43 protein-coding genes (1 of these 43 running past the window's edge) are annotated in these 57,671 nt (G+C 67.3%); 18 read left to right on the top strand and 25 right to left on the bottom strand.

The annotated features are described in order from the left end of the window. Both N5D20_RS13915 and N5D20_RS13910 read right to left on the bottom strand, forming a co-directional pair. Window positions 1–148, bottom strand: the 5' end (the start) of a protein-coding gene (locus tag N5D20_RS13915) for an SGNH/GDSL hydrolase family protein (RefSeq protein WP_019338543.1). It extends 470 nt beyond the left edge of the window; 148 of the gene's 618 nt are visible here — the first part of the coding sequence; its start codon is at window positions 146–148; its stop codon lies off the left edge, out of view. Between the two features lie 3 nt (window positions 149–151). Further along, window positions 152–1,426: an aminotransferase class I/II-fold pyridoxal phosphate-dependent enzyme gene (locus tag N5D20_RS13910; RefSeq protein ID WP_010480840.1), complete on the bottom strand. Its 1,275-nt coding sequence runs from the start codon at window positions 1,424–1,426 to the stop codon at window positions 152–154. 114 nt (window positions 1,427–1,540) lie between these two features. Here N5D20_RS13910 and rsgA point away from each other — a divergent pair, with 114 nt between their 5' ends. Both rsgA and N5D20_RS13900 read left to right on the top strand, forming a co-directional pair. After that, a complete protein-coding gene (gene rsgA / locus N5D20_RS13905) occupies window positions 1,541–2,650 on the top strand; it encodes a ribosome small subunit-dependent GTPase A (protein WP_197578748.1) in 1,110 nt (369 codons plus the stop codon). A 126-nt stretch (window positions 2,651–2,776) separates the two neighbouring features. Further along, window positions 2,777–4,030: a flavohemoglobin expression-modulating QEGLA motif protein gene (locus N5D20_RS13900; RefSeq protein ID WP_049435336.1), complete on the top strand. Its 1,254-nt coding sequence runs from the start codon at window positions 2,777–2,779 to the stop codon at window positions 4,028–4,030. Window positions 4,031–4,466: 436 nt separating this feature from the next. Here N5D20_RS13900 and N5D20_RS13895 read toward each other — a convergent pair whose 3' ends face one another. The 5 genes from N5D20_RS13895 to N5D20_RS13875 all read right to left on the bottom strand — a co-directional run bounded on the left by N5D20_RS13895 (window position 4,467) and on the right by N5D20_RS13875 (window position 10,866). Continuing rightward, window positions 4,467–6,761 (bottom strand): TonB-dependent receptor, encoded by a 2,295-nt coding sequence (locus tag N5D20_RS13895; RefSeq protein WP_197578722.1) that lies wholly within the window; start codon window positions 6,759–6,761, stop codon window positions 4,467–4,469. A 137-nt stretch (window positions 6,762–6,898) separates the two neighbouring features. Then, window positions 6,899–7,432, bottom strand: a complete 534-nt coding sequence (locus N5D20_RS13890) for a hypothetical protein (RefSeq protein ID WP_197578721.1) — start codon at window positions 7,430–7,432, stop codon at window positions 6,899–6,901. Between the two features lie 125 nt (window positions 7,433–7,557). Then, the gene (gene phbB, locus N5D20_RS13885; RefSeq protein WP_197578720.1) at window positions 7,558–8,298 is read right to left on the bottom strand and encodes an acetoacetyl-CoA reductase; all 741 of its coding nucleotides are present in this window, start codon (window positions 8,296–8,298) and stop codon (window positions 7,558–7,560) included. 24 nt (window positions 8,299–8,322) lie between these two features. Further along, complete coding sequence (locus N5D20_RS13880; RefSeq protein WP_012481220.1) at window positions 8,323–9,651, bottom strand: CitMHS family transporter; 1,329 nt, start codon at window positions 9,649–9,651, stop codon at window positions 8,323–8,325. A 75-nt stretch (window positions 9,652–9,726) separates the two neighbouring features. Next, window positions 9,727–10,866, bottom strand: coding sequence for a porin (locus N5D20_RS13875; protein WP_197578747.1), 1,140 nt, complete (start codon window positions 10,864–10,866; stop codon window positions 9,727–9,729). Window positions 10,867–11,108: 242 nt separating this feature from the next. On the opposite strand from N5D20_RS13875, the gene N5D20_RS13870 reads away from it, so the two are divergent. The 4 genes from N5D20_RS13870 to N5D20_RS13855 are packed head-to-tail and all read left to right on the top strand — an operon-like array spanning window position 11,109 to window position 14,913. Next, entirely contained in the window at window positions 11,109–11,798 is a 690-nt protein-coding gene (locus N5D20_RS13870; protein WP_019662067.1) for a response regulator transcription factor, read from the top strand. Beyond that, a complete protein-coding gene (locus N5D20_RS13865) occupies window positions 11,791–13,182 on the top strand; it encodes a sensor histidine kinase (protein ID WP_191851473.1) in 1,392 nt (463 codons plus the stop codon). The genes N5D20_RS13870 and N5D20_RS13865 overlap by 8 nt, the downstream gene beginning before the upstream one ends. Then, the gene (locus N5D20_RS13860; protein WP_197578719.1) at window positions 13,179–14,234 is read left to right on the top strand and encodes an ABC transporter substrate-binding protein; all 1,056 of its coding nucleotides are present in this window, start codon (window positions 13,179–13,181) and stop codon (window positions 14,232–14,234) included. Before N5D20_RS13865 ends, N5D20_RS13860 begins: the two co-directional genes overlap by 4 nt. Window positions 14,235–14,262: 28 nt before the next feature. After that, window positions 14,263–14,913, top strand: coding sequence for a response regulator transcription factor (locus N5D20_RS13855; RefSeq protein WP_005414428.1), 651 nt, complete (start codon window positions 14,263–14,265; stop codon window positions 14,911–14,913). 637 nt (window positions 14,914–15,550) lie between these two features. Here the strand turns inward: N5D20_RS13855 and N5D20_RS13850 are convergent. Further along, window positions 15,551–18,193, bottom strand: coding sequence for a PAS-domain containing protein (locus tag N5D20_RS13850; protein WP_197578718.1), 2,643 nt, complete (start codon window positions 18,191–18,193; stop codon window positions 15,551–15,553). 66 nt (window positions 18,194–18,259) lie between these two features. After that, window positions 18,260–19,429 carry a porin gene (locus N5D20_RS13845; protein ID WP_049435327.1) on the bottom strand — a complete coding sequence of 390 codons (1,170 nt, stop codon included), beginning with the start codon at window positions 19,427–19,429 and terminating at the stop codon, window positions 18,260–18,262. A gap of 332 nt (window positions 19,430–19,761) precedes the next feature. On the opposite strand from N5D20_RS13845, the gene N5D20_RS13840 reads away from it, so the two are divergent. Both N5D20_RS13840 and N5D20_RS13835 read left to right on the top strand, forming a co-directional pair. Continuing rightward, window positions 19,762–21,105: a dicarboxylate/amino acid:cation symporter gene (locus N5D20_RS13840; protein ID WP_010480813.1), complete on the top strand. Its 1,344-nt coding sequence runs from the start codon at window positions 19,762–19,764 to the stop codon at window positions 21,103–21,105. A 230-nt stretch (window positions 21,106–21,335) separates the two neighbouring features. After that, complete coding sequence (locus N5D20_RS13835) at window positions 21,336–23,627, top strand: NADP-dependent malic enzyme (protein ID WP_053461346.1); 2,292 nt, start codon at window positions 21,336–21,338, stop codon at window positions 23,625–23,627. A gap of 450 nt (window positions 23,628–24,077) precedes the next feature. Here the strand turns inward: N5D20_RS13835 and N5D20_RS13830 are convergent, their stop codons facing one another. Both N5D20_RS13830 and N5D20_RS13825 read right to left on the bottom strand, forming a co-directional pair. Next, entirely contained in the window at window positions 24,078–24,821 is a 744-nt protein-coding gene (locus tag N5D20_RS13830) for a basic secretory protein-like protein (protein WP_197578717.1), read from the bottom strand. Then, on the bottom strand, window positions 24,818–28,162 hold the full coding sequence (locus tag N5D20_RS13825) for a GH92 family glycosyl hydrolase (protein WP_197578716.1): 3,345 nt from the start codon (window positions 28,160–28,162) through the stop codon (window positions 24,818–24,820). Before N5D20_RS13825 ends, N5D20_RS13830 begins: the two co-directional genes overlap by 4 nt. 422 nt (window positions 28,163–28,584) lie before the next feature. On the opposite strand from N5D20_RS13825, the gene N5D20_RS13820 reads away from it, so the two are divergent. From N5D20_RS13820 to N5D20_RS13805, 4 genes are all read left to right on the top strand, one after another. Beyond that, complete coding sequence (locus N5D20_RS13820) at window positions 28,585–28,782, top strand: zinc-finger domain-containing protein (protein ID WP_005410967.1); 198 nt, start codon at window positions 28,585–28,587, stop codon at window positions 28,780–28,782. Between the two features lie 15 nt (window positions 28,783–28,797). Further along, window positions 28,798–29,913 carry a glycosyltransferase gene (locus N5D20_RS13815; RefSeq protein WP_043400167.1) on the top strand — a complete coding sequence of 372 codons (1,116 nt, stop codon included), beginning with the start codon at window positions 28,798–28,800 and terminating at the stop codon, window positions 29,911–29,913. Further along, window positions 29,894–31,225 (top strand): O-antigen ligase, encoded by a 1,332-nt coding sequence (locus N5D20_RS13810; protein ID WP_197578715.1) that lies wholly within the window; start codon window positions 29,894–29,896, stop codon window positions 31,223–31,225. Before N5D20_RS13815 ends, N5D20_RS13810 begins: the two co-directional genes overlap by 20 nt. Window positions 31,226–31,365: 140 nt before the next feature. Next, window positions 31,366–31,815: a transposase gene (locus N5D20_RS13805; protein ID WP_197578714.1), complete on the top strand. Its 450-nt coding sequence runs from the start codon at window positions 31,366–31,368 to the stop codon at window positions 31,813–31,815. Window positions 31,816–31,923: 108 nt separating this feature from the next. Here the strand turns inward: N5D20_RS13805 and N5D20_RS13800 are convergent, their stop codons facing one another. Next, window positions 31,924–32,841: an LpxL/LpxP family Kdo(2)-lipid IV(A) lauroyl/palmitoleoyl acyltransferase gene (locus N5D20_RS13800; RefSeq protein WP_010480797.1), complete on the bottom strand. Its 918-nt coding sequence runs from the start codon at window positions 32,839–32,841 to the stop codon at window positions 31,924–31,926. Window positions 32,842–32,901: 60 nt separating this feature from the next. Between N5D20_RS13800 and waaA the strand changes: the two genes are divergently transcribed. Continuing rightward, window positions 32,902–34,200 carry a lipid IV(A) 3-deoxy-D-manno-octulosonic acid transferase gene (gene waaA / locus N5D20_RS13795; RefSeq protein WP_049435320.1) on the top strand — a complete coding sequence of 433 codons (1,299 nt, stop codon included), beginning with the start codon at window positions 32,902–32,904 and terminating at the stop codon, window positions 34,198–34,200. Window positions 34,201–34,429: 229 nt separating this feature from the next. Continuing rightward, on the top strand, window positions 34,430–35,650 hold the full coding sequence (locus N5D20_RS13790; RefSeq protein ID WP_171954685.1) for an amino acid transporter: 1,221 nt from the start codon (window positions 34,430–34,432) through the stop codon (window positions 35,648–35,650). Window positions 35,651–35,750: 100 nt separating this feature from the next. Here the strand turns inward: N5D20_RS13790 and N5D20_RS13785 are convergent, their stop codons facing one another. The 3 genes from N5D20_RS13785 to N5D20_RS13775 all read right to left on the bottom strand — a co-directional run bounded on the left by N5D20_RS13785 (window position 35,751) and on the right by N5D20_RS13775 (window position 38,590). Continuing rightward, window positions 35,751–37,109 (bottom strand): TolC family outer membrane protein, encoded by a 1,359-nt coding sequence (locus tag N5D20_RS13785; RefSeq protein ID WP_010480790.1) that lies wholly within the window; start codon window positions 37,107–37,109, stop codon window positions 35,751–35,753. 16 nt (window positions 37,110–37,125) lie between these two features. Next, complete coding sequence (locus N5D20_RS13780; RefSeq protein ID WP_049398378.1) at window positions 37,126–37,773, bottom strand: protein-L-isoaspartate O-methyltransferase; 648 nt, start codon at window positions 37,771–37,773, stop codon at window positions 37,126–37,128. A 136-nt stretch (window positions 37,774–37,909) separates the two neighbouring features. Next, window positions 37,910–38,590 carry a TetR/AcrR family transcriptional regulator gene (locus tag N5D20_RS13775; protein WP_053443490.1) on the bottom strand — a complete coding sequence of 227 codons (681 nt, stop codon included), beginning with the start codon at window positions 38,588–38,590 and terminating at the stop codon, window positions 37,910–37,912. Between the two features lie 117 nt (window positions 38,591–38,707). Between N5D20_RS13775 and N5D20_RS13770 the strand changes: the two genes are divergently transcribed. Further along, the gene (locus N5D20_RS13770) at window positions 38,708–39,841 is read left to right on the top strand and encodes an efflux RND transporter periplasmic adaptor subunit (protein WP_197578713.1); all 1,134 of its coding nucleotides are present in this window, start codon (window positions 38,708–38,710) and stop codon (window positions 39,839–39,841) included. A gap of 4 nt (window positions 39,842–39,845) precedes the next feature. Continuing rightward, window positions 39,846–43,007 carry an efflux RND transporter permease subunit gene (locus tag N5D20_RS13765; RefSeq protein WP_197578712.1) on the top strand — a complete coding sequence of 1,054 codons (3,162 nt, stop codon included), beginning with the start codon at window positions 39,846–39,848 and terminating at the stop codon, window positions 43,005–43,007. Between the two features lie 278 nt (window positions 43,008–43,285). On the opposite strand, the gene N5D20_RS13760 is transcribed toward N5D20_RS13765, so the two are convergent. Further along, on the bottom strand, window positions 43,286–44,191 hold the full coding sequence (locus tag N5D20_RS13760; protein ID WP_197578711.1) for a LysR family transcriptional regulator: 906 nt from the start codon (window positions 44,189–44,191) through the stop codon (window positions 43,286–43,288). 117 nt (window positions 44,192–44,308) lie between these two features. Between N5D20_RS13760 and N5D20_RS13755 the strand changes: the two genes are divergently transcribed. After that, on the top strand, window positions 44,309–45,082 hold the full coding sequence (locus tag N5D20_RS13755; protein ID WP_019338817.1) for an SDR family oxidoreductase: 774 nt from the start codon (window positions 44,309–44,311) through the stop codon (window positions 45,080–45,082). A 107-nt stretch (window positions 45,083–45,189) separates the two neighbouring features. Here the strand turns inward: N5D20_RS13755 and leuB are convergent, their stop codons facing one another. The 9 genes from leuB to ilvC all read right to left on the bottom strand — a co-directional run bounded on the left by leuB (window position 45,190) and on the right by ilvC (window position 54,841). Then, window positions 45,190–46,251 carry a 3-isopropylmalate dehydrogenase gene (gene leuB / locus N5D20_RS13750; protein WP_049480588.1) on the bottom strand — a complete coding sequence of 354 codons (1,062 nt, stop codon included), beginning with the start codon at window positions 46,249–46,251 and terminating at the stop codon, window positions 45,190–45,192. After that, on the bottom strand, window positions 46,241–46,819 hold the full coding sequence (gene leuD, locus N5D20_RS13745) for a 3-isopropylmalate dehydratase small subunit (protein ID WP_197578710.1): 579 nt from the start codon (window positions 46,817–46,819) through the stop codon (window positions 46,241–46,243). Before leuD ends, leuB begins: the two co-directional genes overlap by 11 nt. Next, on the bottom strand, window positions 46,819–48,237 hold the full coding sequence (leuC, locus tag N5D20_RS13740; protein ID WP_197578709.1) for a 3-isopropylmalate dehydratase large subunit: 1,419 nt from the start codon (window positions 48,235–48,237) through the stop codon (window positions 46,819–46,821). Before leuC ends, leuD begins: the two co-directional genes overlap by 1 nt. 60 nt (window positions 48,238–48,297) lie before the next feature. Continuing rightward, window positions 48,298–49,077: a class I SAM-dependent methyltransferase gene (locus N5D20_RS13735; protein ID WP_049435309.1), complete on the bottom strand. Its 780-nt coding sequence runs from the start codon at window positions 49,075–49,077 to the stop codon at window positions 48,298–48,300. A gap of 10 nt (window positions 49,078–49,087) precedes the next feature. Further along, complete coding sequence (locus N5D20_RS13730) at window positions 49,088–50,674, bottom strand: 2-isopropylmalate synthase (RefSeq protein ID WP_049453626.1); 1,587 nt, start codon at window positions 50,672–50,674, stop codon at window positions 49,088–49,090. Further along, window positions 50,671–51,762, bottom strand: coding sequence for a threonine dehydratase (locus tag N5D20_RS13725; RefSeq protein ID WP_049435307.1), 1,092 nt, complete (start codon window positions 51,760–51,762; stop codon window positions 50,671–50,673). The genes N5D20_RS13730 and N5D20_RS13725 overlap by 4 nt, the downstream gene beginning before the upstream one ends. 96 nt (window positions 51,763–51,858) lie before the next feature. After that, window positions 51,859–52,110, bottom strand: coding sequence for an ACT domain-containing protein (locus N5D20_RS13720; protein ID WP_005410947.1), 252 nt, complete (start codon window positions 52,108–52,110; stop codon window positions 51,859–51,861). Then, entirely contained in the window at window positions 52,094–53,830 is a 1,737-nt protein-coding gene (gene ilvG / locus N5D20_RS13715) for an acetolactate synthase 2 catalytic subunit (protein WP_100446688.1), read from the bottom strand. Before ilvG ends, N5D20_RS13720 begins: the two co-directional genes overlap by 17 nt. Before the next feature lie 36 nt (window positions 53,831–53,866). Further along, window positions 53,867–54,841: a ketol-acid reductoisomerase gene (ilvC, locus tag N5D20_RS13710; RefSeq protein WP_049435305.1), complete on the bottom strand. Its 975-nt coding sequence runs from the start codon at window positions 54,839–54,841 to the stop codon at window positions 53,867–53,869. Between the two features lie 690 nt (window positions 54,842–55,531). Here ilvC and ggt point away from each other — a divergent pair. After that, a complete protein-coding gene (ggt, locus tag N5D20_RS13705) occupies window positions 55,532–57,250 on the top strand; it encodes a gamma-glutamyltransferase (RefSeq protein WP_197578708.1) in 1,719 nt (572 codons plus the stop codon). The last annotated feature ends 421 nt before the right edge of the window (window positions 57,251–57,671 follow it).

Raw genomic sequence — 57,671 nt, 5'->3', positions numbered from 1 at the left:
AGCCGGTGGTCGCAATGGTCTGCGGGTTGGACAGGTCGATGCCCTGCGCACGCAGGGCGGCGGCCAGCTGGTGCGGCCAGCGGCCTTCGACTGCAACCGCTTCACCGATGGTGTACGAATCGCCCAGCGCCAGGTAGGACAATGCCACGGCTCAGGCCACCGAACGGCGCGGCTTCAGCGGCACGACCTTGGTCGCATCCTCGGCACGGCGCGCCAGCACACGGTCGATGCGGGCGAACACATCGCGCATCACCGAAGCTTCCGGCATCAGGGTCACACGGAAATGATGGCGGTAGGGCACGTTGAAGCTTGAGCCCGGCACCACCAGCACGCCTTCGTTGTTCATCAGGTCCAGCGCGAAATCGTGGTCGTCGAAGCCCTTCGCAGCGGCACCGACCACGGCCGGGAACGCATACAGCGCGCCGGCCGGCGCGACCAGTGACAGGTGCTCGCTGGCTTCGCAGGCCTCGATCACCGCGCGGCGGGTTTCATACAGGCGGCCGCCCGGCGTGCACAGCTCGGAGATGGTGTCCGGACCGTTCACCGCCGCCTCGATGGCGTACTGGCCCGGCACGTTGGCGCACAGGCGCAGCGCGCCCAACAGGTCCAGTGCCGCGCGGAAGTCACCCAGGCGGGCATCGTCGCCACTCAGGTGTGCCCAGCCCACGCGCCAACCGCAGGCGCGGTGCACCTTGCTCAGGCCACTGAAGGTCAGGCACGGATGATCACCGGCCAGCGGCGCGACCGGCTGGAACACCGCATCGTCGTACAGGATCTGGTCGTAGATCTCATCAACCAGCAGCAGCAGGTTGTGGCGGCGCGCGATCTCGACCACGCGCTCCAGCAGTTCGCGCGGGTAGCTGGCGCCGCTGGGATTGTTCGGATTGATCAGCACGATGGCGCGGGTGCGCGAAGAGACCAGCGTCTCGATCTCGCTCGGGTCCGGCTGGAAGCCGTTCTCCGGCGCGCAGCGGTAGTACACCGGGCGGCCATCGTTGAGGATGGTCGAAGCCGACCACAGCGGGTAGTCGGGCGAGGGCACCAGCACTTCGTCGCCCGGGTTGAGCAGCGCACGCAGCGACAGGTCGATCAGCTCGCTGACGCCGTTGCCGAGGAAGACGCGGTCCGGGTGTGCATCGGGCGCGCCACGACGGGCGTAGTAGCTGGCGATGGCTTCGCGCGCCACCGGCAGGCCCTGCTGGTGGGTGTACGGGTCGGTGCGGCCCATGTCGTCGGCGATCGCGCGCTGCAGGTGCTCGGGCGCGCGGAAACCGAAAGCACCTGGATTGCCGATGTTGAGCTTGATCAGCTTGCGGCCCTGCGCCTCCAGCTCCCGGGCTCGCCGCGCCAGTTCTCCGCGGATTTCGTAGCGCACTTCGGAAAGGCGCTCGCGGATGGCCAGGGGCTTGGGCGAGGTGGTGGACATGGGAGACGGGCCGTCAAAAGGCATGGGGCTTCCATCCTACCGGAATTGCTGCACTGCATGGCAAGGGCTCCGGGCCCGTCATTGCTGGGCTGGCAGGGCGCCGGCACAGGTAGAATGGCGGCGATGACCCAGACCCCCGATTTCATCGCCCTGCAGACCATCGGCTGGCCCTGGCCGGGCCCGGCGCAGCAGGCCGACTGGCAGGCCGCGATGGCCGCGCACCCGCAGGCCCGCCCGGCACGGGTGATCGAACAGCACCGCACCCACTACGTGGTGGCCGATGGCCCGGATGCATCGATCAAGGCCGAGTCGCTGCCGGAATGGCAGCGCCCGCGCTTCCCCAGCCATGAACGGCCGGCGGTGGGCGACTGGGTGCTGCTGGACGGCATCCGCATCGTCGCCCTGCTGCCGCGGCGCACCGCGATCAAGCGTGGTGCCGCGGGTGAGCACTACCACCAGCAGGTGATCGCGGCCAACATCGATACAGTGTTCATCGTCTGTGGCCTGGACGCCGACTTCAATCCGCGCCGCATCGAGCGCTACCTGCTGCTGGTCGGCGGTGGCGGTGCCGAACCGGTGGTGGTGCTGACCAAGGCCGACCAGACCGAATACAGCGAGGATGCGCTGGCGGTGCTGGAAGAGCTGGAGATGCAGGGCATTGCCCTGCATGCGATCAACGGCCTGGATGCCGACAGCGTTGCCGTGCTGCAACCGTGGCTGGGCCCGGGCCGCACCGTGGTGCTGGTGGGCTCGTCCGGTGCCGGCAAGTCCACGTTGACCAACACCCTGCTCGGCGAGCAGCGGATGAAGACCAACGCGGTGCGTGCCAACGATTCGCGCGGACGACACACCACCACCCATCGCGCGCTGATGCCGCTGCCGACGGGCGCCTGCCTGATCGACACCCCCGGCATGCGCGAGCTGAAGCCGACCGGTGAAGAGACGCTGTCCGAAGGCGGCTTCGCCGATATCGAAGCGCTGGCCGCACAGTGCCGCTTCAACGACTGCAAGCACCAGCAGGAACCGGGCTGTGCCGTGCGCGCAGCGATCGACGCGGGCGAGATCGAAGAGAGCCGGCTGCTCAACTACTTCAAGCTGAAGGAAGAAGTGGCCGCCGCCGCCGCCAAGCTGGCGGTGCGCCAGGCCGAGACCGCGCAGGAGCGCGGTGGCAAGAAGGGCAAGGGCCAGCAGTTCCGCCCGGCGAGCAAGAACCGCCGGCGGTAGCACAGCAGCCGAGCGTGGGCTCGGCTCTACAGTGGGTCCGCGGCGGAGTCATTTCCTGTAGCGCCCGAGCCGATGCTCGGGCGGCGGCGCGCAGCGCCGGACACAGCAGGGCGCTATAGTCCGCCCATGGAACCGACCGCGACGCTGGACCGTGACGTGGCCCACCATGCAGCGCTCGATGCGCGCCTGGTCGAGGCCGTGGGGGGCATCCGCCTGCTGGGCCTGACCAGCTGGCCGGCCACGCTGCAGGCACCGTTCCTGGACAGCGTGGCACGTGGGCAACCGATGCTGCCGAAGGTGGACTACCCTCGGCTCGACTTCAGCGAAGAGCGCCGCGCGCTGGCCGCGATCGCCGCCGACTGTGATGACACTCATCCGCTGGGCCACTACGTGCGACAGTCGGCACAGAGTTGGGACCTGGCCGCGCAGCTGCTGGAAGGGCTGGGCACCGCCGCCGTCGATACCTGTTCGGTGCAGCTGTTCGGCGCCCCAGAGCAGCCGTTGCCAGGCAATGGCCCGAGCACGCGCGAAGCAGCGCGCCACTTCATCCAGATTGCCGCCGAACTGGACCACGAGCTGCTGGCGCCGGAAGAGCAGGTGCCGGTCTCGGCCATTGCCCTGCAGCTGCAGCTGCAGAACGATCTGGACGCCTTCTTCGAATCGCGCATCATCCAGGTGCAGCTCGATCCGGAGCTGGTGTCCAAGGCCGCTGCCGGACCGACCCGCATCCGCCTGCGCACCAGCGCGCGCTTCAGCGCCTACGACCGCGCGCAGCTGTTCCACCACGAAGCGCTGGTGCATTCGCTGACCGCCTTGAATGGCCGCGAACAACCGGTGCTGCCCAGCCTGGCGTTGTCCTCGCCGCGGGTGACTGCGACCCAGGAAGGGTTGGCGACGTTTGCCGAGCAGATCACCGGCAGCATCGACATCGAGCGCCTGAAACGCATCAGCCTGCGTACCGAAGCGATTGCCATGGCACGCGAAGGCGCCGATTTCATCGAAGTGTTCCGCTACTTCTGCGATGCCGGGCAGAACGCCGAAGAAAGCTTCGCTTCGGCACAGCGCGTGTTCCGCGGCGTGCCGCCCAGTGGCGGCCTGGCCTTCACCAAGGACACGGTGTACCTGCGTGGCCTGGTGTCGGTGCATACCTTCTTCCGCCACATGTTGGCCGAGGACCGCCTGCAGGTCTGCCGCTGGTTGTTTGCCGGCAAGATGAGCCTGGCCGATGCGATCGCGTTCGCGCCGCTGTTCGAAGCGGGTGTGCTGAAGCCGCCGCGCTGGCTGCCGCACTGGGTGAGCCGGGCGAACGGCCTGGCCGGCATGCTGGCGTTCTCGCTGTTCGCCAACCGGATACGGATGGACCAGCTGGCGCCGGAATGAAATGCGTTGGCGGATCCTCCTGCGCCTGCCTGCTATCGGCTGGGAGGAGGCGGGGCACCCTGGTCAGGACACGCAAAAGCCCCTCCATGGTGCTCGATGGCGCCATCCATGGCGCCAACGGTCCTGACCAGGGTGCCCCGCCTCCTCCAGACAATTTCCTGCGGGCGCGGCAGCAGGTCCACCAGAGGGATTGCGCTTGAAAAGCAAAGAGCCGGGCATTGCCCGGCTCTTTGCTTTTGCTGTTGCTCTTGCTTTCCATTCCCTCCGCGCCGGCGCGGGGAACTGTCCAGCGGGGGTAGGCAGGCCCATGCAGGACCGTGAGGCGCATGGATGCGCCGACCGAGCCCCCAAGGACGGGTTTACGGCGTGTCCTGCATGGGCCTGCCTACCCACGCCATGCAGGAACAATCAACGCGCCGCAGCGCCTGCTTTCGATTTAGAACTCCGCCGCCACCGTCATGAACAACTGCCGCGGCGCGCTCGCATGGATCGCATACCGCGTGCCCTTCGGATCGGTCGGCGCGAACGAACTCAGCTGCCCCGCATAGCGCTTGTTGGTCAGGTTGGTCGCGTTCAACGACACCCGCACGTTGCGCAGGCCCAGGCCCGGGCCGAAGTCGTAGCCCGCACCGGCGTCGAAGGTGGTCACGCCCGGCACCGACTGGTCGTTGGTATAGGTGTAGTAGCGCTTGCCGGTGTACTTGGCACGCAGGCTGGCGAAGAATCCATCGCGGTTCCAGCTGATCTCACTGGAGGCCATGCGCTGCGGCGTATCCACCGTGATCTTGCCGGCCACCGGCACGATCGCGCCGCCCGAGGTGTAGTCATCCTCGTAGGTGGTCTTGTTCCAGGACAGCGCGTTGTACCACTGCAGGCCGTCGATCGGCTTGAGGATGAAGGTCAGCTCGGCACCGTGGCTCTTCACCGAACCGACGTTGATGAAGCGCGTCACGCACTCCGGACGCGTGCCGACTTCGATGCTCGAACACGGGTTCAGCGACAGCAGGCGGTTGTCGAACTTGACGTTGTAGGCGGCGATCGAGGCCTGGTACTTCTCGCCGAAGGTACGGAAGCCGGCTTCCAGGCTCTTGGACTTCTCCGGCTCGAGCCCGGCGCTGGCCGCGAACGATTCCGGCGATACCTGCAGCGGGCCACCGCTGCCGCCACCGACGAAGGCGGCGATGTTCTCGGCGTACGAGGCGAACAGCTCGTTGTTGGCGTTGAGCTTGAAGCCCAGGCCCACCTGCGGCAGTACCGACTTCTTGGCGGTCAGCGTGCCCGAGGCGATGCTGGTTTCCACGCCCGGCTGGGCGGTTGCGCGCATGCGGGTGTTCGGGCTCTTGATACCGACATCCACGGTCAGGCGCTGGTCCAGGAAGCGCATGCGGTCCTGCACGTAGAACTGGCGCGTGCGGATGTCAAAGTCCTGGTTGAACAGCAGGCGGTCCGGGTTCTTCAGGTACAGGTCGTCCAGGAACGGGCCGCTGATGTAGTAGAAGTTGCGCGACACGTTATGGTCGTTCTGCTCGTACCACAGGCCGGCTTCCAGTTCGTGGATGCCCACCGTCCACGACAGCGCGGCGGTCAGGCCATCGCGGTTGATCGTGTAGTTGGTGCTGCGGATAGAGATCGGCAGCATCTTGTCGGTGCCCGGGTAGGACGGCTGGCCCGGTGCCCACCAGTGGCCCTGGCCACGGTTGTCATGGTGATAGGCCAGCAGCTTCAGGCGGCCCTGTTCGCCCAGGCGCAGGTCGGCATCGACCGAATAGAGGTTGTCGTCACGCAGTGCGCGGCTCTGGTAGTAGGCGTCGTCGATGCTGTTGACGCCGCCACTGAACTTGCACTTGCTGCGGTCCAGCGTGCCTGGCGCGCAGTACGCGGCGGCCACGGCGCGATCCCAGTCCGGTGCATAGATGTTCCAGTCATAACCCAGGCCGCGCGCCAGCATGTCCTTGGACAGGTAGGCATAGTTGGCCTGGCTGGCGCGCGAGGTCGCCACGAACGCTCCGAAGCGGTGGTCGCCGACATTCCACACGGCCTTGGCGTTGAACTGGCGGGTAGTCTGGTTCTGGTACGGCGCCGCCCACATGTCCTGGTCCTGGTGCACGCCGGACACGTAGGCCGAGAAACCGTTGATGTCGCCGGTATCCACGCGCAGGTAGCCACGGCGCTGGCTGTCGTCGCCAACGGTGACGCTGGCGCGGCCACCAAACTCGGTGGACGGATCCATCGAGAAGTACTGGATGGTGCCGCCCAGGTTGCTGGTCGAGGCCACGCCCAGCGAACCGATGCCCTGCGACAGCTCTGCGCCGGCGAGGTTCTCGGCGATGATCGCGCGGGCAATGCTCAGGCCGTTGTAGTTGCCGTAGCTGTTGTCACCCAGCGGGATGCCGTCCAGCGTATAGCCGAGGCGGCTCTTGTCGAAGCCGCGCAGGCTGATGGTCTGCGATTCTTCGTTGGCACCGAAGGCGTCGTTGGACTGCACCGACACGCCCGGCAGGCGGTCGAGGATCTTCTGGCCGCTGGTGCCCGGCGGCAGCACCTGCTTGTCGACGGTGGTGATGCGCTGCACCTGGCGGGTCTCGCCCTGGCCGATCACGGAGACGGTATCCAGCGTCTGCGCGCTCAGCGCGGCATCGGTGCTGGCGCCGGTATCGGCGGCGGGGGCGGCATGGGCGCTGGCGGCGGAGAGCGCGATCGCCACGGCGATCGTCAGGTGTCGGGTCTGCATGGTGGTCCGTTGCATTGGGGGTGGTCACCGGCATGCGTGCGCGGTGCATGGCCACTATGCGAATGGAACATGAAACCTTCTTTACGAAAATCCAACGAACGAGGCAGGGGCGTGATGCGCGCCCTGCAACACCACTGTCATGGAGCAAGCGCCTCCGCCGGCCTGAGAACCACCTGCGAGACACAACGGTGGTCCACGCCGGGAAACAGGAAGCTGATCCAGCGATCAACTTCGGTGTAGCTCAGCGTCAATGCCTGTTCCGGCGCATGACCACTGGGCGGAAGCACCCGATCGGGGCGGCCGAAGCGCTGATTGACCTGCTGGCGGGTTACGCAGGCACCGCTGATGTCGAGGCGCACGGACTGCACGCGTTGATGGTCCGGGTACAGCATTACCACCCCGGCGGTGACCCGCAGCGGCGGTGAAAGCGGCATCGCAGGCAATGTGAGCTGCGGCGCCCCACGCATTTCGATGCGGGTTGCTGATGCAGGAATGACCGCATGCAGGTCGGCGAGTCGTGGTGTGCGCGGCCATGGCGCGGCCCAGTGCCGGCTCAGTTCCACCAGCCGGTCGGCCTGCATTTCATCGGCCATCGGCAACGCCGCCGGTGTTGCCGCCACGCACAGCGCGGGCAACAACATCATCGCGATGGTCCACTCCCAGCGCTGCATGCGCGCACTCCCTGTGCCTGGCTCGTCGCCGGTATAGCACGGGTGCGGTGCAGGCAGAAATAAGGGGCCGGATCCCCCTCGCATGCGAAGGTTCTCCGGCCCCCGCGCACTCCGTGGGGGAGGGCTTAGCCCATGTACAGGCCGCCGTTGACCGGATAGTCGGCACCGGTCACATACGAGGCTTCATCCGAGGCCAGCCAGGCGCACAGGCCGGCCACTTCCTCGGGGCGGCCCAGGCGACGCACCGGTACCGAGGCCGCCAGCCGGTCCAGCACATCCGGCGGGAAGCTGCTGATCGCCTGGCTGGCGATGTAGCCCGGCGACAGCGTGTTGACGGTGACGCCGCGCGAGGCCACTTCGGCAGCCAGTGCACGGCTGAAACCGTGCATCGCGGCCTTGGCGGTGGCGTAGTTCACCTGCCCGATCTGGCCCTTGTGGGCGCTGACCGAACCGATGTTGATGATGCGGCCCCAGCCACGCGTGGCCATGCCGTCAACCACCTGCTTGGCCAGGTTGAACAGCGCATTGAGGTTGGAGGCGATCACCGCGTTCCAGTCTTCCACCGTCATCTGCCGGAACAGCAGATCACGGCTGCCACCGGAGTTGTTGACCAGCACATCGACCTCGCCCACTTCCGCACGCACCTTGGCGAACGCGGCGCTGGTCGAGGCCCAGTCGGTGGCGTTGCCTTCGGAGGCGATGAAATCAAAGCCCTGTTCGCGCTGCTCGCGCAGCCAGTTGGCCTTGCGCGGCGAGTTCGGCGCGCAACCGGCGACCACGGTGTGGCCACTGCGGGCCAGGCTCTGGCAGATGGCAGTACCGACACTGCCCATTCCACTGGTGACGTAAGCGATTCGAAGCGTCATTGCAGAAGGCTCCTTGGTAGAGGGTCAGGCAGCGAGCGGGTACAGGCCGAACAGCAGGCTGCCGACCATCAGCAGCATGGAGATGGCGATGGCCCACTTCAGGGTGAACTTCTGGTGGTCGGCGAATTCGACCTTGGCCAGGCCCACCAGCAGATAGGTGGACGGCACCAGCGGGCTGAGCAGATGCACCGGCTGGCCGGCCAGCGAGGCGCGCGCCATTTCCACCGGGGTGATGCCGTAGTTGCCGGCGGCCTCGGACAGGATCGGCAGCACGCCGAAGTAGAAGGCGTCGTTGGACATGAAGAAGGTGAACGGCATCGATGCCACCGCCGTGATCACCGCCAGGTACGGGCCCCACGATTCCGGAATGACGGCCAGGAAGCTGTGCGACATTGCTTCGACCATGCCGGTGTTGTTGAGGATTCCGGTGAAGATGCCGGCGGCGAATATCAGCGACACCACCGACAGCACGTTGCCGGCATGGTTGACCACGCGGCGGCGCTGCTCGGCCAGGTTCGGGTAGTTGATCACCAGGGCGATGGCGAAGCCGACCATGAACAGCACCGGCATCGGCAGCACGCCGATGATCAGCGCGGTCATCAGCGCCACGGTCAGCGCCAGGTTCACCCACAGCAGCTTCGGGCGCTTGATGTCTTCGGCGTCTTCCACGGTCGGCAGCGGGTTGCTGTCATCGGACACGCTGTTGTCCATCCAGCTGCCACCCTTGGGCAGGGTCACCACGCCAAGGCGACGGCGTTCCTTCAGGCCCAGGTACCAGGCCAGCAGCAGCACGCCGGCACAGGCGATCACCATCGACGGGATCAGCGGCACGAACACGTCGGCCGGGTCCACGTGCAGCGCGGTGGCCGCGCGTGCGGTCGGGCCGCCCCACGGGGTCAGGTTCATCACGCCGCCGGCGAGGATGGTCACGCAGGTCATGTTCAGCGCGTTCATGCCGAGGCGCTGGTACAGCGGCAGCATCGCCGAGACGGTGATCATGTAGGTGGTCGAGCCATCACCATCGAGCGAGATCAGCATCGCCAGCACCGCGGTACCGAGCACGATCTTCATCGGATCGCCCTTGACGAAGCGCAGGATCACCCGCACCAGTGGATCGAACAGGCCGGCATCGATCATCACCCCGAAGTAGAGGATGGCGAACATCAGCATCACGCCGGTCGGCGCGATCTTCTTGATGCCTTCCAGCATCATCTCGTCGATGCCGGCGCCGAAGCCGCCGATCAGCGCGAACAGGATGGGAATGGTGATCAGGGCGACGAGCGGTGACAGGCGTTTGCTCATGATCAAGTACATGAACGTAATGACCATGCCAAAGCCGAGGATGCTCAGCATCATCTGCGGACTCCTTGCGAATACAGGACGTGGGGGAGTGGAAGGGGCCCGGGCGGCATGCCCGGGAATCCGGGCTTAGAAGTCGTACTGCAGGCGTCCGGTGACCGCGCGCGTGCGGTCCACCGTCACCCCGGCCAAGCGGTCGCGGTTGCGGCTTTCGATCACGTTGAGCATGAAGCGCAGGTTGTCGCGCAGGTACCAGTTGCCACCCAGCGTCCAGGCTTCGGTGCTGCCACGGCGCAGGTCCGGCGCACCATCGAGATGCTGCTCACCCCACATCTGGTCGTAGCGCAGCGCTACTTCGAAGGCACCGGCCTTGTGGCGGATGTCCTTCACCCGCGCAAAGCGGCCGGTCTTGCGGTCGTAGGCGCGGCTTTCGCCGGTGACGAACCAGCTGAGCATGCCGTAGGCGGCCATCACGTCGCCACGCTGCGCGCCGTCATCGAAGGTGGCGCCGCTGAACTCGCCCTGCCACGAGAGCGGGCCGCGCACCTGCGCGTATTCCAGCGACCACTTGTTGACGTCGGTATCGCGGCCGGCGGAGAAGTCGACCAGGGTCAGGCGGCTTTCATCGGACAGGTGGCCGGCCGGGCGTGGTCGGATCTTCAGGCCCGGAACGCCGTTCGCGCCGGGGTTGTCATAGGCCTCGCGGGCCAGCGACAGGCCCAGGTGCAGCACGTCGCCGTCGCTGGGCGAGGGCGCCCAGGTAACGCGGCCACCCGCCGCGCGGCCCTTCACCTGCCAGGCATCGATGCTTTCCAGGCTGTAGATGCTGGCGGCCCAGGTGAAGTCACCCGGATTGGCCTGCCACGACGCGCCCAGCCGGTACAGCGGGGCCAGCGTGGTGCCGGCGTTGCCGCGCTCCAGGAAGCTGCCGTAGTTGGAGCTGGTACGGTCATCCAGCGAGAAGTACTGCTTGAACTGGCCGACGGTGAGCTTGCCGGCCTTGCCGAAGCTGCGCGCCAGGTACACGTCCTTGGCCTCGACGCGGTCGCCGGAGAAATCGGCCTCCAGCTTGTAGTCGACCACGAAGAACTTGCCGGATACGTCAACCCACGCGCGGCGGATTTCGGTGTCGTCCTTGTTCGGGGTGCCGCGGTTGTCGTTGTCGAAGGTAGCGAAGTCCAGGTGCAGGCGGCCACCGAGGGTGGCCGTGACCGGGCGGTCGTCTTCGGCAGCGAAGGCCGGCGCCGACAGGGCAGCCAGCGCCATCATGGCGGCAGGACGCCGCCAGGCAAACGTGAATTCCACAAACCCTCCCAGGTGCGCGCCAGGCGCGCGGCAATCGTGGGCACCGGACGGTGCGCGGCCGCAGTCTGGGTCGGGCAAGCTGTCATCGTCCTGTCAACGGATTGTGCGGTGCAGCGTAAAGCGGCTCGCTGCTGCCTCCTGGCAGGGCCCGGCGAGCGCGGCAGCGGCATGCGGTAGCATTCGTTTCCCCTCCCAACCCCGTGCCCATGCGCCTGCTGCTGGTCGAAGACAACCCGGATCTGGCCGATGCGATCATCCGCCGCATGCGCCGCAGTGGGCACGCCGTGGACTGGCAGGCCGATGGCCTGGCCGCCGCCAGCGTGCTGCGCTACCAGAGCTTCGACCTGGTGGTGCTGGATATCGGCCTGCCCAAGCTCGATGGCCTGCGCGTGCTGGCCGGCATGCGCGAGCGCGGTGACAGTACGCCGGTGCTGATGCTGACCGCACGCGATGGCATCGAAGACCGCGTGCAGGCGCTGGATGTCGGCGCCGACGACTACCTGGGCAAGCCCTTCGATTTCCGCGAGTTCGAAGCGCGCTGCCGCGTGCTGCTGCGGCGTGCACGAGGCCAGGCCAGCGAAGTGGTGCAGATCGGCGGCTTCCAGTTCGACAACGCCGCGCACCGGGTCAGCCTCGACGGCGAGCCGATCGAACTGCCCAACCGTGAGTATCGCCTGCTGGAAATCCTGGTCGGGCGCCTTGGCCAGGTGGTGGGCAAGGACGAGATCGGCAACGGCCTGTTCGGCTTCGACGACGAAGCCGGCCCGAATGCCATCGAGCTGTACGTCGGTCGCCTGCGGAAGAAACTGGCCGGTGCACCGCTGCGCATCACCACGGTGCGCGGTGTCGGCTACCTGCTGGAGGCCAGCGATGGCAGCGCCGACGCCGATGGCTGACGTACGCGCTGCGAACGCGGCGCCAGGTTCGCTGCGGCGCACGCTGCTGCTCTACCTCGGTGCGTTGCTGGCGGTGTTCGCGGTGGCGCTGCTGTTCGCCGCGCGCGACTATGGCCAGCGTGCGGCGAACCGTTCCTACGATCACCTGCTGGTGTCTTCGGCGCTGTCCATCGCCGATTCGGTGGCGCTGGTCGACGGCCAGTGGCAGGTCGATCTGCCCTATGCCGCGCTGGACCTGCTGGCGATGGCCCCGGAAGACCGCGTGTTCTATCGGGTGGCCGACAGCCGCGGCAACCTGATCACAGGTTATGGCGATCTGCCGTCGCCGCCGCGCCGTCCGGGCACGCAACCGCAGCTGTTCGACGCCGCCTACAGCGGCGAAACGGTGCGCTTCGTGGTGGTCGGCCGCAGTTTCGCCGCGGCCTCGGCGCAGGGCGAGGTGCAGGTGCAGGTGGGCCAGACCCGGCGTGCCCGCGAAGCCGTGGCGCAGGACATGGTCAATCGCGCGCTGCTGGCGATTGGCGTGCTGTCCGGCCTGCTGCTGGCGCTGGTGGCCTTCGGGGTGCACCGTGCGTTCCGGCCGCTGGTGCGGGTGGAGCGCGAGCTGTCGCGCCGCGAACCGTCCGACCTGAAGCCCCTCGACGCGCGCGTACCGCGTGAGATGGACCAGATGGTGGCGGCGCTGAACCGCTTCATGGAGCGCCTGTCCAGCAGCAACGAGACGCTGCGCGCGTTCATGGCCGAGGCCGCGCATCAGATGCGTACGCCGCTGGCGGCGCTGCGCGCGCAGGCACAGCTGGCGCTGGATGATGACGATCCGGAAGACATGCGGCGCAGCCTGCAGGCGATCGAGCGCAATGCCACCCATATGAGCCGCCTGCTCAACCAGCTGCTCAGCGATGCCAGCGTGATCCATCGTTCGCACCTGCAGCGCTTTGCAGCGGTGGACCTGGCCGAGACCGTGCACCAGGCCTTGCATGAAGCCCTGCCGCAGGCCGGACCGGTACCGCGCGTGCAGCTGGCGATGACCGCCGAGCCGGTGCAGGTGCATGGTGATGCACTGCTGCTGCGCGAGGCGATCAAGAACCTGGTCGACAACGCACTGAAGTACGGCGGCGAGGGCCCGTTGCAGATCGCGCTGACCGTGGAAGGCGGTCAGGCGGTGCTGACCATCGCCGACCATGGCGCAGGCATCGCGCCCGCTGATGCCGAACGCGTGTTCGAGCGCTTCGCCCGTGGCGAAGGCGCGCCGTCCGGCGGCGCCGGGCTGGGCCTGGCCATCGTCAAGCGCGTGGTCGACAGCCATGGCGGCCGCATCGACCTCAGCAACCGCCCGCAGGGCGGGCTGATCGCTACCATCCGCCTGCCCCGGAGCAGTCCATGATCCGCCTGTTCGCTGCTGCCGTTGCCTTGCTGCTGGCCCTGCCGGTGCTGGCCGCGCCCGGCGACGTACGCCGTTTCCCGGCCCAGGCAAAGGCCACTGCGCAGCTGCGCATTCACGGCACCACCGACATCGAAGTGTTCGCGGTGGTGATCGCCGATTACCAGCGCCTGCATCCCGGCACCGAGGTGGTGTACGAGGACATCATCACCCAGGACCTGTACGCGCGTTACCTGCATGACCGCGCCGGGCCGGCATCGCCGGACCTGCTGATCTCCAGCGGCATGGATCTGCAGACCAAGCTGGTCAACGATGGCCACGCGCTTCCACACCGTTCGGCGCAGACCGCTGCTCTGCCGGCCTGGGCACAGTGGCGCAACGAGGCGTTCGGCATCAGCTACGAGCCGGTGGTGATGGTCTACAACACCCGCGCGATGCCTTCGGCAAAGGTGCCGCACACGCGCCGCCAGCTGCTCGACCGGCTACGTGCCGAGGGAGCACCGTTGCGCGGCAGGGTCGGCACCTATGACATCGAGCGCAGCAGCGTCGGCTACCTGCTGTCTACCCAGGATGCGCAGCGTGGCAGCATCGCCGGTGCGTTGCTGGGCGCGCTGGGTGACAACGACGTGGTGCGCGAGGAGCGCACTGGCGTGCTGCTGGACAAGGTGGCCAGCGGACAGCTATCGCTGGTCTACAACGTGCTCGGCTCCTACGCGCAGGCGCGCATCGACGCGGGTGCCCCGCTGGGCATTGTGGAGCCCGAGGACTACACGCTGGTGGTGCTGCGTACCGCAGTGATCCCGCGTACCGGCCCACACCCGGAAGAAGCCCGGCGCTTCCTCGACTACCTGCTGTCGCCACGCGGCCAGCAGGTGCTGTCGCGCGAGGCACGGCTGATGCCGATCGTGACCGGCAACGCGCGCGGCGATGATGCGCCGGGCCGCAGCCGCCGCCCGATCCAGCTGGGTCCGGGCCTGCTGGTGTATCTGGACGCGCTCAAGCGCCGCCAGTTCCTCGATGCCTGGCGCAGCAGTGTGGAACCGGCAGGGCGCTGAGGCTCCGGCCTGCCCGTACAATGGCCGCATGAGCGAATACACCATCCTGATCGCCGATGACCACCCGCTGCTGCGTTCGGCGGTAGTGCAGTCATTGCGGCAGAGCCTGCCGCTGGCGCAGGTGCGCGAGGTCGCCAGCGCCGAGGCATTGGCCGAAGCACTCGACGCACACCCGGATGTGGACCTGGTGCTGCTCGACCTGACCATGCCAGGCGCACACGGTTTCTCCGCGCTGCTGCACGTGCGCGGCTCGCATCCGGACATCCCGGTGGTGATCCTCTCGTCCAACGACCACCCCCGTGTGATCCGCCGCGCCCAGCAGTTCGGTGCCGCCGGTTTCATCCCGAAGTCGGCCCCGGCCGAGACCATCGGCGAGGCCGTGCAGGCAGTGCTGGATGGCGGCCTGTGGTTTCCGGCGATGGCCGCCGAGCGTTCGGAGGCCGACGCGCTGCTGGCCAGCCGCCTGGCGCAGCTGACCCCGCAGCAGTTCCGCGTGCTGCTGTGCCTGGCCGATGGCCTGCTCAACAAGCAGATCGCCTATACGCTGGGGTTGGCTGAGAACACGGTGAAGGTGCATGTCACCGCCATCCTGAAAAAACTCGAGTGCCATAGCCGAACGCAGGCAGCGGTGCTGGTGAAGGCGCTGGAGCCCGAGGGCGACGCCGGCATCGGGTTGTAGTTTCCAGCCAACGGCGCAGCCCCTCGTGGGTGGACACGTAGAGCAGTTCATGGTTGAGGCCGGGCAGGTGGACTGCGCAGGGGCCGCTGCAAGTACGTCCATGTAAGCTCGGTCGCCGCTTGCTCGTGTGCGCTTTCCTGCGCACACGGCAAGACCCGGGTTGGGCGTCCTGCCCAACTCGCCCGAGGCATGCCTCGGGCCCATGCGGCTCACGCCCCTGCGCAGCCCACCTGCCCGGCCACGGACAGGTTCCGTGCGCGTCCACCCGCGGAAGAGAAAAGAAGATCAAAAGCAAAGGCAGCCTGACAGGCTGCTTTTTGTAGAGCCGAGCCCACGCTCGGCTGCTTTCTGGACGGTCCGTGAAGCCGAGCATGGGCTCGGCTCTACACGAGCAAGCGCAGCGCGCGACCCGCTTTTGATCTTATTTTCTTCTTCGTGGGTGCAGGCCACCGAAATCTGTCGGAGGCCGGTCGGGTTGGGTGCGCGGGGGTGTCAGCCGCATGGATGCGGCTGCCAAGCCTCCAGGGACGGATTCACGGCGTCCCCCGCGCACCCAGCCCGACCGGCCCACCCACGGCTTTTGCTTTCCACGACCAACCAGACACCACCCACGAGGGGCTGCGCCGTTGGCTGGAAACTACCCGCGATGCCGGATCAGCAACTGACTCATCAGCGCCCGCAGCGCCGGCGGCTTCACCGGCTTGGCCATCATTCCCCAGCCACGCTCGGCAGCCATCTCGCGCAACCCTGCATCGCGCTCGGCGGTGACCAGCACCACCGGCGGACGGACCTGCCAGAGTTCGGCCAATGTCTCGTACAGCACCGGCCCGTGGTGATCGCCCATGCGCACATCCAGCAGCACCAGCTCCGGTACCGCGCCTGTTGCCGCCAGCTGCAACGCGGCCTGCGGGCCATCGGCCAGCATCACCTCGCAGCCCCAGCGTTCCAGCAGCGCGCGGCTGGCGGCGCAGACGTGCGGATCATCATCGATCACCCACACCCGGCGCCCGCGCAGCGGATTGTCCGCGGCCGGTTCCTGCACCAGCACCGGCGCAGGCGCCGTAGCAGGAATCGCACTGGCGTCGCCGAACGGTACGCCCACTGCGAACACGCTGCCCTGGCCCAGCTGCGAGCCCAGGCGGATCGGATGGCCAAGCAGGCGGCCGATGCGGTCGACGATCGCCAGGCCAAGGCCGGCGCCGCGCTGCTGGCCGTCGTGCAGGCGGCGGAATTCCTCGAAGATCTCGCCCTGCAATGCATCCGGAATACCGGGGCCCTGGTCGTGCACTTCGATCCACAGCAGGCCTTCGCGGCGGCGGCAACCAAGCAGCACGCGGCCGCGTTCGCTGTAGCGCAGCGCGTTGGACAGGAAGTTCTGCAGGATGCGGCGCAGCAGTGCTTCATCGCTGACCACCACCGCAGCGGTATCGACCCAGTCGACCGCCAGCCCGCGTGACTGTGCGGCGATGCCGAACTCGCGCGCCAGCGTCTGCAGCAGCGGCCCGAGCCGGAACGCCTGCACACGGGTCGGCAGGCTGCCCGATTCCAGCCGCGCGATATCCAGCAGGCTGTTGAGGATCGCGTCCTGCGCGGCCAGCGCAGCGTCGATGTGGTCGCTGGTCTGCTGCTGCGCCGGATCACTCAGCTTGCCGCGCAGCACCGAAACGAACATGCGCGCTGCATTGAGGGGCTGCAGCAGGTCGTGCACGGCCGAGGCGACGAAACGGGTCTTGTAGCGGTTGGCCTGCTCGGCCTCGCGGCGCGCCTCATCCAGATCATGGGTGCGCTCGGCGATACGGTGCTCCAGCGCATCGGCCAGCGAACGCAGTTCGCGCGCCGCGTTCTTGTAGCTGGTGATGTCGGCGTAGCTGGTGACGAAGCCGCCATCAGGCAGGGGATTGCCACGGATCTCCAGTACCGTGCCGTCGTCCTTTTCGCTCTCGCGCATGTGCGGGCGGCCGCTGCGAAGGTGGTTCAGGCGACGCTCGATGGCCTCGTCCACCGGGCCGGGACCGAGCAGGCCACGGCGTGCATTGAAACGGAACAGTTCCTCGATCGGCCGGCCGACGCGAACCAGGTCTGCCGGGAACCGGAACAGTTCCAGATAGCGCGCATTCCATGCCACCAGCCGCAGCTCGCGGTCGATCACCACCACGCCCTGCGGCAGGTGCGCCAGGCTGCGGCTGAGGCCGCTGTCAGCGTCGGTTGCGGCCTGCAGCAGGCCATCCTGTGCGGTGCGCAGTTCTTGGGCATGCTGCTTGAGCAGGGTTTCCAGTTCGCGGCGGCTGCGCAGGCGGTGCTTGGCCAGGCGCCGGCGCTGCTGCACGAACAGCACAAGGAAGCCCAGCGCCAGCCATGCGGCACCGCCGGTGAGTGCGGCCGCGCGCCCGGCAGATGTGGCTGCACTGGCATCGTGCAGCAGGTGCAGGTTCCAGCCTTCGGCAGGCAGCGCCAGGCTCTGCCACAGCATCGGCTGCGGCAGTGCCGGATCCAGCAGTCGCACCATGCGGCCGCCGTCGGCCAGCACGTCCTCGGTACGTGCACGCAATGGCTGCAGCGCGCGGTCGGCGTACTGGCGGGCATCGAGCATCTCGCGGCGTTCGTCGGCGCCCAATGGGCGCAGCAGGCGGTAGCGCCAGTTGTCTCGGTTGGCCAGGAAGACCACGTCGTGGTCGTCACTGGCCAGCACCACGTCGGGGCTGCTCAACCATTCCTGTTCCAGGGCGGACAGCTCGACCTTGATCACCACCACGCCCAGCCGCTTGCCGTCTTCCTCGATGGCCTGCGACAGGTAGTAGCCGGGCACGCCGGTGGTCATGCCGATGCCGTAGAAGCGGCCGCGGCCCTGCGCCAGTGCCTGGCGGTAGTAGGGGCGGTAGCTGTAGTTCTCGCCGACATTGGTGGTCGGCTGGTCCCAGTTGCTGGCTGCCACTGCCACGCCGTCGTGGCCCACCAGGGTCAGGGTCGAGGCGCGGGTGACCTCATTGGCGCGTTGCAGCTTGAGGTTCAGCCGCTGTCGTTCGGCAGGCGAGGGCGGCACACGCAGGGCGTGCAGAAGATCCGGATCCAGGGCCAGTACCTGCGGCAACGTGCCGAAGCGGTCGATGCGCTGCTGCAGGCCCTGTCCATACAACTGCAGCTGGCGTTGTACCTGGCTGCTTTCCTCGCCCAGAGCACGCCGCCAGGCGTAGTGGCCGGCGGCGACCGCACACAGCACGGTGCCACCGACCATCACCAGGATGGTCAGCAACAGCATCCGGTGGCGGCTGAGCCAGTACATGGCGGCAGTCTACGCAGGGCCGGCGGGCGTGGCGTGCACGCCCGCCGGGATCTGACGTGGAAGGGGTCAGAAGTGCATCTGCGCGCGCAGTTCGAAGATCTCCGGCGTGCTGTGCACGCCACGACGGCTGGCGTCGACCTTGACGTAGTTGGCCTGGAACTTGAAGTGGCTGGTCAGGTACCAGTTCGCGCCCAGGGTCAGGTCGTGCTGGCGTCCGCCGAGGATGCTGCCATCGTCGAGGTCCATGCGGCTGTAACGGGCCACCAGTTCCACCGCGCCATAGTCGTGCGCCGGCTTGATATTGGCCACGGCACCGGCGTTGTACGGGCGCGATTCGCCGGTCAACACCCAGCTGGCCATCGCGTACTGGCCGCTGCCGGTGTAGTCGGGCTTGCCGTCATGGCGGGTGACCGTTGCGCGCAGGGCTTCGGCCTGCAGCGAGAACGGGCCGCGGATCCAGATGCCTTCCAGGCCGGTGCGGCGGATCTGGTCGGCGGTGACCAGCGCGCCGGAATCGACATAGCGGATGTCGGTCAGGCCGGCTTCCGGGCGTGCGCGCAGGCGTGCGCTGGCCTCGTGGTGCACGTCGCGGCCATCGCTGTAGCCACGCGGATTTTCCTGCGAGTAGGCCAGGCCCAGGTGGATTACATCACCCGGCGCCTTCACCGGGGTCCACACCGCACGCACGGCCTGGGTGGTGCCGGGATTGTCACCCTGCAGGTCCTTGCCGCCATAGGCGCCGGCCTGCAGCAGGTACTGCGGGCGCTCCAGCACCCATTCCACACCCGTGCGGCGGCCGGCGTAGAAGGCCTGCACGGGCAGTGCGGTTTCCAGGAAGCTGCCGGCGCGCGAAGACGTGTTCGCGTCCAGGCCAACCGGGGTCTTCATGTAGCCGAAGCGGAAGCGGCCGATGTCGCGGCCGAAGAAGGCCTTGCTTTCGAAGCGCACGAACACGTCCAGCCAGGTGTCGGACTGGAAGTCGTAGTAGACCATCGCGTCATAGACGCCCTTCTTCTTCAGCGTCGCACCGAATTCCTTGCGGCGCACGGCGTCGTCGTCCTCAAGACCGCTGCCCGAGGAAAAATCGTTGTAGTCGTAGGCGATGTTGGCGGTGGCGGCCAGCTCGGTGCCGTCGCCGAAGGTGTACTTGGTCGGCCAGTTGTCGAAATCGGCAGCCGAGGCGAAGGCGGGAAGGGCGGCCAGCGACAGGGCCAGCAAGGTGGGAATCGGGCGCATGTTGGGTGCGGCTCTCTCAGATTGCGTGTGGACAGGACAACAACGGCCGCGGGGGCCGAAACTTTCGCAATGACGCGCCCAGCTGTTCAGCCCGGGCCACCGGCCTCCCCGTGATCGGGCGGTGCGGCGCCAGTGTAGGCATCGCGGCCACCTGAACCGGGGGGCTAGTACCAATAGGTTATCTGCGCCAGCGTGCCCGGCGCGTACAAAGGCGTCCATTGGTCGCACCCCCTGCGCGTGCAGCACAGGGCCTGCGATCAGTTTCCACGGTAACGGTTCCCGTGCAGTCCCGGGGCCGTACGTGCCTGAAAACGCCCCTTCCGGAGTCCGCCATGCACATCCCGACCGCAGCACCGGTGCCTGCAAAGCCGTTGCCGATCTATCGCCAGCTGTACTTCCAGGTGATCGTGGCGATCGTCCTGGGCGCCATCCTCGGCCACTACGAACCGTTGATCGGCGAGAAGATGAAGCCGCTCGGCGATGCCTTCATCAACCTGGTGAAGATGATCATCGCGCCGGTGATCTTCCTGACCATCGTCACCGGCATCGCCGGCATGACCCACCTGCGCACGGTGGGCCGCGTGTTCGCCAAGGCGATGGCGTACTTCCTGTTCTTCTCCACGCTGGCACTGATCGTCGGCATGATCGTGGCGCACGTGGTGCAGCCCGGCGCCGGCATGAACATCAACCCGGCCGAGCTGGACCAGACCGCGGTGCACAGCTACGTCGAGAAGTCGCATGACCTGACCCTGGTCGGCTTCCTGATGGACATCATCCCGAAGACGCTGCTCAGCGCGTTCGTCGATGGCAACATCCTGCAGGTACTGTTCGTGGCCGTGCTGTTCGGCATCGCGCTGGCATCGGTGGGCGAGAAGGGCAAGCCGATCGTGAACTTCCTGGAGGCGCTGGTCGCCCCGGTGTTCAAGCTGGTGCACATCCTGATGAAGGCTGCCCCGATCGGTGCCTTCGGCGCGATCGCCTTCACCATCGGCAAGTACGGCGTCGGCTCGCTGATCAACCTGGCCTGGCTGGTGGGCTCGTTCTACCTCACCGCGTTCCTGTTCGTGGCGGTGATCCTGGGCCTGGTCTGCCGCCTGTGTGGCTTCTCGGTGTTCAAGCTGGCGCGTTACCTGAAGGCCGAACTGCTGCTGGTGCTGGGCACCTCTTCGTCGGAGTCGGCGCTGCCGTCGCTGATGGAGAAGATGGAACGCGCCGGTTGCAGCAAGTCGGTGGTGGGCCTGGTGGTCCCGACCGGCTATTCGTTCAACCTGGACGGCACCAACATCTACATGACCCTGGCCGCGCTGTTCATCGCCCAGGCCACCAACACCGAACTGACCCTGGGCCACCAGATCGCCCTGCTGCTGGTCGCCATGCTCAGCTCCAAGGGTGCCGCTGGCGTTACCGGCGCCGGCTTCATCACCCTGGCCGCGACCCTGGCGGTGGTGCCGGAAGTGCCGGTGGCCGGCATGGCGCTGATCCTGGGCGTGGACCGCTTCATGAGCGAATGCCGCTCGCTGACCAACTTCATCGGCAATGCCGTGGCCACGGTAGTGGTCTCGCGCTGGGAGGGTGCGCTGGACCGCAACCGCCTGCAGCTGGCGCTGGATGGCCGCGAAAGCGAACTGCCGCCGCTGATCGATGCCGTGCCCGAGGCGCTGCCGGCCAGGGGCTGATCCAGGTGTGTGGTACCGCGGGGCCGATCACGACAGTGGTACGGCCCCGCGGCGTTTCAGGGCGTCCCATGGCTGTCATGGCAGACGCCGAAGCTGGTATCCCGGTACCGTCGCATACGGCACGGAATTGTGCGGTCGCAGCATGCCTGCGACAGGATAGCGACAGGTCCAGACGCTCCAACGGGGGTATCATCCCCTGTCCCTTCTGCCCATTCATGTAACCCACATCGATGTCCAACGAAGATTTCAAACAGGCCGCCCTCGATTACCACCGGATGTCCCCGCCGGGAAAGATCAAGGTTTCCGCTACCAAGCCCATGCTGACCCAGCGCGACCTGTCGCTGGCGTATTCGCCGGGCGTGGCATACGCCTGTGAAGCGATCAAGGCCGACCCGCAGCAGGCCAGCGAGCTGACCGCCCGCGGCAACCTGGTGGCGGTGATCTCCAACGGCACCGCGGTGCTGGGCCTGGGCAACATCGGCGCGCTGGCCGGCAAGCCGGTGATGGAAGGCAAGGGCGTGCTGTTCCAGAAGTTCGCCGGCATTGATGTGTTCGACATCGAAGTGGATGAAACCGACCCGGACAAGCTGGTCGACATCATCGCCTCGCTGGAGCCGACCTTCGGTGGCATCAACCTGGAAGACATCAAGGCGCCGGAATGCTTCGTGGTCGAGCGCAAGCTCCGCGAGCGCATGAAGATTCCGGTGTTCCATGACGACCAGCACGGCACGGCGATCATCGTCGGGGCGGCCGTGCTCAACGCCATGGCGATCACCGGCAAGAAGATCGAGGAAGTGAAGCTGGCGACCACGGGCATGGGCGCAGCCGGCATTTCCTGCGTGAACATGCTGGTGCAGCTGGGCCTGAAGCCGGAAAACATCCTGGCCTTCGACCGCGAGGGCGTGATCCATACCGGCCGTACCGACCTGGACCCGGAAAAGCAGCGCTATGCGCGCGACACCGACAAGCGCACCCTGGCCGAGATCGTCGACGGCGCGGACATCTTCCTGGGCCTGTCGGCACCGGGCATCCTGACCGCCGACATGGTCAAGACCATGGCGCCGGATCCGGTGATCTTCGCGCTGGCCAACCCGACCCCGGAAATCATGCCGGAGGTGGCGCGCGCCGCGCGTCCGGACGCGATCATCGGTACCGGCCGTTCGGACTACCCGAACCAGGTCAACAACGTGCTGTGCTTCCCGTACCTGTTCCGCGGTGCGCTGGACGTGGGCGCGACCGCGATCAACGAGGAAATGAAGATCGCCTGCGTGCGCGCCATCGCCGCGCTGGCCCGTCGTGCGGCCACCGACATGGGCTCGGCCTATGGTGGCGAGACGCCGAGCTTCGGCCGTGAGTACCTGATCCCGCGCCCGTTCGACCGCCGCCTGCTGGTGGAGCTGTCGGCCGCCGTGGCCCAGGCCGCGATGGACTCGGGCGTGGCCTCGCGCCCGATCGACGACATGGGCGCCTACCGCGACAAGCTGGCCCAGTTCGTCTACCGCACCAGCCTGATGATGAAGCCGGTCTACGACCGCGCGCGCAGCGACAAGCAGCGCGTGGTGTACGCTGAAGGCGAAGAGGAAGTGGTGCTGCAGGCGGTGCAGAACGTGGTCGACGACGGCCTGGCGCACCCGATCCTGATCGGCCGCCCGGAAGTGATCGAATCGCGCATCGAGCGCCTCGGCCTGCGCCTGAAGATCGGCGAGAACGTTGAAGTCACCAACATCAACGACGACCCGCGCTTCAACGAATACTGGCAGTACTACCACGGCCTGACCGGCCGCCGTGGCGTGACCGTGGCCGCGGCGAAGAACCTGATGCGTTCGCGCCCGACCCTGATCGCGGCGGTGATGGTGGCCCGTGGCGAAGCCGATGCGATGCTGACCGGCATCGTCGGCCGCTTCCACAAGAAGCTGGGTTACGTGCGCAGCGTGCTGCCGCTGGAGCCGAAGGTCACCTCGACCTCGGCGATGACCGGCGTGATCAACCAGCAGGGCGTGTTCTTCTTCGTGGACACCCACGTGCAGGAAGACCCGACCGCCGAGCAGCTGTGCGAAGCGACCCTGCAGGCGGCCTACCGCATGAAGCTGTTCGGCATCGAGCCGAAGGTGGCGCTGCTGTCGCACTCCAACTTCGGCAGCCATGATTCGAAGGACGCGCTGAAGATGCGCCAGGTGCGTGAGCTGCTGCTCAAGCGCAACCCGCGTCTGAACGTGGACGGTGAAATGCAGGGCGACACCGCGTGGGACGAAGCGCTGCGCCAGAAGCTGCTGCCGGGCTCGACCCTGCAGGGCCGCGCCAACCTGTTCGTGCTGCCGAACCTGGAAGCGGCCAACATCGCCTACAACCTGGTGCGCGTGTTCACCGACGGCGTGGCGATCGGCCCGATCCTGATGGGCGTGAACAAGCCGGTGCACATCCTGACCACCAGCGCGACCTCGCGCCGGATCCTGAACATGACCGCGATCGCCGCGGTTGATGCGCAGATCCGCAAGCAGCTGGAAGCGGAAAAGAAGGCATAGGCCTTCTTTCCCACTTCCGCTGCCCACGCATTCTTCCTCTACCCCCGCCTTCGGCGCGCCCCTTCAACAAGAAGGGGCTCCTGGTCGGAAGAATGATGGCGCTGGCGCGGTTGGACGTCTTCGCATATGAAAACACCGGGCATTGCCCGGTGTTTTCATTTGCCGCAACAGCCGCCGAACCTGCCACACGCGCTACGCAACCCGGTCATTTCCCTGCAACGCCATTGCGGCCCAATACGCCCACGCGGCCCGGCCGTGGGAAGGGACCGGACCGGCCTTCCCACCCTGGGCCCGACCAACTTTCCATGGGCGAGGGTGTCATGCGCAATCGAGTGACGCGGCGGTACTTCCAGCAGTTGTTCGCGCTGTACGCCGGCTTCGTGCAGTCGCGCTGAGGCCGCGATGCGGTAGCGCCGGGCAATGCCCGGTGAACGTACAGTGCGTGGGGGCTCAGTGCCGCTTGCCGCGGCGTGCAGGGGCCGGCGGCGGTGCATCCGAACGCGGCTTGGCGTACTGTGCCCACAGCGCCGGCAGTGCCTTGCCGGTGTGCTTCTGCCACAGCGCCGGTGCATAGCGGCCGTCGCGCAGGGCCTTGTCCAGTGCCAGCACCAGTCCCGGGTGTTCGGCGTCGGCCCACTTCAGGAACGCACCGGTCACCCGGTAGCCACTGTCGAAGTTCTGCCCCTTCTCGACCTTGCCCGGCAGTGCCCAGCCCGCGGCGGCATTGTCCATGCCGTAGCGGTCGCGTGCGTAGTCGGCGATGCCTTCCACCAGCCAGCCCGGCACCCGCGCGTCGCCGTAGCCCGGATAGCCCTGCACGATGTGCATCGCCTCATGGGTGACCAGGTCGATGTCGTTCGGGTGCTGCGCCAGCCACCCCGGGTTGATGGTGATCGTCGCTGCCTGGTCCTTGTCGCCGACGAAGGCGATGCCGGTGTAGGCCGGATCGATCACGATGCGCACCCTCGACGGCGCGGCGGGATGGAAGTCCGCACGTTCGCGCAGATAGGCGAAGAAGAACGTATCGATCACCCGCTTGCGCTGCGGCGCGGCCAGCGCGCCACGCGCGTCCTGGTAGTTCAGTGTCACGCCGTCGCGGGTCAGCTGCGTATCGAACGCCTGGGTCTGGCCGAAGCTGGAGAAGGACAGGGCAACAAGGGCCAAGGGCAGAAGACGGAAGCGCATGCCGCTCATTGTACGGTGCCGGCCGCCAGCAGTTCGATCTCCGCCAGCGGCAACCGTGCCGGTGCCGCCAGGCGCAGGCGGTACTCGCTGTAACGACCGGGTTTGGCGATGCGGAACGGACGGGTCTGGCGGGCGGATTCGAAGTCTTCGCCGATGCGCTGGTCGAGCACGGCCCAGCTGCCGCTGCCGTTGCGCGCTTCCAGCGTCCACTCACCGCCCTGGATGCGGCCGTCGCCGCTGGTCAGCGTGTACATCGTCGGAGTGCCCTCGGCCAGGCCGGTCAGCGCGATGGTTGCACCGCCGCCCAGGCCCACCGTCGTGCCGGCATCGTCATCGAGCAGCGCGGGCAGGGCACGGCCATCGGCCAGCGTCGCCTTGGCGCCGCTGCCGAGCAGGTCGTGCAGCAGCTGAGGTCGTTGGCCACGGGCGGTCAACGAGCGCGGCACATCATCCACGCCACTGCCCCAGCGCGAGGGACGGGGGCCCATCACGAAGTCGAGGGTCGCGCCCTTGGCGATCAGGTCGTGCGGCACCCAGGTCTTCGTCCACGGCGTACCGTTGATCTTCAGCGACTGCACGTAGACGTTCTCGCGCGAGTTGTTGGCCGCGTTCACGGTCAGCACCGCGCCACCCTGCAGCTCCACCCGTGCATGCTCGAATGCCGGCGAGCCGATCACGTATTCCGGGGCGCCCATGCGCAGCGGGTACAGGCCCAACGAGGCCAGTACGTACCATGCCGAGGTCTCGCCATTGTCCTCATCGCCCGGGTAGCCCTGGCCGATCTCGCTGCCGACGTACAGCCGCGACAGGATCTCGCGCACATGCTGCTGGGTCTTCCACGGCTGCCCGGCGTACAGGTACATCCACGGGATGTGGTGTGCCGGCTGGTTGCTGTGCGCGTACATGCCCATGCGCACGTCGCGCGCTTCGGTCATCTCGTGGATGGTGCCGCCGTAGGAACCGGCCAGTGCCGGGTCCGCAGTTTCCGGTGTGGCGAAGAAGGTATCCAGCTTCGCCGCCAGCTTTTCGCGGCCACCGTACAGCGCCGCCAGGCCCTCGCCATCGTGGGCGGCGGTGAATGCGAACGTCCAGCCATTGGATTCGGTGTAGTCGTGGCCCCACACGCGTGGGTCGTAGGCCTTGGCGTCCACGCGCCAGCGGCCATCGGCCTTGCGGCCCTGGAAGAAGCCTGCGTCCGGGTCGAACATCGTCGCGTAGCTGGGCGCGCGGTGGCGGAAGTAGTCGGCCTCGGTGCTGTAGCGCTCGCGTGCCGCCGGCGTGGCCGCGCGCTTGGCCAGGGCGTCGGCCATGTTGGCGATGCCGAAGTCATTGAGCGCGCCTTCCATCGTCCACGACATGCCTTCGTGCACGTCGGCGCTGGCATAGCCACGGAAGGTCGAGCGGTCCATGCCCTTGCGGCCGACATGGCGGTCAGGCGGGACCACGGTCGCGTTCTTCAGCGCGGCCGCGTAGGCCTCTGCCGGATCGAAGCCGCCGACGCCTTTCAGCCACGCATCTGCAAATGCCACGTCCGAGCTGGTACCGACCATCAGGTCGGCGTAACCCGGCGACGACCAGCGTGCGATCCAGCCGCCGGCGCGGTACTGCTCGATGAAGCCCTGCACCAGCTGGCCGGCATCGTCGGGCGTGAACAGCGCATAGGCCGGCCAGGTGGTGCGGAAGGTGTCCCAGAAGCCGTTGTTGACGAATACCTTGCCGTCGCGCACGGCGGCGTAGCTGCGGGTCGCGCTGCCCTCGGTGTTGTCATCGCTGGCGCTGGCCTGGTTGGCGTAGCGCCACTCCGGTGCGGCGGCGCTGCCCACGTTCTCATGGCCGGAATTCGGGTACAGGAACAGCCGGTACAGGCTGGAATACAGTGTGGTCTTCTGGTCGTCGCTGGCATCGCCGATGTCGAAGCGGGCCAGGCGTGCGTCCCATGCATCCTGCGCACGGCCGGACACGCTTTCCAGCGTGTCGGCCGCGTCGATTTCCAGTGCCAGGTTGTGCCGCGCCTGCTCCACCGAGATCAGCGAGGTGGCGATGCGCATGGTCACCCGCCGGTCGCTGCCCGCGTCGAACTTGATGTAACCGGTCGGGCGGCCGGTGTCGAGGCGCCCACTGCTGCGCCATGGCTTGTCGAAGCGGGCCACCACGTACATGCGGCTGGCGCCGTTGGACAGGCCACTGCGCGTGTCGGTATAGCCGGACAGCGTCTGCGTGGCGGCGTCCAGAGTCAGGCCACCGCGTGCATCGACATTGTCGAACAGCAGGTTGGCGTCTCCGCCCTCGGGGAAGTCGAAGCGGAACAGCGCCGCATGATCGGTCGGCGCGATTGATGCTGCGACGCCGTTGTCGAAGCGCACATCGTAGCGGTAAGGGCGGGCGCTCTCGTGGCTGCGGTCGAACGACAAGGCACGCTTGCGGCGATCAGCCTCCGGCACACCACGGCTGGCCGAGGGCATCACCTGGAAGGTCTGGCGGTCGCCCATCCACGGGCTGGGCTGATGGCTCAGCGCAAGTGCCTGCAGCTGCGGACGGTTCCGTGCGTCGTTCTGTTCGTTCCAGCGGTACAGCCAGTTCAGTGCGCCGGCATCGGTCACCGGGGTCCAGAAGTTGAAGCCGTGCGGCACCGCGGTGGCCGGGAAATTGTTGCCGCGCGAGAAGGTGCCGTTGGCCTGGGTGCCACGGGTGGTCAGCACCCAGTCGGAGACACGCGCTGGCTGCTGACGTGGCACTGTGTCCAGGCGAACGTCATCGATCCAGCCGGTGACCGGTGCACCGTCGGCACTGGCCACGTCCAGTTCGATCGCCACCACGCGGCGACCCTTCAGCGCGGGCACGTCGCCCAGCCGCACCGCCTTGCGCGCCCACTGCTGCGGATACAGCGTCTTTGACGCGCCCTGCGCGCGTGCGCCGAGAGCCACCCCATGCTGGTCACGCGCAGCGCCGGCCGAAACCCGGCTGCCATCGTCCAGCAGCAGGTCCAGTGACACATAGGTCGAGGCCACGGTGTCCTTGCCGACGATCTCCGGCAGCACCAGCCACGACAGGGTGGTATCGGCCTCGATGGCCATGTCCACCTTGAACAGCTCGCGCCGCGCCCTGCCGCCTTCGCTGCTGTAGCGCAGTGCATGCAGGCCGCTGTAGCCCGCATTGCGCTTGGCGGCGTAAGGCGCCGCAGGGCCGTTGCCGATCGTGACCTGCAGTGCACCCGCGGCCTGCGACGGGGCAGGTTCGCCGGGCTCGAACGAGGTCTGCAGTCCCTGTGCCAGCACCGGCATCGCGGTAGTCGCACAGGCCAGGGCCAGGGCGAGCGGAAGCAGGGCGCGGCGTGGATCGGACAGGGTCATGCAAGGGTCTCCCGGAAGGGCAGGCGGCGGGCAGAACCCGCATCGGCGGACACCACGGACAGCATCGCTCCGCCCGCCGGGATGGCAGTGGAAGAAGCGATGCCGGTCCGGTGGGGGGCGGGCCATGCGATCGGGTCGGATTGGGGCAGGCCGGTTCACGACCTGGCCCGATCCTGCAACAGCCGTGGCAACCTGACAAGTGCCATTTAGTTCGATCCAAATGCGGGAAATATCGTTGTTGGCGGTTTCCCGGCGTGATCCTGCTGGTTCGGTCGGGAATTTCCACCGGCACCCCATCCCGAGGTGGCATGCAAGGTCGCAGGGAATCGGCCCGGTACGCGTAAAGACCCGTTGCGGCGCAATGTCGGGGCGGCCCAGATGCTAGAATCACAGGCCTCGCAACCCGTTCATCGACATCCGCCATGAGCCATACCGCCACTGCGCCCGCCAACGCCGAGAAGCGCTACACCGTGCACCGCAGCGATCTGCCGCTGAGCTGCCCGACCCCGGAAATGGCGCTGTGGAACTCGCATCCGCGCGTGTACCTGCCGATCGAAGACGAGCCCAATGGCGAAGCGCAGTGCCCGTACTGCGGTTCCGTGTTCGTGCTGGCCGACTAAGCGGCCGCCCCTTCGATGCGCCGATTGACCGTGGTGCAGTTGCTGCCGGCGCTGCACTCCGGCGGTGTCGAGCGCTCGACCCTGGAAATCGCTGCGGCCCTGGTCGCTGCCGGCCATCGTGCGCTGGTGGTCTCCGCCGGTGGCCGCCTGGTGCAGCCGTTGCTCGATAGCGGTGCCGAGCACCTCACCCTCGACATCGGCCGCAAATCGCTGCTGACCCTGCGCCACCTGCCGACCCTGCGCCGCCTGTTCGCTGAAGTTGGCGCGGACATCGTGCATGCCCGTTCGCGGCTACCGGCCTGGCTGGGCCTGTACGCGATCCGTGCCATGCCCGCCGCACAGCGCCCGCACTGGGTGACCACCGTGCATGGATTGAATTCGCCCAGTCGCTACAGCGCGGTGATGACCAGCGGTGAACGCGTGATCTGCGTGTCCAACAGCGTGCGCGACTACGTGCAGCGGCACTATCCGACAGTTCCCGAAGCGAAGCTGCAGGTGATTCCGCGCGGCGTCGATGTCGCACAGTTTCCGCGCGTGGCCCGCGCCGACCGCCGGCCACGACTGGCGCTGGCAGCCGATTACCCGTGGCTGGCGCAGGTTGAGGGCCCGCTGCTGCTGCTGCCGGGGCGGGGCACCCGGCTGAAGGGACATGCTCATGCGCTGCAGTTGCTGGCGGATGTACGCGCCGCCGGTGTACCGGCACAGCTGTGGATGCTGGGTACCGATGAACCGGGCCGCGAAGCCTATGTGGCCGACCTTCGCCGGCAGGCCGCTGCTTTGGGCGTGATGGATGCCGTGCAGATCAGCACACCGACCGCGCGCATCGCCCAGGCCTATGCGGCCAGCGATCTGGTGCTGCAGCTGTCGGACAAGCCCGAAGCATTCGGCCGTACCGTGGTCGAGGCGCTGTCGGTGGGCCGCCCGGTGCTGGGCTGGGATCATGGTGGCGTCGGCGAACTGCTGCGGCAGCTGCAACCCGCTGGTGCGGTGCCGCTGGGCGATGCACGCGCACTGGGTGAACGTGCGCTGGCCCTGCTGGCGCAGCCGCCGTCCTTGCCGACCCGCATCCCGTTTACCCTGCAGGCCATGCAGCGCGATACCCTCCGCCTCTATGCCGACCTCGCCGGCTGACCCCGACGTCACCGTGCGCGACGACCGCGCCGGACGCTGGGCGCCCTGGTGGGTGCTGGCGTACGTGGCGATGTGGCCGTTGCCGGGCATCGCCGAAACCATTCTCGGTCTTGGCGCGGTCTACGCCGCCGCGCGCATGGTCATGCGTCGACTGCAGCGTCGTCCGCATCTGTTGAGCACGGCAGCTTGGGCGCTGACCTCGATCCTGTTCCTCGGCTATTGGCTGCCGCAGGCGTTCTCGGCGTTTGATGCGATCGATCCGACAGCGTCGTGGACGAAGGCGGCCGCCGGCCTGCGCTACCTGCCCTTCATGTGGCTGGTGGCGATCGCGGTGGCCACGCCCGAACGGAGGCGGTTGACCTTCGGTGGCCTGGCGCTGATCACCGGCGCATGGACCCTGGATGCGCTGGTGCAGGCGGTGGCCGGAACCAGCCCGTGGTTCTGGTCGCTTGAGCAGCTGAAGCTTGCGGTGAGTGGTCACGCGTTGTGCCCGGCCACTGAGGCGGCCGTGGTCGATCGCCTCAGTGGGGCACTCGGGCCGTGCAACCTGAAGTTCGGCCAGGTCCTGGCCAGTCTCTCACCGTTCCTGTTGTTGCCGCTGGCGCGTCGCTTTGGCAATCCGGGTTGGGTACTGGCCGCAGCGGCGCTGGGTTGCGTGCTGCTGCTGGCCGGCTCGCGCGCATCGTGGATCACCTTCGCGCTGGTGCTTGCCTACAGCGGCGTGCGCCAGTTCGGCTGGAAACGGTTGGTGCTGCTGGCGCTGGTTGCTGTCCTCGGCGCGGGCGCGCTGACCGCCAGCGTGCCGCAGCTGCGCGAACGCTTCGCGCGAACGGCGTTGGCCTGGGATGGAAGCGAGCGCGGTGTCGACGAGGCACTGTCAGGGCGTGCGCGGATCTGGGACGCCGCGGCCTGCATGATCGAGGAACATCCGCTCAATGGCGTCGGTGCACGCGGCTTCCGCGATGCCTATCCGGCCTGCGTGTCTGGCGACGAACCGGCGGTGTGGGGCGATGCCCCGGCGTTGCATGCTCATCAGATCGTGCTGGAAATCCTGGCGGAAACCGGCGTGCTCGGCCTGCTGCTGTGGTTGGCCGCCGTGGCCCAGGCCTGGCGGGCCTGGCGCTATGCACCGATGGCCGCGCGTGAGCGGGCCCGCCCGGCGATGCTGGCGCTGGCGGTCACCCTGTTCCCGCTCAACACGCATCTGGCGTTCTATTCCGCGTTCTGGGGTGGCCTGACCGTGCTGCTGGCGGCGTTGTTCGCCGGCAGCCTGTTGGCGCGGGACGCGGATGACACACCGGCGGTGACGTAACGGAACATCCACGCATGGCGTGGGTCACCGAACGAACGCCGTCGTAGTAGATCCACGCCATGCGTGGATGGTGCTTTCCCGACGCAAACACGCGCCAACTTCCACTACCGGTGCTTCCCTGCGTATCGCACGCTGGGGCCATGGCCAGCCCCAGACTCCGCTACGGTCGTTACTCCAGCACCGGTAACGTTTATTCACTGACCACGGCAACCCTTGGCCGGGAGCCGTTCTTCGCGGATGCCGCCAATGTGGCGATCCTGGTAGATGCGCTGCGCTTCGTCGAACGCAGCGGTTTCAGCCACAGCCTGGCATGGGTGGTGATGCCCGACCACCTGCACTGGTTGATGAAACTGCGCAGTGGAACCCTTGCCGAGTGCATGTCGCTGCTCAAATCCCGCAGCGGGCGGCTGTTGAACCAGCATCTGGATCGACGCGGCGCACTGTGGCAGCACGGCTATCACGACCATGCCGTGCGGAACGACGAATCCCTTCACGAGAAGGCGATGTACATCCTGGCCAACCCGGTCCGGAGCGGCCTGGCCAGCACGTTGGGTGAGTACCCGCATGCATGGTGCCGTTGGCCGTTATAGATGCCGGGGGCGGAACGAAGAGCATCCACGCATGGCGTGGATCTACTTCAGAGCGCCCCACATCAGTAGATCCACGCCATGCGTGGATGAAGCCAACCCGGCCCCGCGTTACTTGTAAAAATCACTCCGCCCGCCCGGCTGGCGCTTGAAACGGCGGTGGATCCACAGGTACTGGTCGGGGGCCTCGCGCACCATCTCCTCGATGGCCTGGTTGACCCGCGTGGTATCGGCTTCCACATCCTCGCTGGGGAAGTTCTCCAGCGGTGCGCCGATCTTCAGGAAATACTTCCCGCCCTCGCGGCGGTGGAAGTATGGAATCACCGCGCAGCCGGTCATCCGCGCCAGCTGGTGGGTGGCGGTAATGGTGGATGCGGTATGGCCGAAGAAGGGCACGAACACGGTGTCCTTGCCGCGCATGTCCTGGTCCGGCGCATACCAGAGGAAGCCGCCCTTCTTCAGGTGGCGCACGGTCGCGCGGATGTCTTCATTGGCGAACATCGCCTTGGCATAGCGCAGGCGGCCGAACTTCACCGCCCACTCGTACACCGGGTTCTTGTGCTTGCGGTACATGCCTGAAAGATCGACGTAGTCGCACAGCAGGCGGCCGCACATCTCCAGGGTCATGAAGTGGCCGGACACCAGCAGCACGCCGCGGCCTTCGGCCTGCATCTGCCGCAGATGCTCCAGGCCTTCGATCTTCACCTGTGGGCGGATGCGGTCGATGCTGCCCCACCAGGCGCGGATGCACTCAAGCACGCCCACGCCCAGCGCGTCGAAGCTGTCGCGTACCAGGCGCTGGCGCCAGGCTTCGTCCTTCTCCGGGAAGCACAACTTCAGGTTGACCTCGGCGGCGCGACGGCGGCTGCCGAGCAGGCGCCAGCTGATCCAGCCGACGCCACGGCCGAGCGCACGCTGCAGCATCCACGGCAGGCGGGCGATGGCGAAGGCGCCGAGCATGGCGGTGAACATCGGCCAGTTGCGGGGATCGCGCAGCGACGGGCGGATGGCGGTGGTGGCATCGGACATGGCGCCATTCTACCAACCCGGCTGCGTGTCTTTCCCGGGGGGCTCCCGTATCCTTGCCGCATGCGTAAAGACCCTGTCGAATGGATCCTGCGCGGCCTGTATTCGGCCGTGCTCTACATCCTGCTGCCGATCACCGTGTACCACCTGGTCTGGCGCGGTTTCCGGGTCCGTGAATACTTCCGGCGCTGGGATGAGCGCTATGCCTCGTATCCGCAGCCGACAGGCCAGCCGCGGGTCTGGCTGCACGCGGTCTCGGTGGGCGAGGTCAATGCCGCCGCGCCGCTGGTCAATGCCCTGCGCCAGCAGCGTCCGGACATCCGCTGGGTCATCACCACCATCACCCCGACCGGTTCGGAGCGCGTGCGCGCGCTGTGGGGCGATGCGCTGGACCACGTCTACCTGCCGTACGACGTACCGGGCAGCGTCAACCGCTTCCTCGGCCACTTCCAGCCCAGCCTGGCGCTGATCCTGGAAACCGAGCTGTGGCCGAACATGCTGTTCGGCTGCCGCGACCGCCGCATTCCGGTCTACATCCTCAACGCCCGCCTGTCAGCGCGTTCGCTGCGCGGTTACCGGGTGCTGGCGGCGCTGATCCGCCGTGCGCTGCGTACGGTTACCTGCGTGGCCGCGCAGTCGCAGGACGACGCCGAGCGCTTCGTGCAGCTGGGGGCTGCGCGGGAACAGGTGCAGGCGCTGGGCAACCTCAAGTTCGATATCGCCACGCCGGATGTGCAGGGCTTCGTCGAGCAGTTCCATGCCTGCGTGCCCGCCGGGCGCCCGGTGTGGATCGCGGCCAGTACCCACGATGGTGAGGAGCAGGCGGTGATCGACCTGCATCGGCGCCTGCGCCAGCAGCACCCCGACCTGTTGTTGCTGTGGGCACCGCGGCACCCCGAGCGCTTCCCGAAGGTGGAGGCGCTGGTGCGCGAGCAGGGCTGGAACGTGGCGACCCGTCGCGCGAAGCAATGGCCGGAGGCCGGCACGGATGTTTTCGTCATCGACACCCTGGGTGAGCTGATGCCGTTCTATGCCTGTGCACAGGTCGCCTTCGTCGGCGGCAGCCTGCAGCCGATCGGTGGCCACAATCTGCTGGAGCCGGCGGCGATGGGCACTGCCGCTGTGACCGGTCCGCACCTGCACAACTTCGCCGAGATCTCACGGCGCATGCGAGAGGCCGGTGCCTTGCTGATCGGCGAGGACGTGCAGGCGGTAGGTGACCTGCTGCAGCACCTGCTGGGCGACGCCCAGGCGCGCGAGGACATGGCCCGTGCCGGTTGCACGCTGGTCAGCAACGGCCGCGGTGCCCTGCAGCGCACGCTGGCGCTGGTCGCGCCACACCTCCCGCCGCCGCGCAGCTGAGCCGGGCAGCAACACCGCCAGGGCGGATGCTACGCGGACCGACTGACGTGATCGACTGCATCAATTCTGCTTAGCAGCCGGATTCCTGTCGCAGCAGGACCGGATGCGTGGCTGCGAACGTGTTTGTGGTCACATCGAGGTGCGCACAGTACGGATTCTGATACCGCCACTTGGCGCACGCTGCCAGCCTCCTGTCGACCGCGCTTGTGCGGATTCAAGAGGGCTTGCGATGGACAGCGATAACCGCCGTGGCCGGCACGCGCTGCTGGGAATGGATCACTTCGCGATGGTGGCGTTGACCCTGCTGCTGGGTGGCAGCGTGATCGCCCTGGTTGGCCAGTACACCGCCGCCCAGGCGGGTCCGGCCATCGTACTGAGTCTGCTGCTGGCCGCACTGGGCACGGCGCCGATGCTGTATTGCCTGCACGTGCTGAACCAGCAGCAGCCCGCAGCCGATGGCCTGCACGGCTTGCTGCGGGCCGCTTGGGGCACGGCAGCCGCGCGGCTGCTGGGTACTGCACTGCTGCTGGAACTGGTGATGACCAGCGCCGGCGTGGCGCAGTCCACGGCCAGCCACGCGCGTGCCGTGTTTGCCAGTCGCGGTATTGAAACCGGCAGCGCGCTGCCGGATCCGGTGATGGCCGTCACCAGTCTGCTGGTGCTGGGTGCGTTCGTGCTGCTGCCCCCGCGTCGCATCGCGCTGACGGTCTGCGTGTTGTTGACGGTGAAGATCGGTGTCGGGCTGTTGCTGTTGGCGCTGGCGGTTCGCCACGTGCACTACGCCAACTGGATTCCGTGGCTGCCGGACGCCACCGCGCCCTATCGATTCGGCCCCGGCGGGGTGCTGGCGGCAAGCGTGCCCTTGCTGGGGGTGTTTGCCAGTGTGGGGCTGGCACTGGGATTTCCCGGACGTGGCCGGCAGGCGCGCACGCGATCACCCTGGCTGCTGGCGGCCGCGCTGCTGCTGGCGATGCTGCTGCTGATCATGCTGGCCGCGTTGCAGGCCGGCCTGGTCGAGTTCCCGGTATTGGACAGTACGCGGCCGTTGTCGGTGGCATTGCAGGGCCATCCGCAGTTGCAGTGGCTGCTGCCGTTGCTGCCGCTGGCGGGCATGGCCGGGCTGGCAGCACTGCTGCTGGTGCTGTTGTCGCTGGCCGCACACCTGGCAGCGCAGCTCCGGCCTGTGGCCGGTGATGAAGCGCCCGGGTTCCGGACGCGGCTGATACCGGTCACCGTGGTGCTGACGGCGGCGCTGCTGGCCTTGGGAGCGCCGGTCGGCGCCTTGCCGGTGCTGCCGGGTCCAGCAACCCTGCTGGTGATGGCGGCCTTGTGCCCGGCGGCACTGCGTGTCCGTGCGCCGATGCCGGGTGCTGCAATGGTGCTTGCGCCCCTGGCCACGGCGCTGTGCGTGCTGGCCGCAGTGGAACGGGCAGGCGCGTGGCCGGGCTGACGGCCGGCAGATCTGCGCCATGCGTGGGTCGGGCCGTACGCGCCGCCCACAGAAAAGCCACCCTCGCGGGTGGCTTCTTCGTTGCCGGCAGGGCGACGACTCAGTGCGTGGTCGTTGCCGGGTTGCCGGCGTCCTGGGTCAGCAGGCGGTTCACGTCCTGCAGCTCGGCCACGTCCAGCGCACCCAGCGACTGGCTCAGCAGCAGACGGTTCTGCAGGAAGGTGTAGCGGGCCTGGGCGTAGTCCAGCTGCGCCGAGAACAGGATGCGCTGGTTCTGGATCACGTCCAGCACGGTACGGGTACCGACTTCCAGGCCAACCTGCGACGCGTCGTAGGCACTCTGCGCCGAGACTACCGCAAGGCGGCGGGCCTCCACTTCGCTGATGCCCTGCACCAGGGTCTGGTAGGCATTGCGGGTGTTGCGGTCCAGGGCACGCTTCTGCTGCTCGTAGCCATCCTGGGCGATGTCACGCTGGGCCAGCGCCTGGCGCACGTTGGACTGGGTGGCACCGCCAGCGAAGATCGGCACGCTCAGGGTCAGGCCGATGCTGTTGGTGCGCGCGTCCGGCGACAGCGAGCCGGCGCCGGTGCTGTCACCCCAGGTCGCGGTCTTGCCCCAGCTGCCGCCCAGCGACAGGGTCGGGTAGTGGCCACCACGGGCGGCCTGCACACCAGCTTCGGCGGCACTGACCTTCAGTTCCTGCGCCTTCAGCGCCGGATTCTGGGTGGTGGCCTGGTGCACCAGCTCGTCGATGTTGCCGCGGTTGGCCGGCACTTCCGGGCGGAAGTCCGCCGGCAGGCCACGCAGGTTGACCACCGGCTGGCCGGTCAGTTCGGTCAGGGCCTGGTAGTTATCGGCCAGGGTGTTCTGCGCAACGATGGTGTTGGCGCGCGCCTGGTCGTACTGGGCGCGGGCTTCGTGCACGTCGGTGATCGGCGCCAGGCCCACTTCCAGGCGCTTGTCGGCGAAGTCGAACTGCTTCTTCGCGGCCGCTTCGTTGGTCTGTGCGGCGTTCAGCGATTCGATCGCCACCAGCACGTTGAAGTAGGCCGCCGAGGTGCGCACGATCAGGCTGTCGTTGGCCGAATCGAGGGTGAAGTCCGCCGCCTTGCTCAGCTCACGCTGCGAACGCAGGTTGTTGATCTGGGTCCAGTTGAACAGCGTCTGGCTGCCATCGATCGTGTAATTGCGGCGCTTGTTGGTGAACGAGCCGGAGTTGATGTCGGCGTTCGGCTCGCTGCGCGTGCGGTTCAGCGTGGCCTGGCCGTTGATCTGCGGCAGCAGGGCGGCGCGCGCCTGCACGGCGCCTTCCTTGTCGACCAGCCGGGTCGATTCGGCGGCGGACAGCTGCGGATCGCCGTTGCGCGCCATTTCGTAGACCTGCAGCAGGTCGGCGGCATGGGCGGACAACGGCAGCAGGGCAGTGGCCAGCGCAACAGCGAGGGATCGGCGGATCATTGCGGCTTCCTTGGACTCAGAGGTGGAACTGGGGTGCCGGGGCGGCACCGCGCAGGTAATCGATATCGGTCTCGAACAGGGACTCGGTGCTGCCGTCGGCCTTGACCAGCAGGGCCTCCATCGCCGGCGAGCGGCCGTGGATCACGAACAGGCGACCACCCGGACGCAGCCACGAGGCGAACTGTGACGGCACCACGTCGACCGCACCAGTGACACAGATCACGTCAAAGCGGCGTTCGGTCTGCCAGGACAGGGCGTCAGCCACTTCCACGCGGACGTTGGTGCCCAGGCCGGAAGCATCCAGGCGGGCACGCGCGGCGGCGGCCAGTTCCGGGTCGATCTCCAGGCTCAGCACGTCGCGCGCCAGCGCGCCGATGCAGGCTGCCAGGAAGCCGCTGCCGGTGCCGATTTCCAGCACTTCGTCACCCGGCTGCAGATCCAGTGCCTGCAGGGTACGGCCCTCGATGACCGGCTTCATCATCTTCTGGCCATGGCCGATCGGCAGTTCGACATCGGCGTAGGCCAGCGCCCGGTGTGCATCGGCGACAAAGGCCTCGCGCGGCAGGCGGGCCAGGACGTCGAGCACCTTGATGTCCAGCACGTCCCAGGGACGGATCTGCTGTTCCACCATCAGTTCGCGGGCGTGGGCGTAATCAATCGTCATGAGGTTCAAATCCAGCGCAGTGGGCCGGCCATTTTACCGGTGCCGGAGGCCGGCGGCGCGCCCAGAGCATCAGCTGCCGGGTGGCCGGGGTCGCAGTGCCGGAAGTCATCGCGACCTCCGGTTCGTTCAGTTTTGGTTATTCAGCCGTCCCGGCCCCTCGCGGCGCATAGGCGCGCAGGAAGAAGTCGATGCTGGCGGTCACATGGGCAAGAGGGTCGCACTCCACCGGTGACAGTGGCATGCCGCACATCATATGCATGTGCACTTCGCCCTTGACCAGGGTCAGGAACTGCTGGCCGGCCAGGTAATAGTCGGGGATGTCCAGCTCGCCGCGTTCGCCGCGCGCGCGCAGGAAGTCGGCCAGGGCCTCGCAGGTACGCTCCGGGCCGGCCTGCCAGAACAGCTCGCGCAGGCGTTCGTCGGTCTCCGGCGCCATCATCATGCGCTGGATCGAGATCGCCGCGTCGGAGGTGATCAGTTCGAAGAAGGCCAGGCCGATGCCGATCAGCTGGTCGCGCAGCGGGCCATCCGCGTCGGCCACGAACAGTGCGTCGGGCAGCATTTCAATGCATTTTGACTGCACGGCCTCGGAGAACAGGGTCTCCTTGTCGCCGAAGTGGCTGTACACAGTCAGCTTCGAGACGCCCGCCTGAGCAGCGATGGTGTCCATGCTCACGCCGGTATAGCCCTGTTCGATGAACAGTACCTTGGCTGCTTCAAGGATCGCCGCGCGCTTGCCCAGATCCTTGGGGCGCCCGGGTCCGGCGGCCTTGGCAGCAGGCTTGGCCGACGGCTTGCGGGAAGTGGAAGAACTCATCGCAACAATACTAGACCAAGCGGTTCGATATTTATACTATACCGGCCGGTTTATTAAATTGGGCCGGCAGTCGCGGCTCCCCCTTGTTGCAACCCTGCGTTTTCAGGACGTTGACCGATGAAGATCGTGCGCTGGATGGGCGGTATGGTGTGGGTGGCTGCGCTGGCAGCCTGTTCGGGACAGGAACAGGCGCCGCAGGCGGCCGTGCCGGTACTGGTGGTTCACCCCGGCGAACAGGCCGGACAGGCGCCGGCGGCGTTCCCGGGTACCGTGCGTGCCCGCCAGGAAAGCCCGCTGTCGTTCCGCGTCGGTGGCAACCTGGTCAAGCGCCATGTCGATGCTGGCCAGCGGGTGAAGAAGGGCGACGTGCTGGCCGAACTGGACGTGGCCGACTTCGCGCTGCAGGCGCGTGCCTCGCAGGCCCAGCTGGCGGCGGCGGAAGCCGACCTGGTGCGCGCCCGTGACGATCTCAAGCGCTACCAGGTGCTGGCCGACCAGCAACTGGTCAGCCGCTCGCAGCTGGACCAGCAGTCCGCGGCGTTCAAGGCTGCGCAGGGCCAGGCCAATGCCGCCCGTGCCAACCTGGATGTGCTGCGCAACCAGGCCGACTACGCACAGCTGCGCGCACCGGCTGACGGCGTGATCGCCAGCCGCGAAGCCGAGGCCGGGCAGGTGGTGTCCGCCGGGCAGACCATCTTCAACCTGGCTGCCGACGGTGGCCGCGAAGTGCTGATCGACCTGCCCGAAGCCACCATCCGCGACTACGCGGTGGGCCAGCCGGTCGAGGTGGAACTGTGGAACCGCCCGGGCCAGCGCCTGCCGGGCACGATCCGCGAGATCGCCGCCGCCGCCGATCCGCAGGCGCGTACCTATGCCACCCGCGTCAGCCTGGCCGCCGATGCGCTGGCCGACGTCGAACTGGGCCAGAGCGCGCGCGTCTACAGCAGCGCCGGCCGCCACGGCACGCTGCAGCTGCCGCTGGGCGCGCTGCAACGCGGCGCCAACGGTGCCGCGAGCGTGTGGGTGGTCGATCCGGCCAACAGCACGCTGAAGGCTGCGTCGGTCACCACCGGTGCCTATGGCAGCGAATCGGTGCCGGTGCTGTCGGGCGTCGGTGCCGGTGACTGGGTGGTTGCCGCCGGTGGCCACCTGCTGCGCGCCGGCCAGCCGGTGATCGCGGTGGACCGGCAGAACCGCCCGGTGCTGAAGCCGACCGCGCCGCCCGCTGCCGCCGCCAAGGCCAAGGAGTAAGCCGGTGCGCCGCTTCAATCTTTCCGAGTGGGCGCTGGCCAATCGCCCGCTGGTGCTGTTTGCGATGCTCGCCTTCGCCCTGATCGGCGCATGGTCGTACAAGCATCTGGGCCAGTCCGAAGACCCGCCGTTCACCTTCAAGGCGATGGTGGTGCGCACGCTGTGGCCAGGCGCCACCGCCGAGCAGGTCTCGCGGCAGGTGACCGAGCCGATCGAGAAGGCGCTGATGAACACCGGCGAGTACGAGTTCATCCGCTCGTATTCGCGCCCGGGCGAGTCGCAGGTCATTTTCATGGCCCGCGACAGCCTGCGTTCCAAGCAGATTCCGGACCTGTGGTACCAGGTGCGCAAGCGCGTGGGCGACATCCGCCCGACGCTGCCGCGCGAGATCGTCGGCCCGTTCTTCAACGACGAGTTCGGCGACACCTACGGCAACATCTATGCGTTGACCGGCAAGGGCTTCGACTACGCGGTGATGCGTGACTATGCCGACCGCATCCAGCTGGAACTGCAGCGCGTGCCCGACGTCGGCAAGATCGACCTGGTCGGCCTGCAGGACGAGAAGGTATGGATCGAGCTGTCCAACACCCGGCTGGCCACGCTGGGCGTGTCGATGCAGCAGGTGCAGCAGGCGCTGGCCGACCAGAATGCGGTGACCGGTACCAGCTTCTTCGAAACCGCCACCGACCGCGTGCAGCTGCGCGTGACCGGCCAGTTCAACGACATCGAAGCGATCCGCCAGTTCCCGATCCGCGCCGGTGACCGCACCGTGCACCTAGGTGACATCGCCGAGGTCAAACGCGGCTTTGCCGATCCGGCGTCGCCGAAGATGCGCTTCATGGGTGAAGAGGCGATCGGCCTGGCGGTGGCGATGAAGGATGGCGGTGACATCCTCAAACTCGGCGCCAACCTCGATACCGAGTTCGAGCGCCTGCAGAAGACCCTGCCGGCCGGCATGCAGCTGCGCAAGGTGTCCGACCAGCCGCAGTCGGTGGAAGAGTCGGTCGGCGAGTTCGTGCAGGTGCTGACCGAGGCGGTGGTGATCGTACTGCTGGTCAGCTTCTTCTCGCTGGGCCTGCGTACCGGCCTGGTGGTGGGCGTGACCATTCCGCTGGTGCTGGCGATGACCTTCTTCGTCATGCACTACTTCGACATCGGCCTGCACAAGATCTCGCTGGGCGCGCTGGTGCTGGCGCTGGGCCTGCTGGTGGACGATGCGATCATCGCGGTGGAGATGATGGCCACCAAGATGGAGCAGGGCTACGACCGCCTGCGCGCGGCCAGTTTCGCCTGGGAGTCGACCGCGTTCCCGATGCTGACCGGCACCCTGATCACCGCGGCCGGCTTCCTGCCCATTGCAACGGCGGCATCGAGCACCGGTGAATACACCCGCTCGCTGTTCCAGGTGGTGACCATTGCGCTGGTGGTGTCGTGGATCGCAGCGGTGCTGTTCATCCCGTACCTGGGCGACAAGATGCTGCCGGACCTGTTCAATCCGCAGCCGCCGAAGCCGGGCAGCCTGCCTGCGCGCTGGCACGCCAAGCGCCAGCAGTGGGCCGACCGCTACCCGGCGCTGGCCAACCTGATCGCGCCGCCGCAGCACGGGCATGACCATGATCCGTACCAGCGCCCGTTCTATCGCAGCTTCCGCCGCTTCCTGGATACCTGCCTGCGCCGACGCTGGTGGGTGATCGCCGCGACCATCGCGTTGTTCATCGGTTCGCTGATGCTGTTCCGCTTCGTGCCGCAGCAGTTCTTCCCAGATTCGACCCGGCCGGAACTGATGGTGGACATCGAGCTGGCCGAGGGCGCCTCGCTGCGTTCGACCCAGGCGCAGGCCGAGAAGCTGGAGAAACTGCTGTCCAGCCGCGAGGGCATCGCCAACTACGTGTCCTACGTGGGCACCGGTTCGCCGCGCTTCTACCTGCCGCTGGACCAGCAGCTTCCGGCGACCAACTTCGCCCAGTTCGTGGTGCTGGCCAAGGACATCAAGTCGCGCGAAAGCACCCGCGACTGGCTGCTGCACGAGGTGATCCCGAAGTTCCCGGACGTGCAGATGCGCGTGACCCGTTTGGAAAATGGCCCACCGGTCGGTTATCCGGTGCAGATGCGTATTTCCGGCGAGCACATCGAGAAGGTGCAGGCGATCGCACGCCAGGTCGAGGCCAAGGTGCGAGAGAACCCGCACGTGATGAACGTCAACCTGGACTGGAGTGAGCCGAGCAAGGTGGTGCGGCTGGCGATCGACCAGGAGCGTGCGCGCGCGCTGGGCGTAAGCAGTGCACAGGTCAGCCAGTTCCTGTCCAGTTCGCTGGCCGGGCAGTCGGTGAGCGTGTACCGCGAAGGCAACCGCCAGATCGAGATGCTGCTGCGTGGCCCGGCCGATGAGCGCAACCAGCTGGAGCTGCTGTCGAGCCTGTCGATGCCGACTGCCAACGGCGGCAGCATCACGCTGTCGCAGGTGGCGACGATGGAGTACGGCTTCGAGGACGGCATCATCTGGCACCGCAACCGCCTGCCGACGGTGACCGTGCGCGCCGACATCAGCGATGGCATGCAGCCACTGGACGTGGTGCACCAGATCCTGCCGACGCTGGACGGCATCCGCGCTGAACTGCCCAGCGGCTACCTGCTGGAAACCGGCGGTACGGTGGAGGATTCGGCCCGTGGCCAGAACTCGATCAAGGCCGGCATGCCGCTGTTCCTGGTGGTGGTGGCCACGTTGCTGATGCTGCAGCTGCGCAGCTTCTCGCGTGCGGCGATGGTGCTGGTGACCGCGCCGCTGGGCATCATCGGTGCGACCCTGTTCCTGCTGCTGTTCCGCGCGCCGTTCGGCTTCGTGGCGCTGCTGGGCACGATTGCGCTGGCGGGCATGATCATGCGCAACTCGGTGATCCTGATCGACCAGATCCAGCAGGATATCGATGCCGGGCATGACCGCTGGCATTCGATCATCGATGCCACGGTGCGCCGTTTCCGCCCGATCGTGCTGACTGCGCTGGCGGCGGTGCTGGCGATGATTCCGCTGTCGCGCAGTGCGTTCTATGGCTCGATGGCGATCTCGATCATGGGTGGCCTGATCGTGGGCACGGTGCTGACCCTGGTGTTCCTGCCGGCGCTGTATGCGGCATGGTTCCGGGTGAAGCCGGACGAATCCGGGGCATAACGCCCCGGGTTCTACGGCCACCGCCTCTGGTAGGTGCCAACCTTGGTTGGCACTGCGGCTTGCATCCACGCATGGCGCGGATTGATCTGCTCGCGGGATCTGCTTTCTGTAGAGCCGAGCCATGCTCGGCCGCTCTTCGCGCGATGATGGGATGAGTCGAGCATGGCTCGACTCTACAGAAGCATCCACGCATGGCGTGGATCTACCGCAATTCGCCACCGCTCGGTGGGTGCCAACCTTGGTTGGCACGGATGCATGCATCCACGCGTGGCGTGGATCTACTGCAACTGCAGGCCCGTTCGCAGCACTGGCAGCAGCCACTCGATGAACACCTGCACGCGCAGCGCGCGGTGGTGCCGATGCGGTTGCAACAGAGTTACCGGCAACGGCTGCGCCACGTACTGCGGCATTACTTCCACCAGTTCGCCGGATTGCAGTTCCGCCTGCACGTCGTAACGCGGAATCTGCAGCAAGCCCAGTCCGGCTACGCAGCACGCGATCGACGCCTCCGCGCTGTTCACCCGCACCCAGCCGGGCATCGGCAGCGTGCGCAGCTGGCCGCCGTCCTGCCACTCCCACGGTTCCACCCGTGCCGTGGTCGGCGACGCATAGTTCACTGCGCGGTGCTGCTGCAGGTCGGCAGGATGCTGCGGTACACCGTGCTCGCGCAGGTAGGCCGGCGCCGCAACGTTGACGAAATCCAGCTGCCCCAGCGTGCGCGCCACCAGGCTGGAGTCACCCAGCTGGCCGACTCGCAGCACCGCATCGCAGCCGTCTTCGATCAGGTTCACCGCGCGGTCGGTCATGCCCAGGTCGACTTCCACCTGCGGATACTGCGCGAAGAACCCTGGCAGCGCCGGAGCGATGATGCGACGGCCGATGCGACTGGGCACGTCGATCTTCAGCAAACCGACCGGTTGCGCGTCGTCCTGGCGGAACAGCGATTCGGCGTCTTCAACCTCGGCGATCAGGCGCAGGCAGCGCGCATGGAACACGTCGCCATCGTGGGTGGTGGAGACGCGACGGGTGGAGCGCTGAAGCAGGCGGGTGCCGAGCCGCTGCTCCAACTCCGCAATGGCTGCCGAGACGGTGGAGCGGGGCAGGCCGAGCTGGTCGGCGGCGCGGGTGAAGCTGGCGCACTCCACCACCCGGGTGAAGATGCGGAAGCGATCGATCCGATCCATTGTTCGCTGGCTCTGGAAAGTTAAGTCAATGTGGCAGGCTTTATCCGCATTTTCTGCACGATATCGTCGTCAGGGCAGGGTTGCCACCCCGGGCAGCCCCCTCCCGAGATCGAAGCCATGACCGACCATTCCCTCAAGGGCAAGACCGTGCTGATTGCCGGTGGCGCCAAGAACCTGGGTGGGCTGATCGCCCGCGACTTCGCTGCACAGGGCGCCAAAGCCATCGTCATCCACTACAACAGCGCCGCTACCCAGGCCGATGCAGAGGCGACCGTCGCCGCCGTGCAGGCCGCCGGCAGCAAGGCGGTGGCCCTGCAGGGCGACCTGACCTCGGCGGCAGCGATGGAGCGCTTGTTCGCCGATGCCGTGGCCGCAGTCGGCCGTCCCGACATCGCCATCAATACGGTCGGCAAGGTATTGAAGAAACCGCTGCTGGACATCAGCGAAGCGGAGTACGACGAGATGAGCGCGGTCAACGCCAAGGCGGCGTTCTTCTTCCTGAAGGAGGCTGGGCGCCACGTCAATGACGGTGGGCGCATCTGCACCCTGGTCACCTCGCTGCTGGGCGCGTTCACGCCGTTCTATTCCAGCTACGCCGGCACCAAGGCGCCAGTCGAGCACTTCACCCGCGCGGCGTCGAAGGAGTTCGGTGAGCGCGGCATTTCGGTGACCGCGATCGGCCCCGGTCCGATGGACACGCCGTTCTTCTACCCGGCCGAGAGCGCCGATGCGCAGGCGTATCACAAGACCGCGGCGGCGCTGTCGGCGTTCACCCGCACCGGCCTGACCGATATCACCGATATCGTGCCGTGGATCCGCTTCCTGGTCACCGATGGCTGGTGGATGACCGGGCAGACGATTCTGGTCAATGGTGGGTACACCACCAAGTAACGCAGCCACGCATGGCGTGGCTGCCTGCTACCTGTAGCGTCGAGCCATGCTCGACTGCTGTTGAATGAGCCGAGCATGGCTCGGCTCTACAGGTGTTTCCCGATGGGTCAGCGCAGCTTGGCCAGCACCGCATCGGTCGCAGCGGCGGTGCTGACCGCCTGGCCCTTGGCCGCGAGGTCGGCGGTGAACACGCCGTCATCCAGCACCGCATGCACGGCCGCTTCCACCGCGGCGGCTTCGGCTTCCAGGCCCAGCGAATGGCGCAGCAGCATCGCCGCGCTGAAGATCGTTGCGTACGGATTGGCGATGCCCTTGCCGGCGATGTCCGGGGCCGAACCATGGATCGGTTCGTAGATACCGACCGCACCCGGCTCGCCCAGCGAGGCCGACGGCAGCAGGCCCAGCGAACCGGCCAGCATCGAGGCTTCGTCGGTGAGGATGTCGCCGAACATGTTCTCGGTCACGATCACGTCGTACTCGCGTGGCTTGGCCAGCAGGTGCATGGCCATCGAGTCGACCAGTTGGTGCTCCAGCGCAACGTCCGGGAATTCCTCGCGGCCGATGCGCGCGGCGACGTCACGCCACAGGCGCGAGGTTTCCAGCACGTTGGCCTTGTCCACCGAGGTGACCTTGCCGCGACGCTGCTGCGCCAGGCGGAAAGCGCTGCGCAGCACGCGCTCGATCTCGGCCACGGTGTAGCGGCACAGGTCGCTGGCGCTGTCCGCATCGCGGGTCTTGTCGCCGAAGTAGATGCCGCCGGTCAGTTCGCGCACCACCACGAAGTCCACGCCCTGCAGCAGCTCGGCCTTGATCGGCGACGCGTGTAGTGCGGCCTCGTGGGTGCGCACCGGGCGCAGGTTGGCGTACAGGCCCAGCGCCTTGCGGATCGCCAGCAGGCCCTGTTCGGGGCGCACCTTGGCGTTCGGGTCGGACCACTTCGGGCCGCCGACGGCGCCCAGCAGCACGGCGTTAGCGGCCTGGCAGGCGGCCAGGGTCGACGCCGGCAGCGGCTCGCCATGGCGGTCGATGGCGATGCCACCGATATCGTGCTCGCTGAAGGTGAAGGTGTGGTTGAAGCGTCCGGCAACGGACTTCAGTACAGCAACCGCGGCGGCGGCCACTTCCGGGCCGATGCCATCACCGGGCAGGACAACAATTTCAGCGTGCATGCTCACTCTCGTAACGTTCGATTTCAGGGACACGGCCCAACAGATACCCCAACTGGTCGACACCTTCCAGCAGGCAGGTCTGCGAGAAGCCGTCCAGCGGGAAGGAATAGACGCGGCCCTCGGGGGTGCGCAGTTCGCGCGCGGCCACATCGATGGTCAGCGTGTCGTCCGGGCGCTGCATCAGCGCCTGTACGTCGGCCTCGTCCAGCACGATCGGCAGCAGGCCGTTCTTCAGCGCGTTGCCGCGGAAGATGTCGGCGATTTCGCTGCTGACGATGGCGCGCAGGCCCAGGTCGGTCAGCGCCCACGGTGCATGCTCGCGCGAGGAACCGCAGCCGAAGTTGCGGCCCGCCAGCAGGATGCTGCGGCCGGCGTTGTGCGGCTGGTTGAAGGCAAAGTCGGCCACCGGCGAACCGTCGGCCTGCCAGCGCCAGTCATTGAAGGCGTTGCGGCCGAGACCAGCGCGTTCGGTGGTGGACAGGAACCGCGCCGGAATGATCTGGTCGGTGTCGATGTTGGTCTGCGCCAGCACAACGCTGGACGAGGTCAGCGTACGGAAACCGGCCATCACGCCACCTCCTGTGCGAACAGCTCGCGGGTGTCGGCCACCTGGCCCTTCACCGCGGCCCACGCCGCGCTCATCGGCGAGGCCAGCAGGGTGCGCGAGCCGGGGCCCTGGCGGCCCTCGAAGTTGCGGTTGCTGGTGCTCACCGCCAGCTGGCCGGGGGCGACCAGGTCACCGTTCATGGCGATGCACATCGAGCAGCCCGGCTCGCGCCATTCGGCACCGGCCGCACGCACGATCTCGTGGATGCCTTCGGCCTCGGCCTCGCGCTTGACGATCTCCGAGCCCGGCACCACCAGCATGCGCACGCGGTCAGCGACGCGGCGGCCGCGCAGGACCTGCGCGACTTCGCGCATGTCGCTCAGGCGGCCATTGGTGCACGAACCGACGAACACCACGTCCACCGGCGTACCGGCCAGCGCCTTGCCGGCCTGGAAGTGCATGTAGTCCAGGCCCTTCTGTGCAGCGGCATCGTTGGCCGCCGGAATCGGCGCGTCCACGGCGATGGCCGTGCCCGGATGCGTGCCCCAGGTCAGGGTCGGGCGGATGTCGGCGGCGTCGATGCGTACTTCGCTGTCGAAGCGTGCACCGTCATCGCTGCGCAGCTGCTGCCAGCGTGCGACGGCGGCGTCGAAGTCGGCGCCCTTGGGGCCACGCGGCGTGCGGGCGACGAAGTCGAAGGTGACCTGGTCCGGCGCCACCATGCCGGCACGCGCGCCGGCTTCGATCGACATGTTGCACAGGGTCATGCGCTGTTCCATGTCCATCGCTTCGATGGTGCTGCCACGGAACTCGATGACATGGCCGGTGCCACCGTTGACGCCGATCACGCCGATGATGTGCAGCACCACGTCCTTGGCACCGACGCCTGGCGCCAATGGGCCATCGACGGTGATCGCAAACGTCTTGGCCTTGCGCTGCAGCAGGCACTGGGTGGCCAGCACGTGGCCGACTTCGCTGGTGCCGATGCCGAACGCCAGCGAGCCGAAGGCCCCGTGGGTAGAGGTATGGCTGTCGCCGCAGACGATGGTCATGCCCGGCTGGGTAAAGCCCTGCTCGGGCGCGATCACGTGGACGATGCCGCGGTTGTCCGAGGCCATGTCGAACAGCTCGATGCCATGCTCGGCGCAGTTGCGCGCCAGCGTGGCGACCTGCGCTTCGGAGGCGGCGCTGGCATAGGGCAGCGTGCCGTCAGCGGCGGCCGGCAGGGTCGGCGTGGAGTGGTCCATCGTCGCCTTGGTGCGGTCTGGGCGGCGCGGCGACAGGCCGCGCCCGCGCAGCTCGGTGAATGCCTGCGGCGAGGTGACCTCGTGGATCAGGTGCAGGTCGATGTACAGCACGGCGGGCGCGCTGTCGGATTCGGGAACCACCACGTGGGCGTCCCACAGTTTGTCGTACAGGGTGCGGGGTGCGGAAGTCATGCGTATGCCTGGCAGAAGTACGAAATAGCGAACATCAGTAAAGAAAGCGGAACGGTCAAGTCAGCGACGGCGTGCGAGCACGCGCAGCCGCACGTAGTCCGCCAGCGGCTGGCCGGCGGCATTGCGCGGCAGCTCGGCCAGCAGCGCGGTGGCGGCCTCGCGCACAGTAGCGCGTGCCTCGGCGGGCAGGTCCTCCAGCAGCGGCGCGGCGAAGACGCGCAGCCAGCCGGCCACGCCGGTCGGCAGTGCCGTTGGGCGCGGCGTGCACTCGATCAGTTGCACCTGGAAGCCATGCTGGCGCAGGCGGTCGGCGTAGGCATCGGCCGTCGGGAAGTACCACTGGAAGGCGCTGGCGCCATGGCCGTGCGCCACGCGTGCGGCCTGCACGGCCGCGATGATCGTGGCCACGTTGCCGTGGCCGCCGAACTCGGCGACGAAGCGGCCACCGGGGCGCAGGGCGCGGCGCACGCCTTCCAGCACGCGGTCCGGGGTGCCCATCCAATGCAATGCCGCGTTGCTGAACACGGCATCGAACTCGCTGTCGAACGACAGTGCGTGGCCGTCCATCACCTGGGCATCGACACCGCGCGCGCGGGCGGCGATCACCAGTTCCGGCGAGGCATCCACGCCGTGGATGCGTGCGCCGCTCAGCGCCAGTTCGGTGCTGAGCACGCCATCGCCACAGCCCAGGTCGAGGATGCGTTCACCGGCGCGCGGGTCGAGCAGGCGCGAGACCGCGCCGCCGAGCAGCGGCACGAAGCCGGCATCGATCGCATAGTCCTGGGCGTTCCACTGCTGGCCAGCGGCGCTGGCCGGGGTGGGGGTGTCGAAGGCGCTCATGGCGGGTTCCTCAGGCGGTGGCGGGGGTGGGAACGTCGGTGCTGCTGTGGGCGGCGGCCTGGCGCTGGCGCAGCAAACGGTTGGCAACATCCAGCCAGGCCAGCGCGGAGGCTTCGATGATGTCCTTGCTGGTGCCGGTGCCGTCGTACTCCACGCCTTCGTGGCGCACGCTCAGGTTGGCTTCGCCGCGCGCATCGGCGCCGATGCCGACGCTGTGCACGTGGTAGCTGTCCAGCATCAGCTGCACGCCGGTAGCGGCCGACAGCGCGCCGAACAGCGCATCGACCGGGCCATCGCCCTGCGCGGTCTCGGCCACGCGGTTGCCGTCCGGGTCGGACAGTTCGACCAACGCGTTGGCGCGGCTGCCGACATCGCTGATGGTCATCGAGGCCAGGCGGTAGCCCTGCGCGTTGGAGCCGCCCTGCATCAACGTCTGCAGGTCGGCATCGGTGACCACGCGCTGCTGTTCGCACAGGCCTTTGAACTGCTCGAACACCAGCTTCAGCTCGTCCTCGTCCAGCCAGAAGCCCAGTGCACGCAGGCGCGCTTCGACGGCGGCGCGGCCACTGTGGCGGCCCAGCACCATCTGCGAGTCCTCCCAACCCACGTCTTCCGGGCGCATGATTTCGTAGGTGCCGCGATGGCGCAGCATGCCGTGCTGGTGGATGCCCGATTCGTGGGCGAACGCGTTGGCGCCGACGATGGCCTTGTTGCGCTGTACCGGCATGCCGACCAGGCGCTGCAGCAACTGCGAGGTGCCGACGATGCGCGGGGTGTTGATCGCACTGTCCTGCTCGTAGAAGGCCTGGCGTACCTTCAGCACCATCGCGATCTCTTCCAGCGAACAGTTGCCGGCGCGCTCGCCGATGCCGTTGACGGTGCACTCGACCTGGCGCGCGCCGCCTTCGATGGCGGCCAGCGAGTTGGCCACGGCCAGGCCCAGATCGTTGTGGCAGTGCGCGCTGAAGATCACGTTGGCCGCGTTCGGTACATCGGCGACGCCGGCGATGACCTGCTGGAACATCGCGCGGATTTCTTCCGGCGTGGTGAAGCCGACGGTGTCCGGCAGGTTGATGGTGGTGGCGCCGGCGGCAATGGCCACGCGCGAGACTTCGATCAGGTAATCCAGCTCGGTGCGGGTGGCATCCTCGGCCGAGAATTCGACATCGTCGATGTAGGAACGCGCCAGCGCAACGTGCTTGCGTACCGACTCCAGTACCTGCTCGCGGGTCATGCGCAGCTTGTGTTCGCGGTGCAGCGGGCTGGTCGACAGGAACACGTGCAGGCGCGGGTTGGCCGCGGCTTCCAGTGCACGTGCCGAGGTCTCGATATCGGCCTGCAGGCAGCGCGACAGCACCGCCAGGCTCAGGCTCGGTCGGCGCAGTTCGCGGCCGATCAGTGCCATCGCCTCGCGGTCGGACTGCGAGCTGGCCGGGAAGCCGGTTTCGATGATGTCCACACCCAGTTCGTCCAGCGCACGCGCCATCACCAGCTTCTGCGGCGGGCTCATGCTGCAGCCGGGGGACTGCTCGCCGTCACGCAGGGTGGTGTCGAAGATGCGGATGCGCGGGGTGGTAATTCGTTCGATGGTGGTCACAGGGAAATCTCCTCGACAGCGGGTGCGACGGCTTGCAGGGGGGAAGGGGAAGAGGTGGGGGAAGCGGTGGCGCTGGCCTTGCCGGGCGAGCGCGGTGTTTCGCTGCGCCGTCGCCGCGGTTTGCGTGGCGGGCGCGGACGGATGTCGGTGAGCAGGCCGGCCAGGACACCGGCATCGATGTTCCCGCCGGACACCACCGCGCACTTGCGGCGGCCGGCAACGCGGCGGCCGGCGGCCAGCGCCAGCGCACCGGCGCCCTCAGCGATGATGTGTTCTTCCAGCGCCAGCCGCACCAGGGTCTCGCGCAGCTCGGCCTCGCGCACGATCACCACGTCGTCCAGCAGCGAGGTGCACAGGCGGCGGGTCAGGAAGCCGGGGATCTTCACCCGCACGCCATCGGCCAGCGAGGCGACGGGGGCGATCTCGCGCACGTCACCGCGGATCGCACGTGCCATCGAATCGACGCCTTCCACCTGCGCACCAACCACGCGCACGCCCTGTGATTTCAGTGCCAGTGCAACGCCGGAGGCCAGGCCACCGCCGCCGATCGGCACGATCACCACGTCCGGCGCGTGCGCGGCCAGCTCGATGCCGACCGTACCCTGGCCGGCAATCACATCGGCATCGTCGAACGCGGACAGGAAGCGGTAGCCATGGCGTTGTGCCAGTTCGACCGCGAAGGCGTAGGCCTCGTCGTAACTGTTGCCATGCTGACGCACGGTGGCGCCCCAGTGGGCAACACCGGCGATCTTGGTGGCCGGTGCGCCGTGCGGCATCACGGTGATGGCCGGCACATCCAGGCGATAGGCCGCCCACGCCACGCCCTGGGCATGGTTGCCGGCCGAGGCGCAGATCACTGGCCGGGTGTCACCGCGCTCGCGACCGGCCAGCAGCGCATTCAATGCGCCGCGTACCTTGTAGGAACCGGTGCGCTGCAGGTTCTCCAGCTTCAGCCAGGTGCCGAAGCGCTCGGCATGGTGCAGCGGGGTGGGTGGCAGGAAGCGGCGCAGGCGGGCCTGCGCGGCCAGGACGTCGGCGACGCTTACGTCGCCGACATCGCTTTCCTGGCTGGCATCAGCGGCCGGCATGGGCCACCAGCGCGGTGCCGAAGACCGCCGCATGCGGGCACGGGCGACGAAGAAGACGCCTCCGTACCGGCACCGTGGTCGCTACGGTACGGGTGTTCATGGCGATACTCCTTCTACGGCCGTGACCTGCACGGACACGCAGTCGTAGATCTTCTCGATCTGCCGGCACAGCGTTTCCGCCGGGCGCTGGCCATCCACCACCAGCTGCAGGTGCCAGCGGCCATCGTCGGCGGCCACCGGCGCGCCGCTGATCGCGCGCGGCGCGAAGCCGCGACGCTCGGCCATGCCGATCACGCGCAGCAGCGCGCCTTCGGCCGGGTGCAGCACCAGGTCAAGCCGGTATTGCATTGGGGGTCTCCTGGCGGGCGTGTGCAGGGTTGCTTTCCAGCATCGTGCTGTTGGCGGTGTTCGGCGGCACCAGTGGCCACACGTTGGCGCGTGCATCAATGGCCACGTGCAGCAGTGCCGGGCCCGGTTCGGCCAGCAGCGCGGCCAGGCCGCCTTCCACGTCGTCGCGGTTGTCGATGCGGGTGGCGGCGATGCCGAACACCTGCGCCAATGCCACGAAGTCCGGGTTGTCGGACAGGTCGATCTCGCTGTAACGCTCGGCGAAGAACAGCTCCTGCCACTGCCGCACCATGCCCAGCGAACTGTTGTCCAGCAGCACGATCTTCACCGGCAGGCGGCAGCGGGCGATGGTCGCCAGCTCCTGCACGTTCATCATGAAGCTGCCATCGCCGGACACCAGCACCACGGTGCGGTCGGGGCAGGCGAACTGCGCGCCCATCGCCGCCGGCAGGCCGAAGCCCATGGTGCCCAGCGCGCCACTGGTCAGGTGGTTGCGCGGGTGGTTGAAGCGGCAGTGCTGGGCCACCCACATCTGGTGCTGGCCGACATCGCAGGCGATCACCGCATCGGCCGGGGCCAGCTCGCTCAGGCGCTTCAGCAACGCCGGTGCGTAGATGTGCTGGCCCGGTGCATCGTAGCGGGCGGCGAAGCGATCGCGGTGCTGCGCGCAACGCTTGCGCCATGCGTCCTGGTGGGCCCTGGGGGAGGGGAAGGCCGCACGCAGGGCGCGGATGGCGTGACCGACATTGCCAGGCACGGCCACGTCGGCACTGCGCAGCTTGGAGATCTCGTAGGCGTCTGCATCGATGTGGACGACACGGGCGAACGGTGCGAACTCGGCCAGCTTGCCGGTGGCGCGGTCATCGAAGCGCGCACCCAGCACCAGCAGCAGGTCGCTTTCCTGCACGGCCATGTTGGCCGCGCGGGTGCCATGCATGCCCAGCATGCCCAGCGACTGCGGATGGCTGGCCGGCAGCGCACCCAGGCCACGCAGGGTCATCACCGTGGGGATGGCGCTGGCCTCGACGAAGTCACGCAGGTCCTGCACCGCATCACCCAGTGCGATACCACCACCGGCGTAGACAACCGGCTTTTCGGCCGCCGCCAGCGCGGCGATGGCCTCGGCGATGGCGTCCTCGGCCGGCGCCGGCGGCGGTTCGACGCTGCTGGGCACATGGGCCGGCAGGTGGCTGGCATCGGCCAGCTGCACATCCTTGGGCAGGTCGATCAGCACCGGGCCGGGACGGCCCTCGCGGGCGATGCGGAACGCGTCGGCCACCACGCGCGGCAGATCATCGACGCTGCGCACCAGCCAGCTGTGCTTGACGATCGGCATCGTCAGCCCGAACACATCCAGTTCCTGGAAGGCATCGGTGCCCAGCAGCGGGGTGCCGACCTGACCGGTGATGCAGACCATCGGCACCGAATCCAGCATCGCGTCTGCGATGCCGGTGACCAGGTTCGAGGCGCCCGGGCCGGAGGTGGCCACGCAGACGCCCACTTGGTTGCTGGCGCGGGCGAAACCATTGGCGGCCAGCGCCGCGCCCTGCTCATGGCGTACCAGGATGTGCTTCAGCGACGAATCCACCAGCGCGTCGTAGAACGGCATGATGGTGCCGCCGGGATAGCCGAACAGCGTACGGACACCCTCGGCCTCCAGCGCCTGGGTCAGCCAGCGCGCGCCGTTGGGCGGCGCGCTGCGGTGTGTGGGAGAGTTCATGGGGGACCTTGCAGAGCGGGTGGGGGTGCCGCGTTGTTACGCGGCTTGACCTTGCAACCAGACCATCTTGGCGCGCAGTTCCTTGCCTACCTTCTCGATCGGATGCTCCAGGTCGGCCTGCTTGAACTTGTTGTAGTTCGGCAGGCCCGCTTCGTACTCGGCCACCCAGTTCTTGGTGAAGGTGCCGTCCTGGATGTCCTTCAGCACTTCCTTCATGCGTGCCTTGGTGCCGGCATCGATCACGCGCGGGCCGCTGACGTAGTCGCCGTACTGCGCGGTTTCGGAGATGAATTCCAGCATGCGCGAGATGCCACCTTCGTAGAACAGGTCGACGATCAGCTTCAGCTCGTGCAGCACTTCGTAGTAGGCGATTTCCGGCTGGTAACCGGCTTCCACCAGGGTCTCGAAACCGGCCTGCACCAGCGCCGAGGCACCGCCGCACAGCACCGCCTGCTCGCCGAACAGATCGGTCTCGGTTTCTTCCTTGAAGGTGGTCTGGATCAGGTTGGCGCGGGCACCGCCGAGGCCACCGGCATAGGCCAAGGCGTAGTCGGCGGCCTTGCCACTCTTGTCCTGGTAGACCGCCCAGATGCACGGCACGCCGCGGCCGATTTCATACTCGCGGCGGACCAGCGCGCCCGGGCCCTTCGGTGCGACCAGTACCACGTCGAGATCGTCACGCGGCTTGATCATGTCGAAATGAACGTTCAGGCCGTGCGCGAACAACAGCACCGCACCCTGCTTCATGTTCGGCGCCAGCACGTCGTCGTACAGCTTCTTCTGCACCATGTCCGGGGTCAGCACGGCAACCAGGTCGGCATCCTTCACTGCATCGGCCGGGGCCTTGACGGTGAAGCCATCGGCCTGTGCCTTGACCTCGGTCGGGCCGCCCGGGCGCAGGCCTACCACCACGTCGAAGCCGGATTCGCGCAGGTTCAGTGCGTGGGCGCGGCCCTGGCTGCCGTAGCCGATGACGGCGATCTTGGTCTGGGGCAGGTCGTTGGTGCTCATGGGGGAGGTTCCTTGCGGTGGGAAGAAAAAAGAACGGCCGGTCGTCGAGGTGACGTGCCGGCCGGTCAGGGGAAAGCGGTGGGGGAGGCGCCATGCGTCGCACAGGCACAGCCACCACGAGGCGTCGTGGTGGTGCTGGTCCAGGTTTTGACGGTGGCGTTGTTCATGGTGGTTGCGTCTGAAACCAGGTCCTGAAATGAAAAAACCCGCACCGGGGCGGGTGCGGGTTTTTGAAGAGTTCCGGTGTGTTTGTTGCTTACACGCTGGCTCGTCCCGCACCTGTTGGTTGGGTAATAAGTACGAGCACAAGAATCGAACGCAGCGAGGCGGCGCCGGTGTCGGCGGCTTCGATGTGGGTTCGCGGTGGCGTGTTGTGATGCAACATGTGATCGAGAGAAACACAGCCGTTTCGGTGATGTCAACCCTCGTGACGGGTTTTTTATCGGTTTCCGCTGCATCCCGCGCAATCGCTTGCGGCACAAGGATGGTTGCCACTGAAAGTGTTTCGGTGAACCCGAATTCACTCCTTTCAGTGCGTTTTTTGCGCGGATTCCGGGCTGTTTTCGCCTTGGTGGGTGCGGACCTGGGTCCGCACCCACCGAAAGACCATCGCCCATGACCTCTGCCCGATACCGCGTGAAGGCCGCAGCGGCGAAGATCGGGGCACCACCCTTCCATCGGAACCCGACCGTGTCCCGACGCCTTGCCCGTTCCCTGCTCGCCACCGCCGTGCTCGCCGCCGTGCCTGCACTGTCCTTCGCCGCCGACCGCATCACCGGCCAGACCTTCGCCACCCGTTCGGAGGTGATCGCCCCGCACGCGATGGCCGCCACCTCGCAGCCGCTGGCCACCCAGATCGCGCTGGACGTGATGAAGGGCGGAGGTTCGGCAGTGGACGCGGCGATTGCCGCCAACGCCGCGCTCGGCCTGATGGAACCCACCGGCAACGGCATCGGCGGCGACCTGTTCGCCATCGTCTGGGACCCGAAGACGCAGAAGCTCTACGGCTACAACGGTTCGGGCCGCTCGCCGAAGTCGCTCACCCTGGCCGAGTTCCAGCGCCGTGGCCTGAAGGACATCCCGGCTACCGGCCCGCTACCGGTGTCGGTACCTGGCGCGGTCGATGGCTGGTTCGCCCTGCATGGCCGTTTCGGCCGCAAACCGATGGCCGACAACCTGGCGCCGGCCATCCGCTACGCGCGCGAGGGTCACCCGGTGGCTGAAGTGATCGCCTACTACTGGGACCGCTCTGTGCCCAAGCTGTCGCAGTACCCGGGCTTCAAGGAGCAGTTCACGATCAACGGGCACGCCCCGCGCAAGGGGGAAATGTGGAAGAACCCGAATCTGGCCAGCACGCTGCAGAAGATCGCGGACGGCGGCCGCGACGCCTTCTACAAAGGTGACATCGCCCGCACGATCGGTGATTACTTCAAGGCCAATGGCGGTTACCTGAGCTACCAGGACCTGGCCGACCATCACGGCGAGTGGGTTGAACCGGTCAGCAGCAACTACCGTGGCTACGACGTGTGGGAGCTGCCGCCGAACAGCCAGGGCATCGCCGCGCTGCAGATCCTCAACGTGCTGGAAGGCTACGATTTCTCGAAGATTCCGTTCGGCTCACCCGAGCACGTGCACCTGTTCGTGGAAGCAAAGAAGCTCGCGTTCGCCGACCGTGCACGCTTCTACGCCGACATGGCCTTCCAGCCGGCACCGGTGCAGAAGCTGATTTCCAAAGAGTACGCCGCGCAGCGTCGCGCGCTGATCTCGATGGACAAAGCGTTGAAGGAAGTGCAGCCGGGTACGCCGAAGCAGCTGGAAGAGGGCGACACGATCTACATGACCGTGGCCGACGCCGACGGCATGATGGTGTCGCTGATCCAGTCCAACTACCGCGGCATGGGCAGTGGCATGGCACCGCCGGGGCTGGGCTTCATCCTGCAGGACCGTGGCGAGATGTTCGTGTTGCAGAAGAATCATCCCAACGGCTATGCGCCGGGCAAGCGCCCGTTCCAGACCATCATCCCGGCCTTCATCACCAAGGGCGGCAAGCCGTACGCCAGCTTCGGCGTGATGGGCGGCGCGATGCAGCCGCAGGGCCACGCGCAGATCGTGATGAACCTGGTGGACTTCGGCATGAACCTGCAGGAAGCCGGCGATGCGCCGCGCATCCAGCATGAAGGCTCAACCGAACCGACCGGGCAGGCCACGGCGATGACCGACGGTGGTGAAGTGAATCTGGAAACCGGCTTCCCGTATGAAACGGTGCGCGCGCTGATGCGCAAGGGGCATCGCATCGTGTTCGCCGACGGCCCGTATGGTGGGTATCAGGCGATCATGCGTGATCCGGAGACGGGCGTGTATTACGGCGCGTCGGAGAGCCGCAAGGATGGGCAGGCGGCGGGGTATTGAGGTTTTCCGGCCACCGGGCTGAGCCCCCTCTGCGGTGGTGGTTCGTGGAAGCGGGATCATGTGATTGGGCCGGGCGGGTGGGCTGTTCGGGGGACGCCGTGAATCCGTCCATGGAGGCTTGGCAGCCGCATCCAGGCGGCTGACACCCCCACCCAGCCCACCCGCCCGGCCCCTGACAGTTTCCTGCGGCCACCACCGCAGGAAGAGAAAGAAGAAGATCAAGAGCAAAGGCAACAGCAACAGCCGCGCGCTGTGGGTTGGGGTCGGATCCGTTTTCCGAAGGAGAACGGATCCGACCCCTTCTTGTTTTTCGATACACCCCATCCACGCATGGCGTGGAGAACCAACCGTCACCGGGAAATTGTCGGAGGCGGGGAGGGGGCAGATGGCGGGACCGTCCACGGCATGGATGCCGTGGCCG

Source organism: Stenotrophomonas sp. GD03877 (assembly GCF_029840555.1).
GTDB lineage: Bacteria > Pseudomonadota > Gammaproteobacteria > Xanthomonadales > Xanthomonadaceae > Stenotrophomonas > Stenotrophomonas geniculata.
The sequence above is the reverse complement of the archived record's forward strand: the minus strand, read 5'-3'. Positions and strand labels throughout refer to the sequence as shown.

Bases quoted from the DNA above. Each gene is read 5' to 3' on its own strand.
- N5D20_RS13815 (WP_043400167.1), top strand. From the start codon at position 28,798: ATGCGCCGATTGACCGTGGTGCAGTTGCTGCCGGCGCTGCACTCCGGC.
- N5D20_RS13810 (WP_197578715.1), top strand. From the start codon at position 29,894: ATGCCGACCTCGCCGGCTGACCCCGACGTCACCGTGCGCGACGACCGC.
- leuD (WP_197578710.1), bottom strand. From the start codon at position 46,819: ATGGCCGGTTTCCGTACGCTGACCTCGTCCAGCGTTGTGCTGGCGCAG.
- leuB (WP_049480588.1), bottom strand. From the start codon at position 46,251: ATGCACGCTGAAATTGTTGTCCTGCCCGGTGATGGCATCGGCCCGGAA.
- N5D20_RS13790 (WP_171954685.1), top strand. From the start codon at position 34,430: ATGGACAGCGATAACCGCCGTGGCCGGCACGCGCTGCTGGGAATGGAT.
- N5D20_RS13785 (WP_010480790.1), bottom strand. From the start codon at position 37,109: ATGATCCGCCGATCCCTCGCTGTTGCGCTGGCCACTGCCCTGCTGCCG.
- N5D20_RS13895 (WP_197578722.1), bottom strand. From the start codon at position 6,761: ATGCAGACCCGACACCTGACGATCGCCGTGGCGATCGCGCTCTCCGCC.
- rsgA (WP_197578748.1), top strand. From the start codon at position 1,541: ATGGCGGCGATGACCCAGACCCCCGATTTCATCGCCCTGCAGACCATC.
- N5D20_RS13805 (WP_197578714.1), top strand. From the start codon at position 31,366: ATGGCCAGCCCCAGACTCCGCTACGGTCGTTACTCCAGCACCGGTAAC.
- N5D20_RS13720 (WP_005410947.1), bottom strand. From the start codon at position 52,110: ATGCAATACCGGCTTGACCTGGTGCTGCACCCGGCCGAAGGCGCGCTG.
- N5D20_RS13770 (WP_197578713.1), top strand. From the start codon at position 38,708: ATGAAGATCGTGCGCTGGATGGGCGGTATGGTGTGGGTGGCTGCGCTG.
- waaA (WP_049435320.1), top strand. From the start codon at position 32,902: ATGCGTAAAGACCCTGTCGAATGGATCCTGCGCGGCCTGTATTCGGCC.
- N5D20_RS13875 (WP_197578747.1), bottom strand. From the start codon at position 10,866: ATGATGGCGCTGGCTGCCCTGTCGGCGCCGGCCTTCGCTGCCGAAGAC.
- phbB (WP_197578720.1), bottom strand. From the start codon at position 8,298: ATGACGCTTCGAATCGCTTACGTCACCAGTGGAATGGGCAGTGTCGGT.
- N5D20_RS13840 (WP_010480813.1), top strand. From the start codon at position 19,762: ATGCACATCCCGACCGCAGCACCGGTGCCTGCAAAGCCGTTGCCGATC.
- N5D20_RS13735 (WP_049435309.1), bottom strand. From the start codon at position 49,077: ATGAGCGCCTTCGACACCCCCACCCCGGCCAGCGCCGCTGGCCAGCAG.
- N5D20_RS13830 (WP_197578717.1), bottom strand. From the start codon at position 24,821: ATGAGCGGCATGCGCTTCCGTCTTCTGCCCTTGGCCCTTGTTGCCCTG.
- ilvC (WP_049435305.1), bottom strand. From the start codon at position 54,841: ATGAGCACCAACGACCTGCCCCAGACCAAGATCGCCGTCATCGGCTAC.
- ilvG (WP_100446688.1), bottom strand. From the start codon at position 53,830: ATGAACTCTCCCACACACCGCAGCGCGCCGCCCAACGGCGCGCGCTGG.
- N5D20_RS13850 (WP_197578718.1), bottom strand. From the start codon at position 18,193: ATGTACTGGCTCAGCCGCCACCGGATGCTGTTGCTGACCATCCTGGTG.
- N5D20_RS13870 (WP_019662067.1), top strand. From the start codon at position 11,109: ATGCGCCTGCTGCTGGTCGAAGACAACCCGGATCTGGCCGATGCGATC.
- N5D20_RS13800 (WP_010480797.1), bottom strand. From the start codon at position 32,841: ATGTCCGATGCCACCACCGCCATCCGCCCGTCGCTGCGCGATCCCCGC.
- N5D20_RS13880 (WP_012481220.1), bottom strand. From the start codon at position 9,651: ATGCTGAGCATCCTCGGCTTTGGCATGGTCATTACGTTCATGTACTTG.
- N5D20_RS13855 (WP_005414428.1), top strand. From the start codon at position 14,263: ATGAGCGAATACACCATCCTGATCGCCGATGACCACCCGCTGCTGCGT.
- N5D20_RS13910 (WP_010480840.1), bottom strand. From the start codon at position 1,426: ATGTCCACCACCTCGCCCAAGCCCCTGGCCATCCGCGAGCGCCTTTCC.
- N5D20_RS13900 (WP_049435336.1), top strand. From the start codon at position 2,777: ATGGAACCGACCGCGACGCTGGACCGTGACGTGGCCCACCATGCAGCG.
- N5D20_RS13825 (WP_197578716.1), bottom strand. From the start codon at position 28,162: ATGACCCTGTCCGATCCACGCCGCGCCCTGCTTCCGCTCGCCCTGGCC.
- N5D20_RS13845 (WP_049435327.1), bottom strand. From the start codon at position 19,429: ATGCGCCCGATTCCCACCTTGCTGGCCCTGTCGCTGGCCGCCCTTCCC.
- N5D20_RS13890 (WP_197578721.1), bottom strand. From the start codon at position 7,432: ATGCAGCGCTGGGAGTGGACCATCGCGATGATGTTGTTGCCCGCGCTG.
- N5D20_RS13860 (WP_197578719.1), top strand. From the start codon at position 13,179: ATGATCCGCCTGTTCGCTGCTGCCGTTGCCTTGCTGCTGGCCCTGCCG.
- N5D20_RS13780 (WP_049398378.1), bottom strand. From the start codon at position 37,773: ATGACGATTGATTACGCCCACGCCCGCGAACTGATGGTGGAACAGCAG.
- N5D20_RS13835 (WP_053461346.1), top strand. From the start codon at position 21,336: ATGTCCAACGAAGATTTCAAACAGGCCGCCCTCGATTACCACCGGATG.
- N5D20_RS13865 (WP_191851473.1), top strand. From the start codon at position 11,791: ATGGCTGACGTACGCGCTGCGAACGCGGCGCCAGGTTCGCTGCGGCGC.
- N5D20_RS13760 (WP_197578711.1), bottom strand. From the start codon at position 44,191: ATGGATCGGATCGATCGCTTCCGCATCTTCACCCGGGTGGTGGAGTGC.
- N5D20_RS13775 (WP_053443490.1), bottom strand. From the start codon at position 38,590: ATGAGTTCTTCCACTTCCCGCAAGCCGTCGGCCAAGCCTGCTGCCAAG.
- N5D20_RS13725 (WP_049435307.1), bottom strand. From the start codon at position 51,762: ATGCCGGCCGCTGATGCCAGCCAGGAAAGCGATGTCGGCGACGTAAGC.
- N5D20_RS13820 (WP_005410967.1), top strand. From the start codon at position 28,585: ATGAGCCATACCGCCACTGCGCCCGCCAACGCCGAGAAGCGCTACACC.
- leuC (WP_197578709.1), bottom strand. From the start codon at position 48,237: ATGACTTCCGCACCCCGCACCCTGTACGACAAACTGTGGGACGCCCAC.
- N5D20_RS13755 (WP_019338817.1), top strand. From the start codon at position 44,309: ATGACCGACCATTCCCTCAAGGGCAAGACCGTGCTGATTGCCGGTGGC.